The sequence below is a fragment of the Rhizobium sp. RCC_161_2 genome (assembly GCF_041355235.1).
Taxonomy (GTDB): domain Bacteria; phylum Pseudomonadota; class Alphaproteobacteria; order Rhizobiales; family Rhizobiaceae; genus Rhizobium.
The window spans coordinates 57,672-115,342 of the sequence record NZ_JBFUPL010000001.1 but is presented as its reverse complement, the minus strand read 5'-3'; the positions used below and the strand labels follow the sequence as shown (position 1 = coordinate 115,342).

General features: G+C 59.7%; 52 protein-coding genes (2 of these 52 cut by a window edge). 17 read left to right on the top strand and 35 right to left on the bottom strand.

Going from position 1 to position 57,671, the window contains the following annotated elements:
- The 4 genes in view from AB6803_RS00500 to AB6803_RS00485 are tightly spaced (at most 20 nt apart) and all read right to left on the bottom strand, a layout consistent with a single transcriptional unit that may run on beyond the window.
- Window positions 1-621, bottom strand: the 5' portion of a protein-coding gene (locus tag AB6803_RS00500) for an ABC transporter ATP-binding protein (RefSeq protein ID WP_371107018.1). The gene continues 225 nt to the left of window position 1, outside the view; 621 of the gene's 846 nt are visible here — the first part of the coding sequence; its start codon is at window positions 619-621; its stop codon lies beyond the left edge, outside the window.
- Window positions 608-1,510 carry an ABC transporter permease gene (locus AB6803_RS00495; RefSeq protein ID WP_371107017.1) on the bottom strand — a complete coding sequence of 301 codons (903 nt, stop codon included), beginning with the start codon at window positions 1,508-1,510 and terminating at the stop codon, window positions 608-610. The genes AB6803_RS00500 and AB6803_RS00495 overlap by 14 nt, the downstream gene beginning before the upstream one ends.
- Entirely contained in the window at window positions 1,507-2,535 is a 1,029-nt protein-coding gene (locus AB6803_RS00490) for an ABC transporter permease (RefSeq protein WP_371107016.1), read from the bottom strand. Before AB6803_RS00490 ends, AB6803_RS00495 begins: the two co-directional genes overlap by 4 nt.
- 20 nt (window positions 2,536-2,555) lie before the next feature.
- Entirely contained in the window at window positions 2,556-4,151 is a 1,596-nt protein-coding gene (locus AB6803_RS00485; RefSeq protein WP_371107015.1) for an ABC transporter substrate-binding protein, read from the bottom strand.
- A 131-nt stretch (window positions 4,152-4,282) separates the two neighbouring features.
- On the opposite strand from AB6803_RS00485, the gene AB6803_RS00480 reads away from it, so the two are divergent.
- From AB6803_RS00480 to AB6803_RS00465, 4 genes are all read left to right on the top strand, one after another.
- Window positions 4,283-4,993, top strand: coding sequence for a FadR/GntR family transcriptional regulator (locus AB6803_RS00480; protein ID WP_371107014.1), 711 nt, complete (start codon window positions 4,283-4,285; stop codon window positions 4,991-4,993).
- A 68-nt stretch (window positions 4,994-5,061) separates the two neighbouring features.
- The gene (locus tag AB6803_RS00475) at window positions 5,062-6,036 is read left to right on the top strand and encodes a mannonate dehydratase (protein ID WP_371107013.1); all 975 of its coding nucleotides are present in this window, start codon (window positions 5,062-5,064) and stop codon (window positions 6,034-6,036) included.
- 38 nt (window positions 6,037-6,074) lie between these two features.
- Window positions 6,075-6,983: a 5-dehydro-4-deoxyglucarate dehydratase gene (gene kdgD, locus AB6803_RS00470; RefSeq protein WP_371107012.1), complete on the top strand. Its 909-nt coding sequence runs from the start codon at window positions 6,075-6,077 to the stop codon at window positions 6,981-6,983.
- 69 nt (window positions 6,984-7,052) lie between these two features.
- Window positions 7,053-8,225, top strand: a complete 1,173-nt coding sequence (locus AB6803_RS00465) for a lactonase family protein (protein ID WP_371107011.1) — start codon at window positions 7,053-7,055, stop codon at window positions 8,223-8,225.
- A gap of 58 nt (window positions 8,226-8,283) precedes the next feature.
- On the opposite strand, the gene AB6803_RS00460 is transcribed toward AB6803_RS00465, so the two are convergent.
- The 22 genes from AB6803_RS00460 to queC all read right to left on the bottom strand — a co-directional run bounded on the left by AB6803_RS00460 (window position 8,284) and on the right by queC (window position 30,912).
- Window positions 8,284-9,531, bottom strand: coding sequence for an SfnB family sulfur acquisition oxidoreductase (locus tag AB6803_RS00460; protein WP_371107010.1), 1,248 nt, complete (start codon window positions 9,529-9,531; stop codon window positions 8,284-8,286).
- Window positions 9,532-9,560: 29 nt separating this feature from the next.
- Entirely contained in the window at window positions 9,561-10,355 is a 795-nt protein-coding gene (locus AB6803_RS00455) for an ABC transporter ATP-binding protein (RefSeq protein ID WP_371107009.1), read from the bottom strand.
- A gap of 90 nt (window positions 10,356-10,445) precedes the next feature.
- Entirely contained in the window at window positions 10,446-11,780 is a 1,335-nt protein-coding gene (locus AB6803_RS00450) for an ABC transporter substrate-binding protein (protein ID WP_037219665.1), read from the bottom strand.
- A gap of 86 nt (window positions 11,781-11,866) precedes the next feature.
- Window positions 11,867-12,910: a branched-chain amino acid ABC transporter permease gene (locus AB6803_RS00445; protein ID WP_371107008.1), complete on the bottom strand. Its 1,044-nt coding sequence runs from the start codon at window positions 12,908-12,910 to the stop codon at window positions 11,867-11,869.
- A 2-nt stretch (window positions 12,911-12,912) separates the two neighbouring features.
- On the bottom strand, window positions 12,913-13,809 hold the full coding sequence (locus AB6803_RS00440) for a branched-chain amino acid ABC transporter permease (RefSeq protein ID WP_371107007.1): 897 nt from the start codon (window positions 13,807-13,809) through the stop codon (window positions 12,913-12,915).
- Entirely contained in the window at window positions 13,809-14,726 is a 918-nt protein-coding gene (locus AB6803_RS00435) for an ABC transporter ATP-binding protein (protein ID WP_371107006.1), read from the bottom strand. Before AB6803_RS00435 ends, AB6803_RS00440 begins: the two co-directional genes overlap by 1 nt.
- A gap of 126 nt (window positions 14,727-14,852) precedes the next feature.
- On the bottom strand, window positions 14,853-15,962 hold the full coding sequence (gene sfnG / locus AB6803_RS00430) for a dimethylsulfone monooxygenase SfnG (RefSeq protein WP_371107005.1): 1,110 nt from the start codon (window positions 15,960-15,962) through the stop codon (window positions 14,853-14,855).
- A 598-nt stretch (window positions 15,963-16,560) separates the two neighbouring features.
- Window positions 16,561-17,640: an ABC transporter ATP-binding protein gene (locus AB6803_RS00425; RefSeq protein ID WP_371107004.1), complete on the bottom strand. Its 1,080-nt coding sequence runs from the start codon at window positions 17,638-17,640 to the stop codon at window positions 16,561-16,563.
- A complete protein-coding gene (locus AB6803_RS00420) occupies window positions 17,637-18,437 on the bottom strand; it encodes an ABC transporter permease (protein ID WP_371107003.1) in 801 nt (266 codons plus the stop codon). The genes AB6803_RS00425 and AB6803_RS00420 overlap by 4 nt, the downstream gene beginning before the upstream one ends.
- Window position 18,438: 1 nt before the next feature.
- Window positions 18,439-19,311, bottom strand: coding sequence for an ABC transporter permease (locus AB6803_RS00415; protein ID WP_371107002.1), 873 nt, complete (start codon window positions 19,309-19,311; stop codon window positions 18,439-18,441).
- 114 nt (window positions 19,312-19,425) lie between these two features.
- The gene (locus tag AB6803_RS00410; RefSeq protein ID WP_371107001.1) at window positions 19,426-20,436 is read right to left on the bottom strand and encodes an ABC transporter substrate-binding protein; all 1,011 of its coding nucleotides are present in this window, start codon (window positions 20,434-20,436) and stop codon (window positions 19,426-19,428) included.
- 39 nt (window positions 20,437-20,475) lie between these two features.
- A complete protein-coding gene (locus AB6803_RS00405) occupies window positions 20,476-20,808 on the bottom strand; it encodes an NIPSNAP family protein (RefSeq protein WP_371107000.1) in 333 nt (110 codons plus the stop codon).
- Between the two features lie 5 nt (window positions 20,809-20,813).
- Window positions 20,814-22,277, bottom strand: a complete 1,464-nt coding sequence (locus AB6803_RS00400; protein ID WP_371106999.1) for an aldehyde dehydrogenase — start codon at window positions 22,275-22,277, stop codon at window positions 20,814-20,816.
- A gap of 5 nt (window positions 22,278-22,282) precedes the next feature.
- On the bottom strand, window positions 22,283-23,323 hold the full coding sequence (locus tag AB6803_RS00395; protein WP_371106998.1) for an LLM class flavin-dependent oxidoreductase: 1,041 nt from the start codon (window positions 23,321-23,323) through the stop codon (window positions 22,283-22,285).
- Window positions 23,320-24,255 (bottom strand): flavin reductase, encoded by a 936-nt coding sequence (locus AB6803_RS00390; protein ID WP_371106997.1) that lies wholly within the window; start codon window positions 24,253-24,255, stop codon window positions 23,320-23,322. The genes AB6803_RS00395 and AB6803_RS00390 overlap by 4 nt, the downstream gene beginning before the upstream one ends.
- Complete coding sequence (locus AB6803_RS00385) at window positions 24,252-25,097, bottom strand: alpha/beta fold hydrolase (RefSeq protein WP_371106996.1); 846 nt, start codon at window positions 25,095-25,097, stop codon at window positions 24,252-24,254. Before AB6803_RS00385 ends, AB6803_RS00390 begins: the two co-directional genes overlap by 4 nt.
- Before the next feature lie 17 nt (window positions 25,098-25,114).
- Window positions 25,115-25,717, bottom strand: a complete 603-nt coding sequence (locus AB6803_RS00380) for an amino acid synthesis family protein (RefSeq protein ID WP_371106995.1) — start codon at window positions 25,715-25,717, stop codon at window positions 25,115-25,117.
- Between the two features lie 366 nt (window positions 25,718-26,083).
- A complete protein-coding gene (locus AB6803_RS00375; protein WP_371106994.1) occupies window positions 26,084-26,779 on the bottom strand; it encodes a GntR family transcriptional regulator in 696 nt (231 codons plus the stop codon).
- A 195-nt stretch (window positions 26,780-26,974) separates the two neighbouring features.
- The gene (locus AB6803_RS00370) at window positions 26,975-28,942 is read right to left on the bottom strand and encodes a glycoside hydrolase family 3 N-terminal domain-containing protein (protein ID WP_371106993.1); all 1,968 of its coding nucleotides are present in this window, start codon (window positions 28,940-28,942) and stop codon (window positions 26,975-26,977) included.
- Between the two features lie 169 nt (window positions 28,943-29,111).
- The gene (gene queE, locus AB6803_RS00365; RefSeq protein ID WP_371106992.1) at window positions 29,112-29,849 is read right to left on the bottom strand and encodes a 7-carboxy-7-deazaguanine synthase QueE; all 738 of its coding nucleotides are present in this window, start codon (window positions 29,847-29,849) and stop codon (window positions 29,112-29,114) included.
- Window positions 29,846-30,202, bottom strand: coding sequence for a 6-carboxytetrahydropterin synthase QueD (gene queD / locus AB6803_RS00360; protein ID WP_371106991.1), 357 nt, complete (start codon window positions 30,200-30,202; stop codon window positions 29,846-29,848). The genes queE and queD overlap by 4 nt, the downstream gene beginning before the upstream one ends.
- Window positions 30,202-30,912 (bottom strand): 7-cyano-7-deazaguanine synthase QueC, encoded by a 711-nt coding sequence (gene queC, locus AB6803_RS00355; protein WP_371106990.1) that lies wholly within the window; start codon window positions 30,910-30,912, stop codon window positions 30,202-30,204. Before queC ends, queD begins: the two co-directional genes overlap by 1 nt.
- 473 nt (window positions 30,913-31,385) lie before the next feature.
- On the opposite strand from queC, the gene AB6803_RS00350 reads away from it, so the two are divergent.
- The 3 genes from AB6803_RS00350 to AB6803_RS00340 all read left to right on the top strand — a co-directional run bounded on the left by AB6803_RS00350 (window position 31,386) and on the right by AB6803_RS00340 (window position 34,572).
- Complete coding sequence (locus AB6803_RS00350) at window positions 31,386-32,483, top strand: branched-chain amino acid aminotransferase (protein ID WP_371106989.1); 1,098 nt, start codon at window positions 31,386-31,388, stop codon at window positions 32,481-32,483.
- Between the two features lie 410 nt (window positions 32,484-32,893).
- A complete protein-coding gene (locus tag AB6803_RS00345) occupies window positions 32,894-34,195 on the top strand; it encodes a tetratricopeptide repeat protein (RefSeq protein WP_371107677.1) in 1,302 nt (433 codons plus the stop codon).
- 11 nt (window positions 34,196-34,206) lie between these two features.
- Window positions 34,207-34,572, top strand: a complete 366-nt coding sequence (locus AB6803_RS00340; RefSeq protein WP_371106988.1) for a hypothetical protein — start codon at window positions 34,207-34,209, stop codon at window positions 34,570-34,572.
- A 134-nt stretch (window positions 34,573-34,706) separates the two neighbouring features.
- Here AB6803_RS00340 and AB6803_RS00335 read toward each other — a convergent pair whose 3' ends face one another.
- Both AB6803_RS00335 and AB6803_RS00330 read right to left on the bottom strand, forming a co-directional pair.
- The gene (locus AB6803_RS00335; RefSeq protein WP_371106987.1) at window positions 34,707-37,163 is read right to left on the bottom strand and encodes a glycoside hydrolase family 3 C-terminal domain-containing protein; all 2,457 of its coding nucleotides are present in this window, start codon (window positions 37,161-37,163) and stop codon (window positions 34,707-34,709) included.
- Window positions 37,164-37,237: 74 nt separating this feature from the next.
- Window positions 37,238-38,521, bottom strand: a complete 1,284-nt coding sequence (locus AB6803_RS00330; protein ID WP_371106986.1) for an MFS transporter — start codon at window positions 38,519-38,521, stop codon at window positions 37,238-37,240.
- Between the two features lie 126 nt (window positions 38,522-38,647).
- Between AB6803_RS00330 and AB6803_RS00325 the strand changes: the two genes are divergently transcribed.
- Window positions 38,648-39,298 carry a TetR/AcrR family transcriptional regulator gene (locus AB6803_RS00325; protein WP_371106985.1) on the top strand — a complete coding sequence of 217 codons (651 nt, stop codon included), beginning with the start codon at window positions 38,648-38,650 and terminating at the stop codon, window positions 39,296-39,298.
- Between the two features lie 28 nt (window positions 39,299-39,326).
- Here AB6803_RS00325 and AB6803_RS00320 read toward each other — a convergent pair whose 3' ends face one another.
- Window positions 39,327-40,382 (bottom strand): AraC family transcriptional regulator, encoded by a 1,056-nt coding sequence (locus tag AB6803_RS00320; RefSeq protein WP_371106984.1) that lies wholly within the window; start codon window positions 40,380-40,382, stop codon window positions 39,327-39,329.
- 120 nt (window positions 40,383-40,502) lie between these two features.
- Between AB6803_RS00320 and AB6803_RS00315 the strand changes: the two genes are divergently transcribed.
- From AB6803_RS00315 to AB6803_RS00300, 4 genes are all read left to right on the top strand, one after another.
- Window positions 40,503-41,948, top strand: a complete 1,446-nt coding sequence (locus AB6803_RS00315) for an APC family permease (RefSeq protein WP_371106983.1) — start codon at window positions 40,503-40,505, stop codon at window positions 41,946-41,948.
- Entirely contained in the window at window positions 41,945-42,130 is a 186-nt protein-coding gene (locus AB6803_RS00310; RefSeq protein ID WP_371106982.1) for a hypothetical protein, read from the top strand. The genes AB6803_RS00315 and AB6803_RS00310 overlap by 4 nt, the downstream gene beginning before the upstream one ends.
- 72 nt (window positions 42,131-42,202) lie before the next feature.
- On the top strand, window positions 42,203-44,188 hold the full coding sequence (locus AB6803_RS00305; protein ID WP_371106981.1) for a primary-amine oxidase: 1,986 nt from the start codon (window positions 42,203-42,205) through the stop codon (window positions 44,186-44,188).
- 262 nt (window positions 44,189-44,450) lie between these two features.
- Window positions 44,451-45,668: a glycosyltransferase family 4 protein gene (locus tag AB6803_RS00300; protein WP_371106980.1), complete on the top strand. Its 1,218-nt coding sequence runs from the start codon at window positions 44,451-44,453 to the stop codon at window positions 45,666-45,668.
- A 153-nt stretch (window positions 45,669-45,821) separates the two neighbouring features.
- Here AB6803_RS00300 and AB6803_RS00295 read toward each other — a convergent pair whose 3' ends face one another.
- The 5 genes from AB6803_RS00295 to asnB are packed head-to-tail and all read right to left on the bottom strand — an operon-like array spanning window position 45,822 to window position 51,668.
- Window positions 45,822-46,826 carry a thioesterase domain-containing protein gene (locus AB6803_RS00295; RefSeq protein WP_371106979.1) on the bottom strand — a complete coding sequence of 335 codons (1,005 nt, stop codon included), beginning with the start codon at window positions 46,824-46,826 and terminating at the stop codon, window positions 45,822-45,824.
- Window positions 46,827-46,846: 20 nt separating this feature from the next.
- Window positions 46,847-47,845: an NAD(+) synthase gene (gene nadE / locus AB6803_RS00290; RefSeq protein WP_371106978.1), complete on the bottom strand. Its 999-nt coding sequence runs from the start codon at window positions 47,843-47,845 to the stop codon at window positions 46,847-46,849.
- A complete protein-coding gene (locus tag AB6803_RS00285; protein ID WP_371106977.1) occupies window positions 47,842-49,395 on the bottom strand; it encodes a class I adenylate-forming enzyme family protein in 1,554 nt (517 codons plus the stop codon). Before AB6803_RS00285 ends, nadE begins: the two co-directional genes overlap by 4 nt.
- A gap of 21 nt (window positions 49,396-49,416) precedes the next feature.
- Window positions 49,417-49,692, bottom strand: coding sequence for an acyl carrier protein (locus tag AB6803_RS00280; protein ID WP_371106976.1), 276 nt, complete (start codon window positions 49,690-49,692; stop codon window positions 49,417-49,419).
- A gap of 14 nt (window positions 49,693-49,706) precedes the next feature.
- A complete protein-coding gene (asnB, locus tag AB6803_RS00275) occupies window positions 49,707-51,668 on the bottom strand; it encodes an asparagine synthase (glutamine-hydrolyzing) (RefSeq protein ID WP_371107676.1) in 1,962 nt (653 codons plus the stop codon).
- Between the two features lie 362 nt (window positions 51,669-52,030).
- Between asnB and AB6803_RS00270 the strand changes: the two genes are divergently transcribed.
- A complete protein-coding gene (locus AB6803_RS00270; RefSeq protein WP_371106975.1) occupies window positions 52,031-52,690 on the top strand; it encodes a class I SAM-dependent methyltransferase in 660 nt (219 codons plus the stop codon).
- A 79-nt stretch (window positions 52,691-52,769) separates the two neighbouring features.
- Here AB6803_RS00270 and AB6803_RS00265 read toward each other — a convergent pair whose 3' ends face one another.
- Window positions 52,770-53,654 carry a LuxR C-terminal-related transcriptional regulator gene (locus AB6803_RS00265; RefSeq protein ID WP_371106974.1) on the bottom strand — a complete coding sequence of 295 codons (885 nt, stop codon included), beginning with the start codon at window positions 53,652-53,654 and terminating at the stop codon, window positions 52,770-52,772.
- Window positions 53,655-53,968: 314 nt separating this feature from the next.
- Here AB6803_RS00265 and AB6803_RS00260 point away from each other — a divergent pair, with 314 nt between their 5' ends.
- The 4 genes from AB6803_RS00260 to AB6803_RS00245 all read left to right on the top strand — a co-directional run.
- Window positions 53,969-54,661 carry a sugar transferase gene (locus AB6803_RS00260; protein WP_371106973.1) on the top strand — a complete coding sequence of 231 codons (693 nt, stop codon included), beginning with the start codon at window positions 53,969-53,971 and terminating at the stop codon, window positions 54,659-54,661.
- 2 nt (window positions 54,662-54,663) lie between these two features.
- The gene (locus AB6803_RS00255) at window positions 54,664-55,542 is read left to right on the top strand and encodes a glycosyltransferase (RefSeq protein ID WP_371106972.1); all 879 of its coding nucleotides are present in this window, start codon (window positions 54,664-54,666) and stop codon (window positions 55,540-55,542) included.
- Between the two features lie 27 nt (window positions 55,543-55,569).
- Window positions 55,570-57,033 carry a GumC family protein gene (locus AB6803_RS00250; protein ID WP_371106971.1) on the top strand — a complete coding sequence of 488 codons (1,464 nt, stop codon included), beginning with the start codon at window positions 55,570-55,572 and terminating at the stop codon, window positions 57,031-57,033.
- A gap of 203 nt (window positions 57,034-57,236) precedes the next feature.
- Window positions 57,237-57,671 carry the start of an O-antigen ligase family protein gene (locus AB6803_RS00245; RefSeq protein ID WP_371106970.1) on the top strand. It continues 792 nt past the right edge of the window, so the window shows 435 of its 1,227 coding nt (coding positions 1-435); its start codon is at window positions 57,237-57,239; the stop codon falls past the right edge of the window.

The following is a 57,671-nucleotide window of genomic DNA, read 5'->3' as shown; positions in this document are numbered from 1 at the left end:
ATTGTTCTCGCGGACCAGTTCATCGAGCAGCGTAAGCACGTCCCTGCGAACGCTGACATCGAGCGCGGACGTCGGCTCGTCGGCGATCACCAGCTTCGGCTTTGCCAGGAGCATCATCGCGATCATCACGCGCTGGCCCATGCCGCCCGAGATCTGATGCGGGTAAAGCGCCATCACACGCTCCGGGTCGCTGATACGGACACGCTCCAGCATGGCTTGTGCCGCATCGCGCGCCTTGCTGCCGCGCAAGCCCATATGCAGCCGCGCCGCCTCGGCGATCTGCTTGCCGACGGTCAGTACCGGATTGAGGGAATAGCGCGGGTCCTGCATGATCAGCGCAATATCCTTACCGCGCAGGGCACCCATCTGGCGCTCCGTCCTGTCGAGCAGGGAGACGCCATCCAGATCCATGCGTTCGGCCGCAACGCTCGCGCTTGGCGGCAGCAGGCGCATGATCGCCCGCCCCGTCGTCGATTTGCCGGAGCCGGATTCGCCGACGATCCCGACGCGTTCGCGCCCGACATCGAAGCTGACATTGGAGACTGCCGCCAGGGAATTGCGCCCGAACCGGACGTTCAGCCCTTTGACGGAGAGGACGGGATGGGGATCACGATCTTGCATGGCGGGGATCCAGAATATCGCGCAGGGTGTCGCCGACGATGTTGAAGGCCAGGCTTGCCAGAAGGATCGCAATGCCGGGCATGACGGCGACCCACCAGAAATCAAGCATGTATTTGCGTCCGTTGGAAATCATCGCGCCCCATTCCGGCGCCGGCGGCTGGGCGCCGAGTCCGAGGAAGCCGAGCGACGCCGCCGTCAGGATGATACCTGCCATGTTGAGCGTCAGCCGCACGATGACCGAGGGGATGCACATCGGCGCGATATAGAAGAACAGAATACGCAGCCGGGAGGCGCCATAGAGCCTAGCGGCGGCAACATAGTCGGTGTTCCTGACGACCAGCGCCTCGGCGCGCGCCAGCCGCGCAATCGGCGGCCAGGCCGTCAGCGAGATGGCGATGATCGCCGTCGTGAGGCCGGCGCCGAGCGCCGCGGCAAAGGCCAGCGCCAGGATCAGCGACGGAAAGGACAGTACGATATCGGTGGCGCGCATCAGCAGCGCGTCGACGCGACCGCCGAAGAAGCCGGCGACGACACCGATCACCAGGCCGATCGGCCCGACGATCACGGAAATCGACAGCACCGTCTGGATGGTGATGCGTGTGCCGAAGATCAGCCGGCTGAGGATATCGCGGCCGAATTCGTCCGTGCCGGCCAGATGCGTGAGGCTCGGCGGCTGCAGCGCGTTGGAGAGCACCTGCATATTCGGATCATAGGGCGCTAGCAGCGGCGCGAAGATCGCGATCACGCACAAAAGGCCGAGAATGAGGAAGCCCACGAGACCAAGCGGCTCGTGTGTCAGCTTGCCGCCGGCGCGTTTCAGCGATGTTGCCACACGGCTCATCATATTCGGTGGGCGGACGGTTACGTCCGCATGGATCGCATCACTCATCGAGCGGCCTCTCTGGTGCGCGGATCGAAGACCGCATAGGCGATATCCGCTAGGAAATTCAAAAGCATGAAGAAGAATCCGACAATGATGGTCGCGGCGAGGATGGCATTCATGTCGCCGATCATCAGCGCATTCGTCATGTACTGGCCGATACCCGGCCAGGAGAAGACGATTTCGGTCACCACCGCGCCCTCAAGGAGCCCGCCGTAGGAGATGGCGAGAATGGTGATGAGCTGCACGGCGATGTTCGGGAGAACATGGCCGATGATCGTCTGGGCCGGGCTAACGCCCTTGGCGCGGGCCGCGATCACATAATCCTGGCCAAGCTGCTCCAGGGTGAAGCTGCGGGTCATGCGCGTGATATAGGCGACCGCCGCATAGGCGAGAATAAAGGCCGGCAGGATGATGTGGCTGAGCGCATTCCAGAAAATGTCCGTCTCGCCCTGCAGGAGGCTGTCCACCAGCAACAGGCCGGTTCGCGGCGTGACGATGCCCTCATAATAGACATCGACCCGGCCGGGACCGCCGACCCAGTTCAGACCCGCATAGAAGACGACAAGCCCGACGATCCCGAACCAGAACACCGGAATGGAATGACCGACGAGAGAGACGACGCGGGCGATCTTGTCGATGAGCCGGTCACGGTACAGCGCCGCGACCAGGCCGAGCGGAACACCGACGAAGGTCGAGATAATGACGGCAAACGTTGCAAGCTCGAATGTCGCGGGGAAAGCCTGGGCGAGATCCGCAGAGACGGGATTTCCCGTCAGGATCGCCGTGCCGAAATCGCCATGGGCGAGGCCCTTCAGGTAGATGAAGAATTGCTCGTAAAGGGGAAGATCCAGTCCAAGCCGCTGGCGCATCGCCGCATAGGCAGCAGGGTCGGCCAGTTCACCAACGATCGCCCCGACAGGATCGGCCGGCAGGACGCGACCGATCACGAAGGTGACACATAGGAGGATAAACAGGCTGACGATCAGATGCGCGATGCGTCGGCCGAATTCGGCTACGGATAGTTCCTTCATGATCGGCTGCCTTCGATTGCTTATTCGGCCTCAGCCTTGGTCACATTTTCAAGACGGGTCATCTGGTTGGGATGCCCGAGATAGCCCTTGACCCTGCCGGAGAGAACCAGCGGTTCGAACCGTTCGAAAAGCGGCAGCAGAGCCGGCTTCAGGTCGACGAACATCTGCTGCATCTGCCCGTAGAGTTCGGCTCGTTTCTTGGCATTGGGCTCAACTGAGGTTTTCTGGGCGAGTGCCGTGAGCTCCGGAATATCCCAGGCCGAACGCCAGGCAAAGTTGCCGGCATTGTTGGCCTCGAGCCTATTGTCGGGATTGTTGGCAAAGTCGTCCATGGAGCCGAGAACGTTCGGCATCAGCGCACTCGTCTGCGGCAGCAACAGGTCGAAGTTGCGCGAACGGTGGGCGGCGATAATTTCAGAGCCATTGCCCTGCTGTATCTCGACCTTGATGCCGATCTGGCCGAGCGAGGCCTGGATGGCGGTTGCCAGATCGATGCGCGGCGTCTGGGAGATCGTCTTCAGCGTCAGCGAAAAGCCGTCCTTGAAACCCGCTTCCGCCAGCAATTGCTTTGCCTTGGCGACATCGAGATGCCAATCGGGATTTGGCAGCGCATATTCGAAATTCTCCGGAACGGGAATGTTCCTTGCCCGCCCATAAGGTCCCATGATGGTCTTTTCGATGCCCTTGTAGTCGATGCCATAGGCAATGGCTTCACGGACCTTGGGGTTAGAGAGATATTGGTTGCCGGCGTTCATCGCCAGCACATAGAAGCCGCCCGTCGGCACGCGCTGGATGACGAAATTGCTCTTGGTCTCGAAGGTTTCGAGATCGGACTTGGAGAGCGCGTTGCCGATATCGATATCGCCGCGGTCCAGCATCAGCCGTTCGACCTGGCTTTCCGGCACATGGCGGATGATGACGCGGCGCATCTTCGGCGCTCCGCCGACATAGGCCTTGTTGGCATCCAGGAGGACGATCTCGTTCGGGGTCCATTTGTTGAGTGTGAACGGCCCTGAACCGGCCGAATGGGTGCGCAGCCAAGCGTTTCCGGAATCGCCGTCGACAATATGCTTCTGCACCTCGACGCTATCGACGATGCTCGAAACGCCCAGCGCCAGCCGATAGAGAAGCCCTTCGGCCGTCACCTTGTCCGTCAGGTCAATGCGCACCGTCTTTGGGTCGACCGCATGGATATGGTCAGCGATATTGTCGATGGAATAACCAAGACGCTTGAAATAGGAGGAGCCCGACTGGTTGAGCTTCAGCAAACGGGTGAGCGAGAAGACGACATCGTTAGCAGTGACCGGATTGCCGGAAGCGAAAGTGGCATCGCGCAATTTAATGGTCAGCGACTTGCCGTCATCCGTCCAGCTCTCGGCGAGCTGCGGCACGATCTTGCCGTCCGCCGTCGTCGCAACAAGCCGATCATAGAGGTTGGCGAGAATTTCGAGCGCCTTGGGTTCGGTGGCCTGCTGCGGATCGAGGGAAAGCACCTGCGCCAGCGACGTGCCGATCACCAATTGATCTCTCGGCGTGGCGGCCTGAAGCTGCGGCGCCGTCAGCGTCAGCATGCCAATTGCAGCGCCGATAAACATCGCCTTCGAAAAGTGCTTCATTATGCCTCCTCCCTGGATTAGTATAGAATACGTATGATGTCGTCCGTATGTCGTATGATGATTTATCGAAGATCGATAGGGTTTGCAAGACCGCGCGGACGGCCTGATGCAAATGAACCGGGGGAACAAGAATGACGATACTCAGCCGGGGCCGACAGAGGCTGGCACAACAAGTCATCGATCAGCTGCGTGATCAGATCGAGACCGGCAAGCTTCGTACGGGCGATCAACTGCCGACAGAGCCTCAGCTCGAGGCGACATTCGGCGTCAGCCGCACCGTCGTGCGCGAGGCGATCGCCGACCTTCGTGCCGCCGGCCTCGTCAAGCCGATCCAGGGCAAGGGCGTGTTTGTCGCTGAACTCACTGAACGCCCCGGATTATCTTTGACCCCGGTAGAGATCAAGAGCATCCCGGAAACCCTGGAATTGCTGGAGTTTCGCATGGCCGCCGAAGGTGAAGCGGCCGCAATCGCCGCCTATCGCCGCACCGCCGAGCAAGAAGCAGCGATTCGCGCCGCCAACCGGAAAATGGCGACACTCATCGAGCTGGGCCAGCCGACCGTCGAGGCGGATTACGAATTCCACATGGCAATTGCGGCAGCCACGAACAACCGTTTCTACGTCGACGTTCTCAGGCATTTCGGCGCACGGACCATTCCGCGCAGGCAATTCCCGAACCTACCGGAGGCCAACGATCCAGCCTACCTCGCCAAGGTCCACGCCGAGCACGGCGAGATCCTGGCGGCGATTGCGGAACAGGATCCGGAGCGTGCCCGCCAGGCGATGCGGGCACATATGCTCGCGAGCCAAAGACGCTATCGCCTGCTCGCCGAGCAGCAATAGCACTCGACACCTCATGAGATTCATATTATGTCATACGACATCTATCAATCTCATGGGAGAGACGCTCGGTGTATGTAGGAACACAGGTCGGCGCGCGGGACGATGATGATTACCGCGTTTTCGCGCAATTGGGGCTGAAGCATATTTGTGCGGACCCGCCCGGAAAGCCCGAGAGCTGGACGCTCTCCGATCTGGAGCAGCTGCGCGACAAGGTCGAAAGCTATGGGCTGATCCTGGACATGATCCAGCTGCCCTTGCCTTCCAACCCGATCGAGCAGGCCTCCTATCCCGATATCCTCCTGGCAGGCCCTAATCGCGACCGGCAGATCGACGCCGTGTGCAAGCTGATCGAGGATGTCGCGACCGCCGGGATTCCAGCCGCGAAATACAATCTCAACCTGATCGGCATCCCACGCACGCCGGAAGAACTGGGACGCGGCGGTTCGCTCAATGCCAGCTTCCGCTGGGACAAGGCGGATCACCAAGCCGCACCCGGCCTTGCCGGTGTCCTGTCGGAAGACGAGAACTGGGAGCGGATCGACTATTTCCTCGAGCGCGTCGTGCCCGTCGCGGAAAGCAATCGCGTCCGCCTCGCCTGCCATCCGCATGACCCGTATACGCCGCCGGGCTATCGCGGCGTCACCCGTGTCCTCGGCACGGTGGAGGGCCTGAAGAAATTCGTGCTGATGCGCGAAAGCCCCTATCATGGCCTCAACTTCTGCCAGGGCTCGATCGGCGAGATGCTCGATAATCCGCGCGAGGAAATCGACGACATCATCCGCTGGTTCGGCACGCGCGGTAAGATCTTCAACGTCCACTTCCGCAACATCCGCGGCGGCAAGCTGTCCTTCATGGAGACCTTCCCGGACGAGGGCGACATGGACATGGTTCGCTCCACCCGGATCTACAAGGAGATCGGCTATCAATACATGCTGATGCCTGATCACGTACCGACCATCAGCGGCCGCGACCCGACCGGCGTCGCCTTCGCCTATTGCTACGGCTACATCGCCGCCCTCGTTCAGTCGCTCGAAAGCGCCTGAGAACCATTGCCCATACCAATCGATAACAGGATTCCAAGATGAACCCGCTTGAACTGAAAAAGGCTGTCGGCAGCGGTCTGCTGTCCTTCCCCGTCACTCATTTTGACAACGACCTGAAGTTCGACGAGGCGAAGTATCGCCGCCACGTCGAATGGCTGTCCGGCTATGATGCAGCCGCGCTGTTCGCGGCTGGCGGCACCGGGGAGTTCTTCTCCCTCAATCCCGCCGAAGTCCCGCAGGTCGTCCAGGCTGCAAAGGCAGTCGCCGGCAACACGCCGATCATTTCGGGAACCGGCTACGGAACCGCGATTGCCGTCGAGATCGCCAAGGCAGCCGAGAAAGCAGGCGCTGACGGCCTGCTCCTCCTGCCGCCTTACCTGATGTTTGCGGAACAGGAAGGCCTGATCGCCCACGTCAAGGCGGTCTGCCAGTCCGTCGGCATCGGCGTCATCGTCTACAATCGCGACAATGCCGTCTTGAACGCCGACAGCATCGCGCGGCTCGCCGACGCATGCCCGAACCTCATCGGCTTCAAGGATGGTGTCGGCGACGTCGACAAAGTGATCGAGATCACCACCAAGCTCCAGGATCGTCTGGTCTATGTCGGCGGCATGCCGACGCATGAAGTCTATGCTCAGGCCTATTTCGCGGCCGGCGTCACGACCTATTCCTCCGCCGTCTTCAACTTCGTGCCGGCGCTTGCCCAGCGTTTCTATGGCGCGCTGCGGACCGGAGACCAGGCAACTGTCGACGAGATCCTCAAGGGCTTCTTCTTCCCGTTCGTTGCCCTGCGCAACCGGAAGAAGGGCTATGCGGTCTCGATCATCAAGGCTGGCCTGCGCGTGCTCGGACAGGATCCCGGTCCTGTGCGCCCGCCATTGACCGACCTGACGCCGGAGGAACTGGCAGCTCTCGCAAAGATCATCGAGACAGCCAAGGCTGCGTAAATCATAGTCGCGTAGAAAATGATCGTCGGCGAAGCCGGCGATCACCCTTTGGTAGGAGGAGGAACACTCGTGGTTAGGTTATCATCTGGAATTTTTGCCTCGGTCATTGCCGCCTCGGCAATACTCACGGCGACCGACGGCGCACTTGCCAGGACATTCGTCTATGTCTCTGCCGCGACCGACGGAAAGATCGACAGCTACAGCATGGATGAGAAGGCCGGCACACTGACGCCTGACTCGACATTCGACGCGGGCAAGATGGTCATGCCGATGACCGTCAGCCCCGACAAAAAGCATCTCTACGCCGTGGTCCGGACGCAGCCTTATCGGGTGCTGACGCTGGCGATCGACTCTGCCACCGGCAAGCTCACGCAAGAGGCAGTCGCAGCCCTGCCCGACAGCATGCCCTATGTGTCGACCGATCCATCCGGACGTCTGCTCTTTACCTCGTCCTATGGCGGCAACAAGATCGCCGTACTGCCGATCGGCGCCGATGGCCGCGTGACCGACGGCGCTCGCCAGATGATCCTGACCGGCCGCAACGCTCACTCGATCGTCAGCGACCCCTCCGGCAAATATGTCTTCGCCACCAATCTCGGCTCCGATGTCGTGCTTCAGTTCGTGCTCAATCCCGAGACCGGCATGCTGGAACCGAACACTCCGGCGCAGGTCGTCACCAAGCCGGGCTTCGGGCCTCGCCACATCATTTTCTCGCCGGACGGAAAATCGGTCTATATCCTCACCGAACTTACCGGCCATGTTGTCCACTATGCGCTCGACCCGGCCAAGGGGACGCTGAGCGAAGTCGAAAGCGTCGCTTCTGTTCCAGCCAATGCCGGCCTGTCTCCGGGCATTGCCCCGCCGGCCCCGCCGCCGTTCAATGCCACGACACCGGCTGCCGCACCTGTCGATGATGGCAAGCCGAAGGTCTGGGCGGCCGATATCGGCATTACCCCGAACGGCAAATTCCTCTATACGACCGAGCGAACCACCAGCAAGATCGCCCTCTTCCATGTCGCGGACGGGAGCGGAAACCTGCGCTATGTCACCAACTACGCGACAGAGAAGCAGCCACGCGGCATCCGCATCGATCCGTCGGGACGCTTTCTTGTCGCGACCGGTGAAAAATCCGACAAGATCGCCGTCTATGTCATCGATCAGGTCAACGGCGCGCTGACGCCGATCGACCGTTATCCGGTCGATGCCGGCGCGAACTGGGTCGAAATCGTCACCCTGCCCTGACGGCAGGCAATGATCCCGGCCACTCCGCCTCGCGATGAGGCGGAGTGGCCGTTCCGCATTAGCTCCAGGCGTGGAGCGGCGGTTTCTCGCCGTTCAGAAAGAATTTTCCAAGGATCGAATACTTCCACCGCACCGGATCGTGCAATGTGTGCGTGCGGGCATTGCGCCAATGGCGGTCGAGATTATGTTCGGCAAGCGTCGAGCGAGTGCCCGCCAGCTCGAACAGCTTGTTTGTGGCGGCAATCGCGATTTCGGTCGAGAGCACCTTGGCTTCCGCCGTCGCGATCTGCGCTTCGGCGACGGTATCGGCCGTCGGGTTCAGCACCGCCCGGTCGATTGCGTAGCCAGCCTTTTCCAGAAGCGCTTGCGCGGCATGCAGCCGCAGCGTCAGGTCGCCGACGGCCTGGATCGTATAGGGATCGTCCCAGGCGTTATCGACGCCGCTATCCACCCAGGCGCGGCTCTTGGTGCGGACAAAGGAGACCGTCTCATCGATAGCTGCCTGTGCGATGCCGGTGTCGACCGCAACCTGGATGATCTGGAAGATCGCTCCATCCGCGGTCGGCACCTCATACCCCTTATATCCCGGCACGAGATGCGTCTTCGGTACCTTGACGTTGTCGAGGAGCACGGTGCCGGACAGCGTCGTGCGCTGACCGAAGGAGGACCAGTCGTCGATGACGGTGAGGCCGGGCGTGTCGCGCTGCGCAATCGCGTACCAGGCCCGCCCCTCGTCATCCAGCGCCACGATCGGCACCAGATGGGCGAGCAGAGCACCGGAGGAATAGAACTTGCGCCCGTTGACGACGACATGATCGCCGGCGTCGGTGAAGCGTGTTTCGAAATCGACCGCCCGCTTTGAGCCGAACTCCGAGAAGGCATTGCCGAAGCGCGTACCCTTCAGAACTTCCGCAAAGAGCAGCTTCTGCTGCTCGGGATCCGATACGGTGCGGATCGCAGCCACCACGCCCAGATGGTTCTGGGCGATCTGGCCAATCGAAGAGTCTGCTGCCGATATGATCTCGATCACCTTGGCAAGCGTAGCATAGGAGACCTCCGGGCCGCCGAACGCCTTGGGCACATTGATGGACCAAAGGCCACTTTGCGAGAAGGCATCTAGCTCGGCAACCGGCCAGATCCGCTCGCGGTCGCGCTTGGCAGATTCCTTGACGAACTCGGCAGCAAGCTGCTTGGCGACGGCGATTGCCTCGGCATCATCCTTGATGACGTGGGCAGGTGCAGCCGGGCGGGGTATGGCCGGCACGGCCTGAACGGCGTTTTCTGTATTAACCTTTGAAAGCGTCATGCTGAATTCTCCTCGTTGAAGATGGACGGTCAGGCTGGTGGAAGGCTTGTTGGCGTGAGGACCGGCGTGGGAGTTGATTTCTGGCCGAGATAGAACGCCTTGACGTCGTCGCGCTGGCGCAGCTCGGCTGCCTCTCCGGAAAGCACGGCGACGCCGTTTTCGAGGACGGTCGCCCGGTCGGCATAGCGCAGCGCAATCGCAGAATTCTGCTCCGCGACTAGAATGGAGAGACCGGTCCTGGCATTCAGCCGCCGCAGCGTCTTGAAAATGTCCTGCACGACGATCGGAGCGAGCCCCATGGAAGGCTCGTCGAGGACCAGCAGTGCCGGACGCGACATCAGCGCGCGGCCGATCGCCGTCATCTGCTGTTCGCCGCCGGAGGTGAGACCCGCCAGAGCGCGGCGCTTTTCCTTCAGCCGGGGGAAAAGCGCGTAGATTTTCTCCAGATCGAAGGCGATCTCGGCGCGAGAACCGCTACGGCCGAGGCCGCCGGAAACGAGGTTCTCCTCGATGGTCAGATTGCGGAAGCAATGCCGGCCTTCCAGCACCTGCACCAGGCCGGCGCGCACCAGTTGGGCAGGCGTTGCCGTCGTGACATCCCGGCCTTCGTAACGGATGCTGCCGGCGGTGATTTCACCGCGTTCGGCCGGGAGCAGGTTCGAAATGGCTTTCAGCGTCGTGGTCTTGCCCGCACCATTGGCGCCGAGCAGGGCGAGGATCTCGCCGCGACGCAGCGTAAAGCTGACGCCGTGGAGCGCGGTGATCGCTCCATTATAGGTCGCCTTGATACTATCGACGCTCAAAAGGACGTCTTTTCCAGCCATGGTCCACCCGATCTTTGTGTGGTTTGCGGGGCAGCCGGGCAGCGACAAGGAACGGGAAAACCGCCCCTTGCCGACACCCGGCCACAGGGCTCAGTTGGTCACGGTCTGCGCGTCCTCGGACGTGCGCAACTTGATGCCCTTTTCCTTGGCATAGGCCTCGGAGGACTTTTCGATAATCGGCCGCAGCAACGCCCAGTCCGGCGCGATCCAGTCGGAGACGACATTCCACTTCTTGCCGTCCCACTGCTGGAAGGTCACGTAGCCGTTGCCCTCATGATTGTCCCAGGTGACGTTGATCGAGTGGAACAGACCCTTGGCGCCCAGCGCCTCGACACGGGCGGGATCAAGCTGCAGATGCTCGAAGCCCCAGCGAACCTCGTCTCCAGTCAGCGTGCGGTGTCCGAACTTGCCCTGAGCGATACGGATCGCCTCGACGTTCAGGATGCCGTTGACGATACCGAGATTGTGGTAGACCGAGCCGATACGCTTCTTGTCCTCGAGATTGCCCTTGCCGTTGTCATAGAGCGTCTTCACGATTTCCTGGACGATCGGATATTCCGTGCCGGAGGCCTGTGTCGTAATCGCGGTATATCCCTTGGCCGCATCGCCCGCCGGGATCACGTCTTCTTCCGAATTCGACCAGACATTGCCAATGATGTGATCGACGGGGAAGCCGGTCTTGGCAGCCGTCTTCAGGGCGACCGGGTTCATGACGCCCCAGCCGCGCAGCACCACGTAATCCGGCTTGGCGCGGCGGATCGTCAGCCATTGCGCCTGCTGCTCGTTGCCGGGATGCGGCACTTCGATCTGCTGCAGATCGAAGCCGTATTTCTGCGACAGCAGCTCGTAGATCGGGATGGTTTCCTTGCCGTAGGGCGAGCCGTGATAGAGCACGACGATCTTCTTGCCCTTCAGCTTGTCGACACCGCCGAGCTTCGAGGCGATGTAGTTCACGATGCCCGACGTCTCGCTATAGGGATTGAGGAGCAGCGGAAAGACATAGGGGAAGACGCGGCCGTCGGTGGAGTCCGTGCGGCCGTGGTTGATGGTGATCAGCGGCACCTTGTCCTGGGTGATGCGATCGATCATCGCATAGGCGATGCCGACGGAGAGCGGGTTCCAGGCGGCGATGTTTGGGTTGCTCTTCAGGCGCTCATAGGCCTCGACGCCGCGTTCCACCTCATATTGGGTTTCCGCTTCCGACCAGGTGAGCTTGACGCCGTTGACGCCGCCGTCACGCGTATTGATGAGGTTGAGATAGTCGATGAAACCGCCAAAGAAGCCGGTGCCGCCAGCCGCGTAAGGTCCGACGCGGTAGCTTTGCAGCGGGAAATATTGTTCGTCCGCATGCGCCGCCGGTATGGCGGCCGAGACGGCCAGGCCGGCCGCGAAGACAGCGGCTTTGAGTTTTGCAAGCATAGTCATGTCTGGATACACCCCCGGTGTTGTCCGGCTCGAAGACCGGATCTGGTTTAAATGAATGATGCGTTTGTTGGTCTTGAGAGCTTGACTCAGGCGGCTCTGCTGACCACAGAGCCGAGCCGCCTTCGGATCTTGCCCCAAAGCGAGGAAAGCCCGTCCGGTTCGAGGATCAGAAACAGGATGATGAGCGCGCCGAGCACGATGCGCTGGCTCATATCGAGCACACCGGAATCGAACAGGTCGCCAAGCAGGAAGGAGCCGAGGCGGGACAGGACGAGCGGGAAGACGACGATCAGCGCCGCACCGAAAAAGGCGCCCCTCGTCGAGGCAAGCCCGCCGATGATGATGATGAAGAGGATCTGGAATGACCGGTCGAGATTGAAGCCGGCAGGCTCCACGGTCCGCAGATAGGCGAAGGCCCAGAGAACGCCCGCGACAGCAATGATGAAGGACGAAATGGCAAAGGCCAGCAACTTGGTCTTCAGCACGGGCACGCCGATGATACGCGCCGCCGTCTCATTGTCGCGCACAGCGATGAAGTTGCGGCCGGTCTGCGATGTCGCCAGCCGGTGGGCAAGGAAGGTCAGCACCACGACGATCGTGAGCGAAAATAGATAACGGCCGACCGGGCCTGTGAACTCCACGCCCGCCAGCGTCAGCGGCGGTGCATCAATCACACCCGAGGCAGAGTCGTTGGAAAACCAGCTGAACTTGGTCAGCGCCCATTGCACGAAGAACTGTGCAGCCAGCGTCGAGACGGCAAGATAGAAGCCTTTCAACCGGAGGCTCGGCAGACCGAAGACGATACCGACAGTCGCCGCGCAGAGACCAGCCAGCAGAATGCTGACGATCAGCGGCAGACCGTCGACACGCAGATTGAAATTATAAGCAGCAAAAGCACCAACAGCCATGAAGGCGGCACTACCGAGCGAGACCTGGCCGGCATAGCCCGTGAGCAGGTTCAAGCCGACACCTGCCAGACTAAGCGCCAGGAACGGCACGAGGATCGCCTCATAGAGATAGGTCGAGCCGATAAACGGAATGACCAGATAGGCAATCGCGATCAGGGCTGCCGGCGTCAGCCAGCGATAGGATGGCTGCGTGGAGTGGAGATCGGCGGTGACGACGGCCATGGTCAGACCCTTTCCACGAGCTTTTGTCCGAAAAGACCGGACGGGCGGATGAGCAGGAAGGCGAGCGCCACGACATAGGCAAACCAGCTTTCAATGCCGCCGCCGAAATAGTCGCCGATATAGACTTCCGCGAGCTTCTCGGTCGCGCCGATCAGCAGGCCGCCGACGATCGCGCCCAGAATGGAATCGAAGCCGCCGAGCACAAGGACGGGAAGCGCTTTCAACACGACCAGTGACAGCGAGAACTGCACGCCGAGCCGCGCGCCCCACAGCAGGCCCGCGACCATCGCCACGATGCCTGCCGCCGCCCAGACAGTCGCCCAAATCCAGGGCAGTTTCAGCCCGACGGCAAGAGCTGCAAACTGATCGTCCGCGACGGCCCTGAATGCGAGACCGATCCGCGTATAGCGGAAGAAGATCGACAGCAGCGCCACCATTCCGGCGGCAACGGCAGCCGCGAAAATATCGAACTGGCTGACGAGCACGCCGCCAAAATCGAGAGGAAGATCTTCGATCCCGAGGTCAAGCCCGTGAACCTGCGTGCCCCAGATCAATTGCGCCGCGCCCTCGATGATATAGGAGAGCCCGAGCGTCGCCATGAACAGCGTAATCGGCGGTTTGTTGGTCAGCGGACGCAGCACGGTGCGTTCGATGGCGATGCCGATCAACACCATGACTACGAAGGTGATGGCGAAGGCCAATGCGAAGGGCACGCCGCGTTCGACAAGGCTGACGAAGGTCAGCGCCGCAAACAGCAGCATCGACCCTTGCGCGAAATTGAGCACGCCCGAGGTCTTGTAGATCAGCACGAAGCCGATCGCGACCAGCGAATACATGACGCCGGACAGCAGGCCGCCAACCAGCACCTCGATGAAAAACGACCAGTCGAAATCCGCCATCAGATGCCCTCCCCGTCTTCGTTTTCTGGCGCAACGCCGAGATAGGCATCGATGACGCGCTGGTCTGTGCGGATCTCGTCCGGCGTCCCGTCGGCGATCTTGCGGCCGTAATCGAGCACGGCGATCCGGTCGGAGAGCTGCATGATCACGCCGATATCGTGCTCGATGAGGATCACCGTCGTTTCATATTGATCGCGGGCAGCGCGGATGAAGTCCGCCATATCGTTCTTCTCCGTCGCCGTCATGCCCGCCATCGGCTCGTCCAGAAGCAGGATCTTCGGCTGAGCCACGAGGGCACGGGCAAGCTCGACGCGCTTTTGCAAGCCATAGGGCAGCGTGCCCGCCAACCGGTCGCCGACATGGTCGAGATGCAGGAATTCAAGGATGCGGTTTGCCCGCTCACGCGTATCCGCCTCTTCCCGGCGCGCGCGGGGGAGACCCAGAACCTGTTCGGCAAAGGTCGAGCGCACCCGATGCGCCAGACCGGCGACAACATTGTCGATGACGCTCAAGCCTTTGAACAAGGCCAGGTTTTGGAAGGTTCTGCTGACGCCGAGGGATGCCAGCCGTTCGGTCGGCACATGCCGATACGAAGTGGAGCCAATACGCACATGTCCCCGGTCGGAGCGATAGACACCGCTGATGACGTTGATCAGCGAACTCTTGCCGGCCCCGTTCGGCCCGATGATCGCGCGGATCTCGCTGGGCTTGATTGATAGATCAACGTCAACGAGAGCCGCAACACCACCGAACGAAAGATTGATCCCGTGCAATGCGAGGCCACTGGTATCCTCGGACGCGTTCAGCACACTCTTTTCGTCCAAGGACGATGAAGAACTGCGGCCGATCTGTTCGACAACATCCTGCGGCGAAGCGCCGGTTGGCGGCAGGTCGAAGGAATAACTTGCGGCGGGCATTCGCTGTCCTCCATACGGCTCTCGGGGGCCTCGCAAACGCGGCGCGCAGCTTCCCCGTTGTGTGGAGCGCTTCCGCTCCACACCCTAGTGATCGGTCTCTTGCGAGGAATGAGGGTCTGGCTGGCCTTATTCGGCCGCCACCGCCTGCACGCTAGCGGCTTCTTCGAGTTCACGAACCAGCGGGATCACATGCTTGCCGAAATATTCGACCTCTTCCTGGAAGTGCAGGAAGCCGAGCAGGATCAGGTCCGCTCCGGCCCGCTTCAGCTCGACGACCCGCTCCGCCACCTGTTGCGGCGTGCCGATAAGGTTTGAGCGGAATCCATCATTGTACTGAACGAGATCCTCGAAGGAGGATTTTGCCCAGTTGCCCTCGCCTTCCGGCGATGCCTTGCCGGCATTCTTCACCTCATGCCCGAAGGCCTTCACCGCTTCCGGATTGGCCTTCTCGATGATCTCGGCAAGAACGGCCTTGGCTTCCTCTTCCGTCTCACGGACGATCGCGAAAGCGTTGACGCCAACGCGGACGGAATGGCCGTTTTCCCTGGCCTTCGACTTGAGATCGTCAACCTGCTTGCGGATCTCGGCAGGCGTATTGCCGTTGGTGAAATACCAGTCGGAGACGCGCGCCGCCATGTCGCGGGCCGCCCGCGAAGAGCCGCCCTGGAAGATTTCCGGCTGCGGATCGATCGGCTTCGGCTTCAGCGAATACTCATTGAAGCGATAGAAGTCGCCGCGGAAGGTGAAGTTGTCTTCGGTCCAGATGCCGCGAAGCGCCCGGATGAATTCTTCCGACCGGCGATAGCGTTCGTCATGGTCAAGCCAGTGCTCGCCGATCGCCGCGAACTCGCCGCGGAACCAGCCGCTGACGATATTGACGGCGACACGCCCGTTGGTCAGGTGATTGATGGTCGCGATCTGCTTGGCCGCAAGGGCCGGGTTCCACGGTCCGGGAAGAAGCGCCGCGATGACTTTGAGTGTGGTCGTCGATTCCAGCAGCGCATGGCTGAAGGCAACCGATTCATGCTGGAATTCAGCGCCGTAGCCGGCCGTGAAGCGAATCTGGCTCAGGGCATATTCGAAACCGCTGGCTTCGGCAATCTGCGCAAGCTTTCTGTTATACTCGATCGTCCAGCTCGTGCGCTGCTCGATGTTCGAGATTACCAGGCCGCCCGAAACATTCGGCACCCAATAGGCGAATTTGAGCGCTTCGTTCGTGGTGTTGGACAATGTCATGTCGGTCTCTCTCCTCACATTATTCCAATACCCTATAGATTTAATGGTCTTTTGAAAGGCAAAGACGTCCTAATGTTGGGGGCGATCGAGATCGATCGAACGCTTTAAAGTCGGTTTCAGCGGAAGAATTTACTCGTCGAGGACACGTCGCAGCGTATGGTAATATACGAAAACGGCACATAACGCCTTCCTGGCGATACCGGAACGCTGCGTCCACACCGCTGGCTATGGAGCGATGACTGTCCGGGTTATGTGGCCTACTTTTCGACAATCCAGAGCTTATAATTAGCCCAAACGCTCCGGGCGACCTCTTCCTGTGTTGCCCATTCGGCGTCCGCATCATCAAGCAAGGTCAGAAACCCTCCTTGCTCCGCCTCAAGATCATCCGGTGAAAGATATCCCTGCTCACATTCTTCGCAATGGCCATAGATATCTCCCGTCTCGACATTCCGAAACAGGAAGAGGCGCCCTTGCCGGCATTGTGGGCATTGGCCGATATGGAATTCCGTGGACACGGGCGCAGACTAGCAGGATGTCGGGCATGAGACCATTACCGCATCTTCCCGCGAAAGACCCCGCCACACTTCAATCGCAACCGTCAGCAAAACACATGCGCGGCGTCCGGATCGAATTCGAGATGCACACAGTCGCCGCGGTTGAGGCCCGAAATTGCCTCGTGGCCGAACGGCAATCGCACCGACAGGGCTTCACCAGCCGCCGTTTGCGTTGCCACATGAACATTGTTGCCAAGGAAGGTGATATCGCTGACCGTTGCGCTAAAGCCGTCGCTCGTACCGCTTCCGCGTCCCAGCCGAATGCGTTCCGGCCGCAGCATCAGAGCCGCCTTGCCGGCGGCGGGTGCCTTGCCATGCACGGGGATCCGCTCAAACACCGTCTTGCCGCCGAGCGAGATCGTCGCCTGACCATTATTGGATGACAGGAGATCGCAAGAGATGAAGTCGCTATCGCCGATGAACTCGGCGACGAAGCGGGTGCGCGGATTGGCATAGAGTTCCGGCCCGGTGCCGATCTGGTCGATGATGCCCTTGGAGAAAACGGCGATGCGATCGGAAAGCCGCAACGCCTCCTCCTGGTCATGGGTGACGTAGAGGATCGTCACCTCGGTCTGCTGGTGGATACGTCGTATCTCGTGCTGGATTTCCTCGCGCAGCTTCTTGTCGAGCGCCGACAGCGGCTCGTCCATCAAAAGCACCGGCGGGTCGTAGGACAATGCCCTGGCAAGCGCGACGCGCTGCTGCTGGCCGCCCGACATCTGCGACGGTTTGCGATCCTCGAAGCCTTCGAGCCTGACGAGCCGCAGCATCTCCTTCACCTTGGCGTCGACCTCGGCCTTGGACTTGCGCCGTACCTTCAGGGGAAAGGCAATATTCTCGCCGACGGTCAGATGCGGAAACAGGGTATAGCGCTGGAAGACCATGCCGATGTTGCGCCTGTGCGACGGGGTCGACAGCAGGGTCTGCCCATCGAGCGTGATGTCGCCCTTGGTCGGATTTTCGAAGCCCGCCAATATGTAGAGCGTCGTGCTCTTGCCCGAGCCGGATGGCCCGAGAAAGGTCAGGAACTCGCCGCGCCGAACCTCCAGATTGACATCGTGCACGGCGACGACAGGACCGTACTCCTTGCGGATGCCTTTGATCTTCAGGAAGGGTTCGCTCATGATTTCAGTACCTTGCGTGCGATCGCGACAAGCGCCATCAACGTGATCGTCAAAAGAATGAGAAGGGACGAAGCGGCAGCCACGACCGGTGTCAGATCTTGCCGCAGCGTCGCCCACACCTTCACCGGCAGCGTCTGAAGCGTCGGGCTCGCCATGAAGATCGCCACCACCACCTCGTCCCAGGAGGTCAGGAACGAGAAGACCGCCGCCGAAAACAGCCCATGGCTGATCGCCGGCAGGGTTACCCTGATCTTCGCCTCAAGCGGGGAAGCGCCGCACAACACCGCCGCATCCTCGATGGATTTATCGAAGCCTTCGAGCGCATTGGAAATGGAGAGGATGGAAAAGGGCAGCGCCAGAACGAGATGGGAAATGACAAAGCCCGCCAAGGTGCCGCCGAGGCCGATCCGCAGGAAAAAGGCATAGAGCGCCACAGCGAGAACGACGACGGGCAGGATCATCGGCGTCAGGAAAAGCGCTTTCAGCGTATTGCGGAACAAGAATGTGCCGCGCACCAGCCCGAAGGATGTCACCAGCCCGAGCAATACGGACAGAACCGTGACGATCGATGCGATCTTAAAGCTTGTCCAGGCCGATGCCAGCCACTGCGGATCGGAGAAAAGCTCGCCATACCATTTCAGCGTCCAGCCGGGTGGCGGAAAGATCAGCCATTGCGACGACCCAAAGGACAGTGCCGCAATGAAGATGATCGGCAGCAGCAGGAAGGCTGCCGTCAGGAGGGTTATTGCCAGAAGTGCATATTTCCACCAGCCGAGACGGTCGAAATTGAGCAGCATGTCAGCGTCCTCCCGTGTTCTGCACGCCGAACAGCCGCAGTTGCACCGCATAGAGCGAAAGCGTGACGACCAGGAGAACAAGGGCCGCAGCCCCGCCCATGCCCCAATTGACGAGGGACTGCACGAACTGGGCGATCAGTTCCGCCAGCATCATGTTCGCCGTGCCGCCGAGAAGAGACGGGGTGACGTAGTAGCCAAGCGACATGACGAAAACCATTAGCGCGCCCGCCACCATGCCGGGTGCGGCCAAAGGCAGGAGAACACGGGTCAGGCACTGCCAGCGGCTCGCGCCGCAAAGTGCCGCCGCCTGCAGGATGGCCGGATCGATCTTGCGGATGACGCCGTAGAGCGGCAGGATGATGAAGGGCAGCATGATGTAGGTCATGCCGATGGTCACACCGGTCAGGTTGTTGACGAGCGCCAGCGGCTTGTCGATCAGCCCCGTTGCCACCAGCATCTTGTTGATCAGCCCGGTGCGCTGAAGCAGCACCATCCAGGCATAGGTCCGGGCGAGCAGATTGGTCCACATCGACAGAAGCAGGACCGCGAAAATCAATGAGGCCAGCCTTGATGGCATGATCGCCAGCGTCCAGGCGACGGGAAAGCCGATCAGCAGCGAGATGACGGTGACAAGGCCTGAGACGATGAAGGTATTGGCGAATATTTTGAGATAGGTCGACGAACCCAGCAGTTCGGCATAATTGCCTAAGCCCGGAGCCGGCTCCATCACGCTGCGCAGCAGAAGGGCGATGACCGGAACGACAAAGAAGATTGCAACGAAGATCAGCGCCGGCATGACTCCGCCGAAGCCATTGGGCCTAACCGCCCTCGACGCAGGCGCCGTCTCGCTGGCGACGTCAATATATGTCGACATGGCATTCCTTTCCCGCCTTAGGCGCAGATGAACGGCCGGCCCCTGCAGGCGCCGGACCCGCTCTCCTGCTCCGCGGGCCAGATGCCCGCGGCGCTCCTTCGGATGTCCTTCAGCCTATTGGGCCTGCCAGGCATACCACCGCTTGCCGATGGCATCACGGTTTTCGGCCCAATATGACATGTCGGCATTGACCTGGCTGGCGGTCTGCTGGTCCGGCAGGGTCTTGGCCGTTGCCGGATCCATCAGCTTTGCCGACTCGATGTTAACAGGCGCATAGCCGGTTGCCTTTGCCAGATCGGCCTGCGGCTGGGCGGATGATGCCAGAGCGATGAACTTCATCGCCGCTTCGAGATTCGGCGCGCCCTTGGGCACGACGAGTGAATCGGCGGCGGTGATGTTCTGGTTCCAGGACGTGTCCGTTTTGACGCCGCTGGCGGCAAGCGCGGTCATACGGCCGTTCCAGATGCTGCCGAACGGGGCCTCGGCCGATGCAAGAAGCTGTTGCGACTGCGCGCCGCTTGACCACCAGACGATGTCTGACTTGATCGTATCCAGCTTCTTGAACGCCCGCTCGAGATCAAGTGGATAGAGCTTGTCGGCGGGAACGCCATCGGCCAACAGCGCCGCCTCGATCACGCCTGGCGCCGACCACTTATAGAAGGTGCGCTTGCCGGGAAACTTCGCCGTGTCGAACAGATCGGCCCATGTCTTCGGGCAGGCGCTGACCGCATCGGCATTGCAGCCGATGACGAAGGAATAATAGAAGCTACCGACCGAATAGTCCGTAACGAAACGCGGATCGAGCTTGGACTTGTTGATGACGGAGAAGTCGAGCTTTTCGAGAAGCCCGGTCTTGCCCGCCTGCGCGGCATAGTCACCCTCGACGTCGACGACGTCCCAGGTCACCTGACCTGCCTCGACCATGGCCTTCAGCTTGCCGTAGTCGGTCGGACCGTCCTGCGCGACGGCGATGCCGGTCTTGTCGGTGAACGGGTTCACCCAGGCGGCCTTCTGCGCGTCCTGTGTCGTCCCTCCCCAACTCGTGAAGACGAGCGTGTCGGCCTTGGCGGCCCCGGACACTGCCAATATTGCGGCAAAGGCCGCGAGTGCAATTCTTGCTTTCATGTTCCCTTGTCCTTGTTTTTAATGTCTTACAGGCATGCCTTATGCGGCGGGCGCGCTCACTCCATGGGGAGAGAAGCTCGCCGGCTTCATAATCTTGTTCTCGGCCACTTCGATCAGGTCGCGAATTCTAGGCAGGAAGGCCTGCCATCGCGGATCGGCAGCCAGTCTCTGCCGCCGGGCCTCGCGATCGTCGAGGCTCGTAAACGCCCAGATGTGAACGATCTCGTTGATGGTGCCGATCTCGGAAAAGAAATAGCCGACAAGATTGCCGAGATGGGCTTTCTGGATGGCGATCCCCTCCTCCTCGACGACCTTCAGATATTGCGGGATCGTCCCGTTCTTCAGCCGATAGGTCCGGATTTCGTAGAACATCGGCGTTACCTCATCACGAAAGGATCGGGGATCGGATCGTCAGATGTCCTGAGCCAGATCGTTTTCGTGCGGGTATAGTCGAGGGCCGCCGCCAGTCCGCCTTCGCGGCCATGACCGGAGAGCCCGAAACCGCCGAAGGGCGCGATCGGCGACACCGCGCGATAGGTATTGACCCAGACGACACCGGCGCGCAGCCCCTTCATCAGGCGGTGAGCGCGCGTGAGGTTCTGGGTGAAGACGCCGGATGCAAGGCCATAACGAGTGTCGTTGGCAAGCTGCAACGCTTCGGCTTCGGTTTCGAACGAAACGACGGAGAGGACCGGGCCGAAGAACTCCTCGGCGAGTGAGGGCGAGGCAACGCCGTCGCAGTCAAGAATTGTCGGCGGGAAGTAAAAACCATCGCCGTCTAGCCTTCGCCCACCCGAGACAAGGCGAGCGCCGCTTTCAACGGACCTGTCGACGAGGGCCGCGACATGGTCCTGCTGACGTCTCGTCGCCAGCGGGCCGACTTCGGTTGCCATGTCCGAGGGGATGCCGACACGGATCGCCTCCGCCTTTGCCTTCAGCATGGCTAAAAACTTGTCCTTGACGCTCCGCTCGACAATAAGCCGTGAGCCCGCGACACAGCTTTGGCCAGTGGCGGCAAAGATACCCGCGACCTGGGCATTGGCGGCACTTTCAAGATCGGCGTCGGCAAAGACGATAAAGGGCGACTTGCCGCCGAGTTCGAGCGAAGTCGAGGCAAGGTTTTCCGCCGAATTGCGCACGACATGACGCGCCGTTTCGGGTCCGCCTGTGAAAGCGATATGCGCGACTTTCGGATGCCGGCTGAGGGCCGAACCGCAGGAAGGGCCAAAGCCGGTGATGATATTGACGACGCCGGCGGGGAAGCCCGCTTCGCGAACGAGGCGGGCGAATTCCAGAAGCGGTGCGGGGCCATCCTCGGACGCCTTGACGACCATGGTGCAGCCGGCTGCCAGCGCCGGGCCGATCTTGACGGCGGAAAGAAACAACTGGCTGTTCCAGGGGACGACCATGGCAACGACGCCGATGGGTTCGCGCCGCAGCCAAACGTCCATATCCTGCTTGTCGATGGGGAGGTATGCCCCTTCGATCTTATCGGAAAGGCCGGCATAATAACGGTAATAGTCGGCGACATAGGCGATCTGCGCCGATGTCTCGCGGATAATCTTGCCGGTGTCGCGGGTCTCCAGCTCGGCAAGCTTTTGCGCATTGGCCGCAACCAGATCCGCAAGCTTGTAGAGAAGCTTGCCGCGCTGCGTGGCCGTCAGCTTCGACCAGGGGCCGTCATAGAGCGCCGTTTCAGCGGCGCTGACCGCGCGATCGACGTCGCTCTCGCGCGCTTCCGGCATCTCGGCCCAGACCTTGCCGGTCGCCGGATCGATGCTCGGGAATCGAGCCTCTCCGTCCACAAATTCGCCGTCGATATAAGACTGGAAACGCTGCATGGGCTTTACTCCGCAAATGCCGGCATGACCTCGGCGATAAAGCGCTCCAGCGAGGCTTTCTTTCGCTCGAAGGACATGCCCGTATCGATCCAGAAGGAATACTCGTCATACCCAAGGGCTTCATAAGCCTTCAGGCGGGCAATGACGGTCTCGGCATTGCCGACGACGTTGTTGCTGCGCATGACCGCATCGGAGAGCATCGCGTTCGCGCTGATCTCCTCTTCGGGGATCCGCTCGATCAGGCCCTGTTTGACGGGCTTCTCATTCTTGAACCAGGCGAAGAAGTAATTGTAATAAACGCTCAGCTCGTGCGCTGCCTGTGCAATGTCGTCTTCGGTTGAGCCGACATAGGTGTGGCGCAGCAGCATGATTTTCGGCCGCTCGATCTGCGAATGCTTGGCGCAGGCATCGTTGAAGCGGCCCATCAGCCCTTCGACTTCCTCATCGCCCTGCCAGAGCGGCGTCACCTGGACATTGCAGCCATTGGCAACGGCGAACTCGTGTGAATTCGGATCGCGCGCAGCCACCCAGATCGGCGGGTTCGGCTCCTGCAACGGCTTAGGTGCCGATGTGGTCGAGGGGAATTTGAAGAACTCGCCGTCATGGGCGTAGTCGCCCTTCCAGATACCCTTGACCGCCGGGATGAGCTCGCGCATCCGCTGGCCGGCACCCCAGGCGTCGAGCCCCAGCAGCAGGCGCTCGTATTCGAAGGAATAGGCGCCGCGCGCAATGCCGATGTCGAGCCTGCCATCGCAGATGATATCCGCCATGGCCGCCTCGCCGGCGAGCTTGATCGGATGCCAGAAGGGCGCGATTACCGTCCCCGTTCCGAGCCTTGCGCGCGATGTGCGGCGCGCAAGATCAGCGATGGTCACGAAGGGATTGGGCGCGATAGTGAAATCCATGCCGTGATGCTCGCCCGTCCAGATGGCATGCATGCCACCCTTGTCGGCAATCTCGCAGAGCGCGACGAACTCCTCATAGAGGCTCTTGTGGCTCTGGCCGGCGTCGAGACGTTCCATATGAACGAAGAGAGAGAATTTCATGGCTGCGCCGCCTTTGCTGGGACCGGGCGGACCGTGCCGACGGTCTCGTCGCCGAAATAAACGCCGAAATTACCGATCTGGCTCTCGACCGCGAAACGCGCGACGATATCGGCTGTCGAACTCGTCTTGAAACGGGCCTTGGTCAAGGTCTCTGGCTTCAGGAAGCGGCCGTTGCGCGGCTCGCCATCAGACGCGAAGGCACGATAGACGATGTGCTGCTTTCCGTCGCTCTTGCCCTCATAGACCGAATAGAGAAAGCCGATCGTTACCGAAAGCCCGGTGAGTTCTTCCAGATAATCCCGCAGGAGGTCGCCCGGGCTGCCATCCTTGCCGTCACAGCCCGGCAGGGAAAGAACGTCCTCGCCGAGGAGAAGGACTTCGCCATGGCGCTCCACAACCGCACCCAGCTCGATATGGCCTTCCACCGCCGCTGAGACGGCCTTGCTGGCGAGGATCGGCGTGAAGTAGCCGCCGCGGACATAGCCCAATCCGTTGCGGCCGCTGTTCTCGAAAGAAACGATCCGCCCCATCAGGATAACGTGATCACCGGCTTCGATGACCTGCTCCAGAGTGCATTCGAACCAGGCCGCGACATCGGCCAGGATCGGACAGCCAGCGGAGCCCGACGCCCACTCCACGGTTGCGAACCTGTCTTCGACCGGCCGCGCGAAGGTGTTGGATATATGTTTTTGCGTCTCCGACAACACGTTGATCGCAAAGGAACTCGCACTCGTCATCGCCGTGAAGTTGCGGGATGTCTTTGCCAGGCAAACCAGCAGAAGCGGCGGGTCGAGCGACACCGAGGTAAACGAGTTTGCCGTGAAGCCGATCGGCACTCCGGCCTGGTCGCGCGTGGTCACCACCGTGACCCCGGTCGGAAAGGCACCGAAGGCGTCGCGCAGCGCTCTGGGATCCAACTGCTCTATCGTCATCCTGCATCCTCCCCGCATGCGAGCCACTCGGCGAGCAACCCATTCACGATCTCCGGCGCCGTCAAATTCACCATATGCCGATGGCCCTCGACGATCCTTGCCCAGCCTTTCGGCGTGATGGACGCCATCTGCTCGGCCATTTGCGGTGTCGAATTGGGATCGTCCGAGCCGGTCAGGAACAGGGCCGGCACATGCACGTCCGGCCAGCGATCCGCGTAGGTCGCGTCGCCGCCGGCAAAGGCGGCATAGGCCGTCGCATAGCCTTGCGGATCGACGAGGCTCAGCCAGTTGCGCGTCAAGTCGCGCGCGACCACACTTTGCGCATCATCGCCGAACCACCTCACGAGCGGCCCCTCCTTGTCGACGCCCGTCAGCGGAATTGCCGCCGCACGCGCAAGAACCGCCGCCTTCGCTTCGGGATCGCGGCGGTAGACGCCATTCAGATAGGCAACACGCTTGATACGGAGGCCGAACGTGGCAGCACTTCCGCCGACCACTAATGCACCCATCGAATGCCCGGCAACATTTGCGCCGTTGAGTGCCATTTCATCCAGGAAACCCCCGAACCAATCGACAAACGCCTCGAGGGGGCTAACAGCCGGCAACTTGCTGCTTTCGCCGTGTCCGGGCATATCGACGGCGATGACGCGATGCGTCCGCGCGAAGGCTGATATCTGCGGCGCCCAGGCTTCAAGACGCATACCGACGCCATGGATGAGGACCAGCGGCTCGCCGCTGCCGACCTCATGATAGGCCGTGCCACTTGCCGTCCTGCTGCGGGACAAGCCCTTCGCCGTAGCTTCGTCGGCACCGTGTTGCGCTATGGTTTCCACTGTCGACATCCCGGCGCCCAAATCCTTCAAACGCCAGCGGGATTGGCGACGTCCTGCCCCAAGTCCCTCAGATCCTGATATCGGTCGCCGATGCGGTGATGCGGCCGGCCTCCGACTGAAGCGCCAAGGGCCACAACGATCTCGTCGGCGGCAGGCGCATCGGGAATGGACGTCTGGATCGTCAGGTAATGCGAGCGACGGCCCTCGTCATTCTTGTCCATCAGCGGGATCATGATCGGCGCGCTGGCCGGGCCGCGGGTGTTGCTGAAGGCGAGGTATGACTTGGCACCAACCGCCTGGCGATAGTGATTGCCGAAGCGGAGCGTATGGATGAGCGCCGAGGCATGTTCGATCTCGCCGTCGACACCGACGACTGCCGCCTTGCCGTAGCCTTCGACCGCTTCGCCCGAGCCGACTGCCTCAATAATTATCTTCGTCAGCAACTCGCCAAGAACCGGGGCGACCGCGTGGATCTCGGGCTTCAGGTCTTCGACAAAACCGCGACCCGCCCAGGGATTTTTGACGACCGCCAACGCGGAAAACAGCTTCAGCGGAACGGCCGCTGCCTTCCCGCCCTCAATCAGCGTCGTTTCGATCTGCAGCACGGTCTTTCGGATTTGAAGGGTCATGGGCTATCTCGCTTTCGATATTACATATGATGGTATGCCATCATACAAAACTGTCAAGCAGCTTTCTGCGGATCGCGAAAAATCCGCGATAGCCTTTCGATAAATCCAACAATAACAACAAATTGATGCCTAAACAGACCTAGCCGCCCGCTCTCAAACGAGGGCACGGTCCACGGCGACATCCCAGTTCATTGACGCTCCACCTTGGTATTCTTAATTATGGCATACCGTCACATTGAACAAAGTGCGGTGTCAAGCTGACAGCTCGTTTTCAGGCGCAATTTTGAACGCCAGCAAACCGGCTCGTGAAGCCGACCCATTTTCGTATTCGGGGAAATATCTTGCGGGAACACAGCCCGCGACCGATCAGTCGATCGATTGTTGTCCGGACAGAACCGCCTCGGCAATGGCGCTGGCACTGGCGACATGATCCATTGCGGCCTGATAAGCCCCGGGCCCATCGCCGCGGCGAATGGCATCGACGATACGGGCCATTTGTGCCGGACCCTGGACGCCACGGTTCTCCGTCTTGATCGTCATCGAGCGCAGATGATTGATGCGAACAGTCAGGAGGTTGACGACTCCCCAGGCTACATGGCGATCGACCATGCTGAACAGCGTCTGATAGAAGGACGAGGTATGCGCGAGGACGCCCGGCATATCCTTGTCCTGATAGCTGTTGCGGATATCCTGCAATGACTTATCCAGGGCATCGGCAATTGCGGGATTACCCTGTTCGGCGCAAAGCCGCGCCGCCATGCCCTCAAGCGCGCCACGGATCTCATAGATCTGCTTCGCCTCGCCAAGATCAAGCAGCGCGACGATCGGCCCCTTGTTCGGCAGGTTGGCGACAAGGCCTTCCGACTCGAGGTGGCGCAAAACTTCGCGCACGATCGTACGACTGACACCCAGTTGAGCACAGAGATCGCGCTCCACCAGACGGTCACCAGGGCGAAAATACCCGTTGACTATCGCTTCGCGGACCTTGTCGAGCGCCAGCTCACGCAAGGTTTTCGCCGGACGCTCCACCCGAATTGCCGCGCCCCGCAAATCATCATTCATCCCTGCACTCCGGTCTCGAAGACATCACCTTTTGTCACGAACATCGGCCGTCATCATGAGGCCGTTGTTCGTGAGCCGTATTATGGCGTACCAAGATACTTAGCCGTGAGATGCCGCCAATGCAACTATGGCCCTTGCCGGCACGATCAGAGGCCCATAATTGCACGGCCTCTGATCCAGATCATGGCGCTTCTATCAATAGGCCAGCCCGTAGCCTATCGGATAGAGCGGATGAAGCGTGTCGTGCGGGACATCCGGCTTCTGCGCCAGCACCTCGGCCATCGAGGAGGGAAGCTCGAAAGGCAATTTGCCTTCCGCCTTCTGCTTTCCTTCGATCACATCGAACAGAGCCTCGTCGCTGGCACCGAAATTGCCGAGGATGGCCCCAGCCTGGTCGCGAATGCCGGTGAGGATCGCCGGCCGCGCCAGATAGACGGTGACGATGGTCGGAACCGCTTTGGCCGCACTCTTGAAGGCTTCGAAATCGGCATTGCCGTCCTTGAAATCGAGGTCGCCTTCCTGATGCCGGGAACCGAAGAAGTAGTTCATATGCGGCTGCTGATAGGGTGCATTCAGCCGCACTAGCGCGAAGTCGGCGTCGTGGGCGCTCGCCACGACCGTGAAACCACGGGCGGATGCCACCTTCGGATCGACGCCATAAAGGAATACCTTCTTACCGTCCTTCACCGGCAGAAGCTTGGCCTTGTTGTCGAGCAGCACCATGGCGCGGGCCTGCGCGGCGGTTGCCTCGGCTGCGAAGGTCGGGTTGCCGACGATCGTGCGGGCCTTTTGCGGATCGACATAGGGGTTCTCAAACAGTCCCTGCTCGAACTTCTGGACCAGGATCCGGGTCGCCGACTGATCGAGACGCTCCTCGCTGATCTTTTTTTCCTTCACCGCTTCAACCAGAAGATCCGAGGAGGTCACGCCGCCGAACTGGTCGACGCCGGCATTGACGGCTTTTGCAAAGCGATCGACGCGGCTCAGATCCTCGACGCCCCAGGGCATGCCGAAGGTTTCCTCATTCAGTGTTGGCTTCACGCCCGGCTTTTCGCCGTCGAGGCAGGCGTCCTTGCAGTCATTGCTGATCAGCCAGTCACTGAGGACGACGCCATCGAAACCGTAATGTCCACGCAAAAGATCGGTCAAAAGCTGCTTGCTGTATCCCGCGCCGACTGGTTCCAGCGGCTTGCCGTCGATGGTAACGCCGTCGAGGATCGAATAGGTGGGCATGACGCCGCCGACCTTCGCCTTGAAGGCTCCCTCGAAGGGGATCAGATGCTCGGCGAAATCATTTGCGGGGAAAGTGGCGTGCCGGCCATAGGCATTGTGGCTGTCATAGCCGTCTTTCGCCGCGCCATAGCCGACCCAGTGCTTGGCGACGGCGATAACGCTGTCGCGGTTGATACCGTCCTCACCATTCTGGAAACCGGCCACATAGGCTTCGGCCATGGTCTTGGCGATCTGCGCATCCTCGCCGAAGGTGCCGTTGATGCGCGGCCAGCGGGGTTCGGTGGCGAGATCGATCTGGGGAGACAGAGCTTCCTGAATGCCGACGGCACGATATTCCTGGCGGGCAATGTCGCCAAACCGGCGGACGAGCGCCGCATCGCCGATGGCCGCGAATCCCAGGGTCTCTGGCCATTTGGAAAAGCCGCCTGACGACACGCTCGCGCCGAGCACGAACTGGAAGTGATTGCGCGGGTCGGTGCTGATCGTCGCCGGAATGCCGAGACGGCCCGCCTCGGCGATTTCCTGCAGCTTGTTGTTCTCTCCAGCCAGAACGGCCGGATCGCCACCAAGCCGGGTGATGAAGGTAACGACTTTCCGCCGGTCGATCATGTCACGGGCTCGGTCGGGATCATACTCGGAGCCGACGCCCATGCCGGCACCAGCGCCGACGGATGGCGCCGTGCCATGCATCATCAGGCCGGCCTTTTCCTCAAGTGTCATCTGCTCGACAAGATCGGCGGCGCGCTCGGCAGCCGGCAGGCGCCAATCCTCATAGGGATCGAGCTTGCCGTTGCGATTGAGGTCCTTGAACGAAAGCCCGTCCGACGTCAGCGTCTTGGCCTCACGGGCTGAGAGCGTCGGCTGCTCCGCCGCATGGGCCGCAAAGGCAATCGATGATCCGATGGCGCAAATGGCGATGAAGTGTTTCAAGTATCCCTCCCGTCGATGATTCTTGTCGGTATCTCATCCGCAGATGTGCTCCAACATGGCATCCCGTGAGCTGTCACGGCAACGTGGAATGACGCTTCATCCCCAGGGCGCGTTTCGAAAATGCTATCCAAGCCTGAACGCCGTGCCGCGATGGCACAGGCGCGGAAGATCAGACGCCGCGCTTGTTGCCCCAGAGCAGGACGTGCAATTGCGGCAAAACGCGCGCCTCGAACCACCGGTCGGCAGTCACCTTGTCCACGAGCCAAAGCATCCTGTCCATGATCCCGTCGATGTCGATCCTCGCGTCGTCCGCGTCGGGCGGCGGTGGCGTATGGTTGCCGGGCTGGAGATAGACCGGCAGATGCGGATAACGGGCGGCGGCTTCGCGCGCATAGGCATAGTCGCGGTCATCGAAGACGACGATCTTCAGCGCCACCTGCGGCTTATCCGCCGCCAAACGCAGACAGTCGTCGAATGCGGCCCAATCGGTCACCATACCGCTCGACGGTGGCTTCGGGCTCAACACGAGAGTATCGAGATCGGCGAACCACTCCTTGGCCACACTCCCCTGTGTTTCCAGCGCGAAGCTATAGCCTTCGCCATGACCACGGGCGATCAGCGGCCCAAGCGGCTGGATCGCCGGGTTGCCGCCAGACAGCGAGACCGTCAGCGGCTTACCCCCGGAAAGCCGGATCACGTCTTGCCAGATTTCATCGACCGACATCGGCTGCCATTGATCGCGATAGTCGCTATCGACGGCATGCAGCGTATCGCACCAGGAACAACGATAATCGCAGCCGCCGGTGCGTACGAACACGGTCGGCAGGCCGATTAATATGCCCTCGCCCTGGATCGTCGGCCCGAATATCTCGCTGACGCGGATCCGGGCCTCGCGTGCCTCGCTCATGGCCGGTATTCCGCCCATGTCTTCGGCGTTTCGCTGACGCGCACGGCCGAGGTCTCGGGCAGCATCGCCTTGCACCAGTCGTAGAAATGCTTGGCCAGACATTCCGAGGTGACGCGGCCGTGGCCGAGAACGTCGTTGAGATGACGGTGATCGAAATTATCGTCGATATAGCGCTTCAGGGGTGCGAGCTCATGATAATCGCGCACGAAGCCATTGGCGTCGAGCTCGGCGGCCGAAAGCTCGACCTCGACGATATAATTGTGCCCATGCATCCGGGCGCACTGATGATCGTCGGCAAGATGCGTGAGCTGATGCGAGGCGGAGAAGTGGAATTCCTTGGTAATGCGGAACATCACTTCACCTCTTGGGCCGAAAAGCCGGACGTCGCCGTCACCCAGAAATCCGGATCCTCATAGTCCGTCGGATCCTCTACGCCGGCGAGATGGAAGGCCTCGCGCCGTTCGACGCAGGTGCCGCAACGGCCGCAATGGCGCTCACCGCCCTTGTAGCAGGACCAGGTCTCAGCAAAGGGCGTTTTATGGCGAGCGCCATCCGTCACGATGTCAGCCTTGGAGGCCATGACAAAGGGCGCGTAGAGCGAAACGCTGGCATAGCCGTCCAGCGCCTGGTTCTGCATCTGCTGAAAGGCATCGATGAAGCCGGGCCGGCAGTCCGGATAGATGAAGTGATCGCCGCCATGGACGGCAACCGCGACAGCATCGGCCTTCTGCGCGGCGGCAAGACCGAAGGCGATCGCCAGCATGATGGCGTTGCGGTTGGGAACGACGGTCGCCTTCATCGTTTCCTCGGCATAGTGCCCATCCGGCACATCGACATCATTGGTGAGCGCCGAGCCGGTCAAATGTTTGCCGATGGTGGTGATGTCGATGATCTCATGCGGCACGCCGAGGCGCTTGGCGCAGGCGGCGGCAAAATCCAGCTCCTTGCGGTGCCGTTGGCCGTAGTCGAACGAGACGAGGCCGATAAGCTGTTGTTCCGCGGCGACCTTGTGGGCGAGCGAAACGGAGTCCAGTCCGCCAGAGCAGACGACGATGGTCTTCATAATCTATGATCCCTTGTTTTGACCGGGTGGGCTGCGACCGGATACCTGAGCTTTCCAAAAGCTGCGGGAGCGCTCACTACCAGCAGAAGCCCCGAGAGGCAAGCGGATCGGTAATTCCGGAAGAAAGTGCGCTGTTGCCCAAGGGCGACCGGACTCAGCCCTTCGTGACTGTCCAATGCTTCGGAGCTCATAGTTCAACGTTTGCTTACCGCACCTGTTCGGCATCGACAGGCTTACTGAAGCGCCCGCGAAATTCGCCGATCGACGGCATCCAGCCCGTTGGCGGCAGTCCAATCAGCACTCATCGCTAGCAGAAAATACTAGAAATGTCGGAAAATGAGCGGAAGAACGCGAAAACTTTCACCTGGACAAATATAAAAGCAAACAAATGCCACTCGATTTAGGCTAAACCACGCTTCAGGAGCGAGCGGGGAATCGACCCGCCACGAATGAGGAATAGACAGGAATAGACGATGAGTGACAGCGGCCCGCAGACCCTGGTATTTGAGAGAAATTCGAACCCCGTTCCGGCCAGCGAGCGCGAAGCGCTGCTCCAGAACCCCGGTTTCGGTCGCGTCTTCACCGATCACATGGCGACGATCCGCTATTCCGAGGGCCGCGGCTGGCATGACGCAAAGATCGAGGCGCGCAAGCCGTTCAATCTCGATCCGGCGACGCTGGTATTCCACTATGGCCAGGAAATCTTCGAGGGCATGAAGGCCTATCGCCTGCCTGACGGCGGCGCCACGCTCTTCCGTCCCGACGCCAATGCGCGGCGTTTCCGCAACTCCGCCACGCGGCTGGCGATGGCGCCGCTGCCGGAGGAGCTCTTCCTCGAGTCCGTGCGAGAATTGGTCAAGATCGATCGGGACTGGATACCGACCACCGACGGCGCTGCACTCTACCTGCGGCCGTTCATGATCGCGACCGAAAGCCTGCTCGGCGTAAAGCCTTCCTCCGACTATATCTATTGCGTCATCGCCTCCTCGGTCGGCGCCTACTTCAAGGGCGGCGCATCGGCCGTGACGATCTGGCTGTCGGAGAATTATACGCGCGCCGCCCCTGGCGGCACCGGCGAAGCCAAGTGCGGCGGCAACTATGCGGCAAGCCTTTCCGCGCAGGCGGAAGCGACCCAAGAAGGCTGCGACCAAGTCGTCTTCCTCGACGCAGTAGAGCGTCGTTTCGTCGAGGAACTCGGCGGCATGAACGTCTTCTTCGTCTTCGATGACGGCTCGCTCCAGACCCCGCCGCTGACCGGCACGATCCTGCCGGGCATCACTCGCGATTCCCTGATCATACTGGCGCGCGAGCTCGGGCTTACGGTGCGCGAGGAGCCCTATGCGATCGACCAGTGGCAGGCGGATGCAGCCAGCGGCCGGCTACGGGAAGCCTTCGCCTGCGGCACAGCTGCAGTGGTAACACCGATCGGTAAGCTAAAGGGCCGCACGCACAACTTCACCATCGGTGATGGAGGTGCAGGTCCGGTGACAACACGTCTGAAGACAGCACTGCTCGACATTCAAAACGGACGTGCACCTGACAAGCATGGCTGGCTGGAGCGGCTGTTCTAGCAGCAGCAGAAGCTGTATCGTCGGCATCCGCACAAGCCTTATCGGAATTCGACAGGCGGCAGGCCAATCAGCCCGCCGCCTGTTGGCGTCTTGGTAGGTTGCATCGCAGAATGCGGGCCATTCGCCTGCATCCAATAGAAGATATCAAAAATCAAACTCGGGCTCGAGAAGAACTCTCTTGCCAAACGACGTGCGGCAATCAATAATTTAGAATTGACTCATGCAGCTCAACTTTTCAGAGTATGCCTCCCGAGACTTCCTTGGCGCGACCAATGAATATCGCCCTTAGATGCTCCTGGTGCCGCAACGAGTCTCGGGACATGGACGGCTGACAGCGGTGCGAGGAAATCGCATTTGGGAGCTGCGTGCGCCTGATATCCGCATGGCAGGGAGGAGCTTCGGTGAAGAAGATGGGTCTCGCGATCCTCGCCTTATGTCTCGCAGCGGCTCCCGCGCTGGCGCAGGAGCAAGCCACGACGGTAGAGCAGGACGAGGCTAATCTATCACGGCTCGAAGGCTATCTCCGGCTCGACCGCAAGAATCCTGTCGCCTACCACAATCGCGGCGTCATCTATTTCCGCCTGGGCCAGTACGACAAGGCGCTCGCCGATCTTACCGAAGCCATCCGCTTCGACCCGAAACGGGCCGAAACCTACAAAGGCCGCGGCAGCGTCTATCTCCAGATGGACGACTTCGCCAGGGCAGTTGCCGATTTCACTTCTGCCATCAAGCTCAAGGGCGACTATGTGCAGGCCTATATTGGGCGTGGATCGGCCTATGCGCTGAACGACCAATATGATCTCGCCCTGGCCGATTTCGACAAGGCCCTGCAAATCGATCCCAACTCCGACGATGCCTATGGCAATCGCGCCGCCATGTTTTTGCGCCAATCGCAATTCGAACGTGCCATTCCCGATTTTGACAGGGCCATTGCACTCGGGCCGCAGAAGCCTGACCACTACCATAATCGCGGCATGACCTATCTCCGTCTTGGCCAATACGACAAGGCGATTGCCGACCTCACCCAGGCCATCGGGCTCGATAACAACCGGGTCGTATCCTACCTCAACCGCGGCGTCGTTTATTACGAGAAGGGTGACTATGCCAATGCGATTCCCGATTTCACCCATGCCATCCAGAACAGCAGCTATGTGCAGGCCTATACCGGACGCGGAGCAGCCTATACCAAGATCGGCCGATACGATCTCGCCATGGCCGATTTCGACAAGGCCTTCCAGATCGCTCCGAATTCCGGCGATGCCTATGGCGGCCGCGGTGTTCTCTTCTCGCTGCAATCTCAGTTCGATCGCGCCATTCCCGATTTCGATCGGGCCATCGCGCTCGATCCCAAGAACGTCGACTTCTACAACGGGCGTGGAGAGACCTTCTTCCGCATGCAGCAATTCGACAAGGCGCTCGCCGACCTCGATAGGGCGGTGACTCTCAATCCGAAGCAGGTCGTGGCGCTTTTCAATCGCGCGAAAGTCTATGTTCAATTGGGCAAGCTTGATGAGGCGATTGTCGATTTCAGCACAGCCATAACATTTAAACCAGACTTTCCAACGGCCTATTACGGCCGGGGAATTGCCCTTGGCCGCAAGGGCGACATCGCCAGGGCCACAGCGGACTTCGAGGAAGCGTTGCGCCTGAAGCCCGACTTTCCCGAGGCAAGACAGGCGCTGCAGATGGTGCAGTCCGGAACCGAATTGTAGAGGACTGCCGGATGTCACGACAACTCCCCAGGAAAAACAACAGCAAGCGGATGCTCGCGTGGCTCGCTATTGTGTTTGCAGGATTGGGGATGCCGACAGCAATGGTTGCCGATGAGCTGTTTGCCGGCATATGGGCACGCTCATGCGCCCATTTGTCGGGAGAGACATACATTTTTCATGACGGCGACCGGCTCAGAATCGTGGACCTTGAATGCAAGATCGTCGGCTGGAAGCAGCGTCAAACCGTCTTCAGTACGGACATGCAATGCACTTTGGATGGCGTTGAACGACCCGAACAGATCACGGTTGCCACAGAGGGCGACAAGCTACGCGTCACGATGGGAGATCGCACGCAGTTGCTGCAACACTGTCCTTGAAGCGTCGATGCAATCTGCCGAGGCGATCAGCGCGGGGAGGAGTTGAGCTGCAAGGCGACTACGCGACCCGTCGCCACGTGGGATCACATCGCCCGCGATCTGGCAGACGACGCGATCCCTATGACATACCGGGTTTATCGCTCCATCACATGATCGACCGGCAAGTGAATACTTACGCTTGCCCGGATATCGGTGGCGCTTGCGGCAACGATCAGCTCGTATTCTCCGGCATCCGCCCGGAAACGACCGGCCTCGACATCGAAGTAAGCCAGATCGCGAGGAGCGATCTTCAGCACCGCCGTACCGGTCGCGCCCGGCTCCAGTTTGAGCTTTGCAAAGGCACGCAGCTCCTTGAATGGTCGCTCGACCCTGGCGTTGGGAGAGTGAACATAGAGCTGCACCACATCCGACCCCGCTCTGTCGCCGATATTGGTGACATCGACTGTCAGCGTAAGACCATCCGGCCCCATTGCGGTTCCGGATAGTTGGGGGGCACCCCAGGTAAAGCGCGTATAGCCGAGACCGAAGCCGAAGGGGAAGAGTGGTTCGATCTCTCTTGTATCGTGATGCCGATAGCCGACGAAAATCCCTTCAGCATAGCGGACATGGCCGTCTTGTCCGGGGTAGATCGTCGCATCACCGGTAATGGCCGAGTTGTCGGCAAGTGCCTTCGGGAAGGTCTGCGGCAGGCGTCCCGAAGGCTCGACATCCCCGAAGAGGACATCCGCGAGCGCATTGCCCAGCTCCTGGCCGGGATACCAGATCTGCAGCACCGCCCGAACCTTGCTGAGCCAGGGCATCTCGACTGGTCCCCCGGTCTGTAGCACCACGATCACATTCGGATTGACTCCGGCAACCCTCTCGATCAGTTCCTCCTGCCGGCCGGGAAGACGCATGTCGGGCAGGTCGAGGCCTTCCGTATCCCACTCGCCGTCACGGCCGACGAGCAGCAGGACCATGTCGGATTTGCGGGCGGTTTCGACGGCTTCCGCTATTCCGGCATCGCCAAGGGGCCTTTCGATCCCGAAACGAAGCGCGCATATGTTGATGCCATCAAGGCTCGCCTTCGGCGCTTCATACTCGACGACAATCCGATAGCGGCGGCCAGCTTCGAGGACTTTGGGCCGGCGCTGTTCGTCATTCGCGGTCCCGAAAAAATTCTCGCCCTTCGTCCAGCCTTCATAGCCGTCGACGATGAGCTCGCCATCGACGAAGAGTCGGGCAAGACCGGCATTGGTCATGCCGAAGACATGTTCGCCGCTCTCCTCGGGCACGAAGATTCCCGTCATCCGGGCGGAAAAATCGGTGATATCGAGGGCTTCGGCCGGAAGATCGAACCAGAAGAATTCACCCTTGTCTCCCGCGTCGACATGAACCGGCTGTCCCTGGCAACCGCGCCCCTTGAAATATTCTACTGTCATCTCAGCGCTGAAAAGATCGACCAGCCGGTTGTTGGCGGAGCCGACCGCATGGCGGATGCTGTTGGCGTTGGAGAGCGCCGCCCGAATGCCTTCCAGCGGGCTCACCGTATAATGCGCGGCAATCCGCGCGCTGCCGCCGCCCATGACGCGGGCGGAGGCCGCATTCGGCCCGATGACGGCGATCTGATCGACGGAGGACTTTGCAAGCGGCAGAACACCGTCGTTCTTCAGGAGCACGGCGCCCTCCGCACCGAGCTGGCGGATCAGTGCACGATCCTGCGGCAGGTCCAGCGCATGCTCGCTGAGATCCGGGGCTTTTTCAAAGGCACCGACGCTCTCGAGAAGCTGAAGGATGCGCCGTGCCGAAGCGAGCACGGTCTCGGCCTTTACCTTGCCTTCCCGGACCGCCGCAACCAGCTTTTCGCCGCGATCCCGCGCAGGACCAGGCATTTCCAGATCCAGCCCGGCATCGATGGTCTCGGCCGTCGAGTGCGAACCGAACCAGTCGGACATAACAACGCCGTCAAAGCCCCACTCCTCGCGCAGCACTTTCGTCAGCAGCCAGGGGTTTTCACTCGTATAGGTGCCGTTCAGTCTGTTGTAGGAGGACATGACGGCTTTCACACCGGCCTTCTTCACCGCCTCCTCGAAGGGCGGCAGATAGATTTCACGCAGCGTCCGCTCGTCGACATCGGACGACATCGTCTGCCGCTCGATCTCGGACTCGTTGGCGACGAAGTGCTTGATCGTTGCCGCCACGCCCTGGCTCTGCACGCCCTTGATATAGGCGACGGCGCAGGCGGCCGTCAGCGCCGGATCTTCCGAATAGCATTCGAAGTTACGGCCGTTGAGGCCGGAACGGTGGATGTTAACGGTCGGCGCAAGAAGCACCGACGCCCCCTTGCTCTTGGCCTGCCCGCCGAGCGCCACGCCGGCGCGCTCGATAAGCGCCGGATCCCACGTCGCTCCAAGCGCGATCGCCACCGGGAAGCAGGCAGACTTAACGCCGCCGACCAGCGACCCACCGCCGCGTGCGCCATTGGGGCCGTCGGTGACCTTGATCTTCGGCACACCGAGCCGCTCGATTGCAACGGTCGTCCAGAAATCGGCGCCTGAGAGCAGCGACACCTGCTCCTCCAGTGTCATCTTGTCGAGAATATCGTCGATCATAGGGAATCCTCTCATCTTAACCCGGTCCTGTCTGGACCATCAGGCAGGCGTTGCCGCCCGAAATATTGATCTTGTCAGCGCGCGCCGCGAACCGGCACGATCGCCAGCGCGCCAAGGAAGGCGCTGACCGCCGCCACAGCATAGAGCAGCGTGTAATTCTGTCCCGAGCCGATAGCGAGCACGATCGGCGCGATGGCCGGCGCGATCGATTGCGGAACCGCATTGGCGATGTTGAGCACGCCGAGGTTCTTTGCCGCATTCGTTTCGCGATCCGGCAGAATATCTACCACCAGCGCTTGGTCCACGGCATAATACACGCCGAAGCCGACCGAGGAGATGGCGACGCCAACGAAGAACATGGTGAGGCCTGGCGCCATCATGATCACGGCGATACCGAGCGCATAGGTGGCGGCAGCAGCGAAAACGAAGGGTTTGCGGCGTCCTGTCCGGTCGGAAAGATAGCCGGAGATGATCGAGGAGGCGACGACGCAGCAGGTGGTGATCAGGATCGAGAAGAACATGGTCTGACCGATGCCGGCCTCGGCGACGCCGAGCTGGTCGGTGAGATAATAGACCTGATAGGAGGTCAGCACCGCAAAGCCGAAGAACACCAGGAAGCGGCTGAGCCAGGCATAGCCGAAGTCGCGATACTTGACCGGATTGACCCAGAAGCTCGCAGCCAATTCACCCAACAGGTTGCCTGTAGGCGCCGGCTCGTTATCGGTCGGACGATCATTCAGCAGCAGGGCGAAGCCGATAATCGTGACGAGACCGATCGCGGTCGGCACCAGGAACATGGCATTGCTGCCCGTTCCCGTCAGCGACACGACGGCGCTGCCGATCAGCAAGGCGACATAGACCGACATGCCGGCAAGCGCCGATATCATGCCCCGCTGCCGTTCCGGCACCTGATCGGGCACAACGGCGACCAGAGCCGCGAGCATCGCGTTGTAGGCCACCTGCACGGCGCACCAGGCAATGCCGATCACCAGCAGGCTCGACGAATAGGCGATCACGAGCTGGGCGAGACTGCCCATGATGACGCCGCCGATGAGCCATGGCCTGCGCCGGCCGAAGCGGGAACGCGTGCGGTCGGAAAGCTGCCCGAATATCGGATTGGCAAACAGTGCAAACAGCGCGCCGCTGCCCAGAATCGCGCCGAGGCTGGCGCCCTTACCGACCGGATCGAGCGCGCTCACGCGTATGGCTAGGGTGACGGCGATCGGCGTCATCACGGCAATGAAGAAGCCGAGATTGGCAAGCGCAAAACCGGCGATAAACGGAATGCTGACAGCCTTGCTCGGAGCACCCGTTTGATGGGCACGCGTATTGCCGAGGCTGGCATGTACGATGGTCATGAGATATCCTCCACTCTTAAACCTACTGAGTAATCGGTCTGTTTAAAGAGTCAAGAGATGTGTGCCGACAGGTTGGCCGGAGCATGCAAATCGCTGTAGAACGGAACGAAATCGGGGGAAGAGAGAATGACCGTCGGACCGGGCACCGAAACTCAAGGCGAAGGTATACGGCGGAGAAACTCCGCCAAGGGCGCTTCGCGGCGTGAGGCGATCCTTGCCGCTGCCATGCACCGCTTCTCCAAGGAAGGTTACCAGAGTGCCGCGATCGCAGATGTCGCCAAGGATGCCGGCCTCTCCCTTCCCGGCCTGCTGCATCATTTTCCGACCAAGGTGGATCTGCTGCTGGCGATCCTCGACAAGCGGGACCTTGAGAGTTCGGCCGCAATCGACAAGGACCAGGCGAATTGGCACGCTTTCCTGCTCGGCCTGATCCAGGTCGCGAAATACAACACCGGCATTCCGGAGGTCGTCCGCGCCTTTGCGATCCTCAATGCCGAAAGCCTGACGCAGAATCATCCGGCTAAGGTCTGGTTCGGCAATCGTGCGCAACAACTGCAAGCGAATATCGCGGCGAAGCTCGAAGACGGCGTCCTGCGGGGCGAAGTGAAGCGGGATGTCGACTGTCCGGCGATCGCCGCCGAGGTGATCGCCATGATGGACGGCCTGCAGATGCTATGGCTGCGCGATCCGACCTCCTTCGACATGGTCGGCGCCATCGCCGGCTATATCGAGCGGTTGATACAGGACCTTCAGGCTTCACCGCCAATACGGGCCTAGCCTCTGCCGATGCCGGCATAAAAAGAGCTCAGGACGACCGCAGACGTTCCCCCTCCGCCGCCATCATCGATGGCGACAAGCCGGTCCAGCCTTTGAACGCCCGCCAGAACACCGTGCTGTCCGCATAGCCCAAAGTGTCGGCGAGGCGGGAATAGCCCGATGTGCCGGCCCTGAGATAGAGCTGCGCGATCCCCGCACGATATTCTCGCACGAGGGCGCGGACCGACGTGTTCTCTTCGCTGAGGCGCCGTTGCAGGGTCCGGACCGAAAGCTTCAGCTCCGCGGCAACGGCTGCGATGGTGATCGGCTTGTGGCCGAGATAGATGGCGATCACCGACAGCACCTTTTCCCGCACGCTGTCCTGATCGGCATTGCCAGAGGAGAGATCGCCGATATGGCGCTCAAGAATGGTGGTCAGATCACGATCTTCGTTGCGATAATGGCGGTCGGCGTCTGTCTTTAACATGACGATCCGGTTGCTGGACTGCGAAAAGAGAAGCGGCGCGCGAAAAATCCTCTGCAACGGCTCCCGGTCGCGGGGCGCCGCATGCTCGAAGTGGATTTCGACGGGCCGCCAGGATGCACTGAAGGAACTGCGGACGAGTTGGCAGGATGCCGCAAGGGAATATTCCGTATCCTGATGGCGCGGCCATAGCTGCGGATCTTCCAATTTATAGCTCCAGATCAGATGATCGCCTTCCTCGATCAGGCCGGCGCGCGTGACGCCCTGTAGCGCGACGACGTGTTTCGACAGGCGCTGAAAGGCGGAGCGGATGGTCGAGGAAGCGGAAAACAAGATGCCCAGCGGACCGATATCGGCCGGTTTGAACGAGATACCGAGCCGTGCGCCAAGCGTCGGCTCACGCAGGATTTCGGCTGCCTCTTCGAAGATGGCAACGTAACGCGCCAAGGGTACAAAAGCATAGGGATCGTCGAACTGCGACCGCAAAACCCCGTGACAGGCAAGCAGAACGTCGGTTTTGCCGTGTTTTTTATCCAGTTCCTGCACCAGAGGGACCAGCACGGAGGCGCGAATTGCGGCAATCGCGGGAGGGCGCCTGCTGAAATCGGATGCACCTGCCATTCAATTCACCTTCATGGCGCCGCGTGGCGCGGTTTATCGAAACTATGGCGTATCCTGCAATTCTTGGACCAGACCGAAATCCCTAGCCTGAGCTGATAAAAGCTAAAAAGAGGGGTTCTCATGTCTGTCGAAACGAGCATGCCCAATCAACCATCAAGCCGGCTTCAGAAGAATTCGATCGGCCTTCTTCACATCGTCTTCTTCGTCGTCGCGGCGGCAGCGCCGCTGACGGCAGTGGTCGGCGCATCACCCGCCGCCTTCGCATTCGGCAACGGCGCGGGCGTCCCCGGCGCCTTCATGCTGTCCGGATTGCTCTACCTGATCTTCAGCGTCGGCTTTACGGCCATGAGCCGTTATGTCGGCGGTGCAGGCGCCTTCTACACCTATATCGCCCAGGGCATCGGCAAACCGGCCGGCGTCGGCGGCGCGATGATGGCGATCGTCACCTATAGCGCCGTCCAGATCGCGATCTACGCACTGTTCGGCGTCTTTGTCGGCGGGGCTCTCGCGCCGCTCGGCATGACGGCGCCATGGTGGGTCTATTCCTTTGCAGCGATCGTCATCGTGACCCTGTGCGGGCAGCGAAACATCGCCTTCAGTGGTCATATTCTCGGCGTCTGCATGATCGCCGAGATCGCCATCCTGCTGCTGCTCGATATCGGCATCGTCTTTTCCGGCGGCGGACCGGAAGGCATGGGTTTGACCGCCTTTGCACCCTCCACGGTGCTTGGACCGGGTCTCGGTGTGGCGCTCGTCTTCGTCATCGGTTCCTTCATCGGTTTCGAAGCAACGGCGATCTTCGCCGAAGAGGCCGAGACGCCGGAAAAGACCATTCCGCGCGCGACCTATGTCGCGGTGCTGCTGATCACCGTCTTCTACGCATTCTCCACCTGGGCGATCGTGCAATATTACGGGCCGTCGAAGGTTTCGGGGGCAGCCCAAGCCGGCCTCGACACCTTCTTCTTCAACGCCGCCGGCGCCGTGCTGGGCAGTTGGTCGGTGCAGGTGATGAACATCCTGCTGATCACCAGCCTGTTTGCCTGCGTGCTGTCGTTCCACAACACGATCAACCGCTATTTCTTCGCACTTGGTCGCGAGGGGATCGTGCTCCAAGTCCTCGGCACGGTGCACACCAAGCATGGATCGCCCTATATTGCCGGCCTCGTGCAAAGTGCCATTGCGGCCGTCATCCTGGCGGGCTTCGTCATCGGCGGACAGGATCCCTATGCGGTAGTCTTCTCGTGGATGGCGGCGCTCGCGACGATCGGCATTCTCGCCGTACAGGTACTCGTCTGCGTCGCCATCATCCTCTTCTTCCGCAAGGCGAAGAGCGGCTTGAGCCTCTGGAAGACCCTGATCGCTCCTGCGATCAGCCTGCTTGGCCTTCTCAGTGCACTCGGGCTCGTCAGCGCCAACCTGTCGCTGCTCTCCGGCTCGGAAAGCCTGATCGTCGCATCCTTCCCCTATCTCATTGCGCTTGTCGGCCTGTTGGGCGCTGCGTTCGCAGTCTGGCTGAAGTCTAGCCGCCCTACCCTCTACGCTTCGCTCGGGAAGGTCTTCGAATGATGCAGGCTCTTCTTCCCTCCTTCGATGATCGCGGGTTTTCCGCGGTCATCGCCACCACCGTGATCGCAATGCTCTTTGCAGCGTTCGTTCACTTCCACCTCCTCTGTGGCATTGTCTGCCTTCATGGCGAAGACGCGATGATGCCTGCCGATATCTGCCACGCCGCCACGGCTGGCCGTTGAGTGCAGCCGTGGGCTGCCATCATCCCAACACCCAAGCCGACATCGCCGCGTTTATTCAGAAAGGACAGTTTCATGGACGCTCAGGTTTCCGTCACCCATCCACTCGATCCATTGAGCCTCGTCGAAATCGAGGAAGCAGTGCTGATCGTCAGGGGGGAGCGCAAGCTCGGACCGCAATGCCGCTTTCCGATCGTCCGGCTGGAGGAGCCGACGAAGGTGGATATCGCCGGCTGGAAATCCGGCGCCGCGCTTCCCCGTCTCGCTTTCGTGCTGGTGCTCGACACCCTGTCCGGCGAGGTCACTGAAGCGATTGTCGACCTCAGTCGCAAGCGAGTGCACAACTTCGAGCGCCTGCCACTCGATCGGGCACCTTACGGTCAGCCGCCGGTCATGATCGAAGAATTCATGCGCTGCGAGGAGATCGTCAAGAACGATCCGGCCTGGCGCGCCGCGGTCAAGCGCCGCGGGATCACGGAAGAGGACATTCCCCTTGTCCAGATCGATCCCTTTTCCTCGGGCTATTTCGGCCGTGACTTCGAGAAGGGCAAGCGCATCGTCCGTGCCGTCAGCTATTGGCGCGAGGATATTCGTGACAACGGTTACGCCCACCCGATCGAGGGCATCGTCGCCGTGGTCGATCTGATCAGCAACAAGGTTGTCGACCTCGTCGATGACGAAAGGGCGCCGCCGGTTCCGAAGAAAAAGCGAAACTATGGCCGCGAGGCCTTTCCGGAGACGCGCAAGGACGTCAAGCCGCTCAACATCGTCCAGCCGGACGGTCCAAGCTTCAGTGTCGACGGCTGGAAGGTCGAATGGCAGAACTGGAGCTTCCGCGTCGGTTTCACGCCGCGCGAAGGGCTTGTGCTGCACGAACTGGCGATCAACGACAAGGGTCGGCTGCGGCCGATCATCTTCCGCGCCAGTGTCACGGAAATGGTGGTCCCCTATGCCGATCCGACCGCGAACCATTATTGGAAGAGCGCTTTCGACGCCGGCGAATATGGCCTCGGCCGGCTGGCGAACTCGCTGGAACTCGGCTGCGACTGCCTGGGGCAAATCCACTATTTCGATATCCCTGCGGCAGACGACCTCGGCCAGCCCTTCGTCATGAAGAATGCCGTCTGCATGCACGAGGAAGATTACGGCATCCTCTGGAAGCACTATGAGTTCCGCAACGACATTTTCGAAGTGCGCCGCTCGCGCCGCCTGGTGATCAGCTTCTTCGCCACGGTCGGAAACTACGATTACGGCTTCTACTGGTATCTCTATCAGGACGGCACCATCCAGCTGGAGGCCAAGCTGACCGGCATCATCCAGACGGCGGCGGTCGCGCCCGGCGAGACCTATCCATGGGGCGGCATGGTCGACGAGAACCTTGGCGGCCCGACCCATCAGCATTTTTTCAACGCACGCCTGCACATGGATGTCGACGGCGGCGGCAACACGGTGAGCGAGCACGAATTCGTGCCGCGTCCCTGGGGTAAGGACAACCCCTATGGCAACGTCTTCGACACGACGACGAAGGTGCTGGCCCGCGAATTGGATTCGCCTGCCGTCGCCGACGGCATCACCGGCAAATACTGGAAAGTCAGCAATCCGAACGAGAAAAACAGCGTCGGCCGTGCCCCCGGCTACAAGGTCGCCGTCATGCCGAGCCCGCTGATGCTGGCACAGGAAGGTTCGACCGTTCGCGAGCGCGGCGGCTTTGCCACCAAGCATATCTGGGTCACGGCCTTCGATCCCAAGGAGAAATATGCAAGCGGCGACTATCCGAACGTCCATGCAGGCGGCGACGGATTGCCGAACTATGTGAAGCAGAACCGGCCGATCGAAAACGCAGATGTCGTCCTGTGGCACTCCTTCGGCCATACGCATGTCTGCAAGCCCGAGGACTTTCCCATCATGCCGGTCGAATATGCGGGCTTCACGCTGAAGCCGAACGGCTTCTTTGGCGAAAATATCGCGATGAACCTGCCGGCCGACACGAACCACCACAGCATCGACAACCGGCAACCATCATCTCCGGAAGAAGGGCAGGCCTGTTGCCACGGGAAATGACCGGCCTTGCCCCCTGACAGATCCTGATCCGCGTCACCATTCCTGAACCGAAGGAGCCCGCCCGAAATCCGTTTGTTGCGAAGCGTCAGCGATGATCCTCATCGCTGACGACCGACGATTTCATTACCATTGCCGACTATGGCCAAGCTGTTAAATTCAGAATAACATGACGGCATCTTGATAATTTTATCAATGTAGCGCTAAATTCTTCTCGAGCTGTTCTCTATATCGAAAACGAAATTTTTGGATTTAAAGAATAAATATGAGTTGGATCGGCACATATTTAGGCTCTGCGGAGGGGTTTACCGCTCACGTTCGCAAGATTTTTGGCAGATCATTGCGTGGTGTCCAAATTCATTCTTCGTCAGGACGGTTACAAGGTGGAGATGCTCTTAGGACTGAGCGCCGGCTCCTTTATATTTGTGGCTTTGCGCCACATCCCAATTCGAGCTCCTCGGGACAGAAGATTGCCTTTGCGAAAATCGAGGAATTTTCCAAGTCCTTCGCCAGGATCGATGTTTTATATTTTATCAACGAGCTGGAAGAACTTGACGCTGGTCGCGCTTTGCCCCCGTGGCCCGCCAACGTTGGCGAGAAGATCCCGATGCGCATCACAAGGGGTATGCGAGTCGCAGCTGGTCTGCTGATGCCGCATTTGCCGATGTTCGTGTCGGTTCGTCGGCTTGCGGCAGGACGGGAAATCGCGCGACGCCTTTCTGATCCTACCTATACCGATTTCTACAGCGATTTCTCCCAAGGCTCGGCCGTGCTGTCACGTCGCCAGTTGACCCGGTTCACCGTTCGGCAGCATGACGTAGTGTCAAAGCTCTATGGACGGCAGGCTGACAATGCCGGCGGGCTTAAGAAACTCTTCTACCGGATGGAAAAAGTAAAGACCCAAGCATGGGAGCACGGTGTGTGGACCAGCGCCGCCGAGATTGAAACTCTCTCCGAGGAAGACGCGGCACTTATCCGTTATGCACACCCGTCCACGCCGGTGAAATGCGTGCCGCCAACGACGACCGTGGCGCTCAACCCTCAAATGCGCACTGCGACCACGATCGTGCCCGGACGCATGATTTTCTTCGGAAACATGTCACGGCAGGAAAACATCGACGCTGTCATCTGGATGGCACGCGATATCCTGCCGCAAATTCATCAGCGCAATCCGGAAGCCCATCTTTGGATCATCGGCGCTCATCCGTCGGACGAGGTATTGGCCCTGTCAGGGCCATCGATTCATGTGACAGGCTTCATAGAATCTCCGATGGAGCTATTTGCTCAGGCAGAGGTCGCCGTCGTTCCCCTGCGGCTCGGCTCAGGCGTCAAGATCAAGGTGATCGAGACGATCGCAGCCGGCATTCCAACAATTACGACACCGGTTGGTGCGGAGGGCATCCCTCCGCATAGCTTACTGACGGTTGTCGGATCGGCAGTGGAATTCGCAGAGAGTGTGTGCGGTGCTTTCGCCCGAGAATGAGACTGCGAAATCGTCGTCAGCAAAGAGGTTGTGGGCCAAGTTATATGCTCCCCGCGCCGATAAGCATTGCAACAACAAAACAAACAGCATCGCCGGCATAGACGATATGGGGGCGATGCAATGTCAGTATTTGCACACTATCCTAGCTCGAAGTTACGTCCGATGGACGACAGCGAGATTTAGCCTATCCTGATATGCTAGTGTTTGTGATGAAACATACAGCGGACCGTGCAGAACCGTGGTGAGATTTGCCGCCAGTTCGCTGGCATGCTCCGACAGACATGTTAAATGATGGCCCGACAGCTGGACATGACGAAAGCTGCTGGCCAGGTGCAGCCACTGGGTTCCATCATAAAGCCCGCATCGCCGCCCACCGTGATCGAGCCCCGTCGAAAGAACAACGATCGGAGTTGTCGTTGGCGGTGGCAGATAGGATGCGGTGGCGGCCAGATAAACACTGCGCAGCGCCGCGTTCGTCTCCCGGATACGACGCTCCTCAATTCCCGCCAGATCGGCGTTCTTGGCGGCGTGCTTCAAGTGGTGCGTCGCAAGATCGCGCATCAGCCGCACGATATCGCCCGGCGGCAGACGGACGGTTCGGCCGATATTCCAGAACGTGTTCATCAGATGGCCGAACGATTTCTGCACCGCCAGCGAGCGCTTTTCTACCGTTGTAAGAGTCGCGGCGATGGCTCGGTGTAAACGCCGATAGTTAGGCCACGTATTCAGCGACGGTGGCTCGATCATCAAGATGAGTTCGACCTCGCGGCCCTGTTCCTTGAGCAACCTGGCGCATTCGTAGGCGACCAGCGCCCCGTTGCAATAGCCGCTAAGCCTGTAGGGCCCGGCAGGGCAGAAGGCGAGAATGTCTTTGAGACGCTCCTTTGCCATCCATTCGATACTTGGACGCAATCCCGAATCGTCAAGTCCGTGCGGCGCGAAGGCCGCAATGGGATAGCTGCACTCGGCAGCTAGACGGCGAACATAAAATCCGCCCATCTCGAAATCGCCATGCAGGAAGATAAGCGGATTGCCCGCCATTTCGGTATTGTAGAGCTTGAGCGTTTCGCTTTCCTCCGCACACGCCTTGCGCCAAAATCTCAACTTTTCAAGACGACGGCCCCTGATGTCGTCCTTTGTCCTGTTTTCGTCATTCATGACTTCCCCCGTCACCCACCTTAGAATACGGGCTGCACCAGCAGCGGTGGCAGGTGCAATGGCCGCGTGGCCTTTCTCTTGGAATGGATATCCTGCCACACGCGCTCCACCTGATCGGTCGTCAACTGCGTGGCCTTGGCTGTTTCCTCTACTCCGAGCCCCTCGTTCAGAGCATGGAGACACAGATCCATGCGGTCGTAGGGCAGGGCGAAATAAAACTCCTCCTGAGTTTGAGTAAGCGACCATGTATCGGTTGTCGGCGGTCTACGGCAGACCTCTTCCGGCACGCCAAGATACTCGGCGATCTGATAGACCTGCGATTTATACAGATGTGCGATCGGCTTCAGGTCGGCTGCTCCATCGCCATTCTTCACGAAGAAGCCCTGATCGTATTCTAGCCGGTTCGGTGTTCCCAGGACCGCATAGTTCAGGCGATCTGCGTGATAGTATTCCATCTGCTTGCGGGTTCGCTGCTTCATGTTGGTGGCGGCAACAATGCCGAGATAGACGGAAGCCGGCATGCGGTGCCGCGTCTGCGACCCATCCGGAGCCTGAAGCACGAGCGTCGAGAGGGCATATCCTTCGCCGGCTAGCGGACTGGAGATCACCACCTTGCAAGACCAACCCGAACCATAGGCGGGTTCGACTTGCCGGATAAAGTCGTCGCGCCGCTGGTAACAGCCCATCGCAGCAAGAGCAGGCCCAATATCCTCGATCGCTCCTTCCAGTGAGAAGGTCTTAGCGACCGCTTGCCCAAGCGAGAGACTTTCCGGGTCGGAATCATTTTCCGGCATGAAGATAGCAAAGACGTTGTGTGCGTCGAGCGCATAGGCGGCAAGAGCCGCGCAGACACTGGAATCCACGCCTCCAGACAAACCTATGACAAGCCCTCGACGGCGCATCTTGTTGCGCACCTGATCGCGCATCGCCTGCGCAATGCGATCGACCTCGGCCGCGGCGTCTATGCGCAAAGCGTCCGAGGACAGCGGGCTATGGATGGAGAGAGGACCTAGGTTCATTCTGCCAGCTCCATTGAATGTTCGAATTCTTCTGCAGCGAGCCTGCGGCTCACCTTTCCAGTATCGGTCTTGGGCAATTCCGCGCGGAAAGAGACGGAACGCGGCACCATGAAATCCTCAAGATTTCTCTGGCAGTGGCGAATAACCATCTGCTCGTTCAGAGAAGGATCGGAGGCAACGACGACGGCGTGAATCGCCTGCCCCAGAATCGGATCCCGCCTGCCGAAGACGACGACTTCCACCACACCCGGACAGGCGTGAATGGCAGCCTCGACTTCCTTGGGCGCAACCTTCTCGCCGCGTGTCTTGATGATGTCGTCCTTACGACCGACGAAATAGAGGAACCCATCGGCGTCGGCTCGAAACAGGTCGCCAGTGTAAAGAACGCGCTCCCACGGATTTGGCCCGCGTCGCAGCACCTTCGCGGTTGCCTCCTCATTCTCCCAATAGCCCTGCATGACGTGCGGGCCACGAATGACGAGTTCTCCCACGACACCGTGCGCGACCTTTCGGCCCTGATCGTCCACCACATAGGCCTGTGTATTCGGTATGGCGACGCCGACCGAGCCAGGACGAACATCAAGTTGCGACGGCGGCAGCCAGGTGCAACGCTTGCATTCGGTCAAACCGTACATCGAAAATAGCAGCACATTCGGAAACAGCGTCCGCAGACGCTCGATGTGCTCGGGCGGAAGCGCAGCAGCAGTGTTGGTGATATAGCGAAGCGCCGGCAGAGAACCGGGAACTATATCCCTCATGTTCAGTATCAACGCGGCCATGGTTGGAACCAGCGGGAACCCCGTGACCTTCTCCCGACGCATGGTATCGAAAATGGCTTGAGGGAAGGCGAAGGATTTCTCCAGAACGATAGTTGCGCCGACCTTCGTCGCCATCAAGATCTGATAAAGCCCATAGTCGAAGGCGATCGGCAGAACATTCAGGATCACATCGTCAGCGGTATTCCTCAGATAGGCGGTGATCGATGTCGCTGCCGCTTCGATATTTCGATGCGTCATCATCACGCCCTTTGGCCGTCCCGTCGAGCCTGAGGTGTAGATCAGCATCGCCAGATCCATGTCGATCCCGACATGGCCCACCGGTCGTGCCGCTCCGGCGATACTGTCTGAAAAGCGCGAAGCGCCAAGCAGAAGCGATCCAGGATCTCCTGATATGATCGCCACCTCCACATCGGTTTCTTGCGCTAGAGCCTCTTCGAGAACGCCGGCCAGTCTTGCCTGCGTAATCACCGCGCGCGCGCGGCAATTGCGCAGCATAAATGCCAGCTTGTCCGCCTTGGTCGAAGGATTGACCGGACTGAAGACACCCCCTGCTTTCAGAACGGCAAAGATCGAAACAACCGCTTCCCAGCAGTTGTCCATGAAGATCATCGTACGATCCCCCGGCCGCAGACCCTTGATCTGCAGATCGGACGCCAGATGATCTGAAAGCGCGTCAAGATCGGTGAAACTCAGGCTCATGTCCTTTGTCACAAGAGCCAACTTGTCTCCCCATCGTCTGGCGCTGTATCGCAGGAAATTCTCGACGCGCATTGTTTCCTCCCATCCGTGTTTTCAGGCTACCGCTGCAATTGGATCGGTTGCCGATCTCTTGCTGGCGATGAAAGCTGCGACCTTGGAAATCGAGTCGAAGTTCGCTGGCAGGATTTCCGCATCGCCGACGGTGATGCCGAAGCTATCTTCGACAAAAGTGACCAGCTCGAGAATGCCGGTGGAATCGATGATGTCGTTGTCGATCAACGACGCATCGTCGGCGATCGTCCTTGTCGTGTCTCCGAACAGAAAGCTCTCGACGACAAAGGCCCGGATTTGCTCTTTCAGCGGAATCATAGTGTTTTCTCCCTTCAGATCACGGCTGTCATTTCACGATCGCCCCTATCCCCGGCCGATCGCGTTACGAATGTTTCATTCCATAGCTGCGTCGACAGAATGCCGACGAAGGCCGTATTGTCCCGAAAGCCGTCGGTTTGCCGCCTGCATTTCGCGAGCAGTTTTTCGGCCGCCGCCGGATTGAACAAACCTGTTTCCTGCAGCGCCCGCGGCGAAAACAGGCGTTCGACATAGGCCGGCTCCTGCCCGCCAAAGAACGAACGGCTGTCGGGTGCGCGGTAAGGCTGCTTGGTCCGGTTTCCGATCGATGGCGGCAAAAGGCCCGCTGTCGCCCTGCGCAGGATATGCTTTTCGACGAAACCCTTGAGCTTCATTCCCGGAGAAATCCGCGAGGCGAACTCCACCAGGCGATGATCCAGGAATGGAAACCGCCCTTCGACGCCATGGGCCATCGACATGCGATCGCCTTGGCTGGACAGGATATAGTCAGGGAGCAGGAACTTCGTTTCCAAGTACTGCGCCCGGTGCTGCGGATGCCAACGCGCAAAATCCCTAGGTAGTCGGGAAAGCACCTCATCGGTCGCGTCATAACCAGCAAGCCTTGCCTTGAGGTCGCAGGAAAAGAAGATTTTCGCTGCCGCCGTGCTGCGATACCGTGGACGGTGCGAGAACAATGGATCGTCTAAATTGGCACTGCCAGCACCGAAAAAGGCGGCAAGTGCTTCCGGCGTCTGCTGGCTCAAGCCGGGTAAATAAGGATAGAGCCGCCGGAACAGAAGCGGTCTGCGGGACGAGGCCGGTTGTCTGGCGCAGAAGCTGCGAACGCGGGCTTCCTTGAAAATATCGTAACCCGCGAAAACCTCATCCGCACCTTCGCCAGTCAGCACGACCTTCATGCCTTCCTCGCGCACATGACGTGACAGGAGATGGAGAGGTGCTGGTGCCGTGCGGATGACAGGTTTCTCCGTTTGGGCGATGACCGAAGAAAAGACGCCGGCTATCTGATCTGGCCCACAGGCAACAGCCGAATGCCGCGTGCCAAGCGCCAGGACCATCTCGTTCTGAAAATGGCTCTCGTCATGCTCAGCGGTGTCGAAGGTTACGGAAAACGTCCTCAGACCCGCTGTCGCATAGGGCTTAGCCAAGGCGCAAATGATCGATGAATCGAGCCCTCCGGACAGATAAGCGCCTACTGGAACATCCGCTCGCATGCGGATCGCAGTCGCGTCGTCGAGCAAGGCAAGCAGTTCTTCCGCGATATCGGCTTCATCGCGCTCATCCCCCTTCTCGTCGGCATCCGGAAACGAAACGTCCCAATACCGGCGTATGGTAACGCCGTTGCCATCAACGATCATGAGATGGCCCGCAGGCAATTCCGAGATGCCTTTGAACATGGTACGCGGAGGGACCGGCGCCCACATGGTGAACACCTGGTCCAACGCGAAAGGATCAATCTCTGCATTGACCCCCGGCACTTTCAGCAGGGCTTTGACCTCGGAGGCGAAGAACAACATCCGCGAATGTTCGACGTAAAAAACCGGACGCACACCCATACGATCGCGCGCGATTAACATACGCTGCCGAGTGGCGTCCCAAATCGCAAAGGCGAAATCGCCGTTCAGCAGATAAACGCAATCGGGACCCATATCCTGATAGAGATGAATGATCACTTCGGTGTCGGACGCAGTCCGGAAGATGTGTCCCTTAGCTTCCAGGGATTGGCGCAATTCAACGTGGTTGAAAATCTCACCGTTGAAACTGATTGAAACGGAGCCGTCGATATTCGACATCGGCTGCTGGCCATCAACCAAACCCACAATGGAGAGACGGCGATGTCCTAATCCAACGCCGATGCTGGTGAATACGCCATCTTCATCGGGACCGCGGTGCTGGAGAGATACCGCCATCCGCTCTAGCAGGCCTACGGCATCAGCCGGCACCATGCCATTTCCGAAATATCCCAGAATGCCGCACATACAAATTCCTCGCTGGAACGAAGGCATTGGAAACGCCGCATGCAACGTTCCCGTCATCCATAAGCTTGTCGGTGCGGACCGGGGGAAGCAATGGAGCAATCGGAGTACCCCGACTGGAAGGAGTAGACATAACAACCCTCAGCCAAAGGTAGGTAGCCCACATGCCCCGGCCCCATCGCCTTTACGCACCTCGCCTCCAATGGGAACATCCGCCCAGCTAAATGCGGGCGAGGCAAAGGGCATGTCGGGCGGCATGCAAGACAGAAGGGATCAGGATCGTGACAGATAATGCGAGAGCAAATGAGACGCGCACGACGAACGTCAAACCTTACTTCACTCGACAGACTGAGGACTTTCCCACGATGGCCACAGAGAAAGAGACCACCGCAACCTTCATGAATCTTGACTTCGAGCTCGGGCCAAATGTTCTGGTGCCGCGCAAAGAGACGGAATTGCTGGGAACGGTTTGCATCGATCGTCTCAGCCAGGGCACCGTTGCCCCAATTGTCGTCGACATGTGTTGCGGTTGTGGCAATCTGGGAATTGTTATCGCAACGAAGATTGATGACGCTCAGGTCTGGTCCTGCGATCTGACGCCGGAGACGATCGACGTGGCTTGGCGTAATGTCATCCGGTTTGGCCTGCAGGACAGGATGAGCGTTGTTCAGGGCGACATGTTCGAAAATATCAGAAGCATCGGGCTGGAAGGTCACGTCGATCTCATCGTCTGCAATCCGCCCTATATTTCGACCAGCCGCCTTGAGGCGGATCGCGCGCATCTCTTGGAGAATGAACCTCGTGAAGCCTTCGACGGCGGCCCATACGGGATTTCGATCCAGCAGCGCCTCATCCGGGAGGCATTCGAATTTCTGAAGCCTGGCGGCTGGCTGGCTTTCGAATTCGGCGAAGGACAGGAGCGACAAGCCGCGGCGCTGCTCACGCGGACACGCGCCTACGCGCCTGTCCAGTTCATTCTCGATCCATCGGGTATTCCGCGCGTCGCGCTTGCTATGAAACTTTAAAGCGATCAGCAGAACTGCCGGATGGATCCGGGAGATTGCGGCATGCATAAACTAGCCGCTTGAGAGCATGCATGCCGCTTTACGTATGCTGGCGGGTCTCGAGAAAATCGGGATCCGCCATTGCCCATATTGCGGCCTGGGTGCGGTTCCTGACGTCAATCTTGCGCAGTATGGTCTTGATATGGACCTTGACGGTACTTTCCGTGATTTCCAGTCGGCGGGCAATCTGCTTGTTCGACTCGCCGCCCATGACCAGCTTTAGGATTGATTTTTCCCTTGGGGAGAGATTGCGAACGCCGTTGACGAGCCTCGTTGTCTGAACTGGCGCCGCAGCCATGCCCGCGTCATGTTCTTGAACGTCAAAAACATCCGGGCAGATGATCGCGTCACCCAGCGCAAGTTGTTTTTGCGCAAATGATTTCGCATCGTCGAGCGCCAGAAGTCGTAAGTCGGGCTTGTCAGCCGGTAACGCGGGCGTTCGCGGGTCCTGCCGGCCGCCCGCGTTGGAAACGGTCCAGCCCGAGATCACCGAACATTCCTCAGAGATCAACTGCAAAGCTTTCACAAAACTCTCCGACGAGAGGCCTTTATGAAGATAGCCTTTCGCACCCCGGTCAAGGATGGCCGTCGCCTCGTCGTGGTTATAAGCATCGGCAAGCACGACGACGCGCACCTTTGGATTGATCGACAGCACGGCTGTCACAAAATCCAGAATGGCCACATTGGCAACCGTGCCAATCACGCACACTGCAAGAGGCTCCATCCTCGGCAAGTCACGGAGATCCTCCAGAGTTTCCCCCATCCCCACCACATTAAAAGACGACGACCCGAGAATAAGTCGAGTACCCTCCCGGAATAACCAGCTAGAATCAAATATATAAGCCGGGCTGAGCATAAAAATACCCCCCTTCCCCGACAAGAAAGATGCATAACCCCAATTTTCGATCTTATTGGCGCTCGTCATGCAACGATTACGCGCATATAAATTAATAAATACTTTATTTACCTTGTCAAATACTTTCGTAAAACTAAAACATCATCTATCCTCGTAATAGTCGATATTTCACAAAATAAAGTGTCATTATATTGTAATTATACATCTTTTCCCAAAGACTTATATTCAAATAATAACTCGTATTAGTTTGTTCGAACAATAGTCATTGGAGTTACCTCCTCTGTTTCCTTGCAAACCTTGCGCCACAAATGATGTGCTCTGCCTGAGGAAACACGGATCGGCTGACAATCTCGGCCGTAACCAGACCCGAAGAGGAGCATCCCGTGAACCAACCGCCGAAACTCAGCCAAAACATCAGATCGCTTCGGCCAATGCCGGCAGTGAGATATGTGCGGCAACAAGGAGCGTTCAACGCATATGTTAAGCGGGCATTTGATGTCTGCGCCTCGCTTGTCCTGCTCTTAGTCACCGCTCCGCTGTTCGCCGTTATCGGCCTGCTGGTCGCGCTTGATGGTGGTCCGATCATCTATAGGCATGCGCGCGTCGGCAAGGGCCTCATGCCGTTCGATTGTCTGAAGTTCCGCACGATGATGCTCGATGCAGACGGCTGCCTGCAGGAATATTTGTCGTACCACCCGCAGGCCAAGGCCGAATGGGTTCGCGACCAGAAACTCGTGTTTGATCCGCGCGTTACGCCGACGGGGAAATTTCTGCGAGCAACCAGCCTCGATGAACTTCCACAGTTGATCAATGTCCTACGAGGAGACATGAGCCTTGTCGGACCACGCCCCGTTACCAGTGCGGAGCTCAGCCACTACAACTGGCATGTCAGCGAATACGCCAGCGTGCTGCCTGGCATTACCGGCCTATGGCAAGTCAGCGGGCGCAATGATCTCAGCTATGAGCGACGTGTCGAACTCGATTGCAAGTATGTGCTGCAGCATACACTCTTCATGGACTTCAAAATTCTCATGCGGACTGTAGGTGTTCTTTTGTCCCGCAAGGGAGCGCGATAGCCATGAAGAACGTCGTTATGTCCGATGCTGCTGCCTTCGATGGTGGCACCCGTTCAGAAATAGCCGGTGTATCGGTTCTCATGGCAACCTATGCGCGGGAAGAGGCCAGTAATCTCTATGCGAGTCTTGAAAGCCTACGTATCCAGACGCGCCCGGCGGATCAGATCGTACTCGTTATTGACGGTGCGATCGACGAAGCTCAGGAAAAAGTAATCGCGACTTTTGCTGCGTTGAATGCGCCATGGGAATTCACGGTGCTGCGGCTGCAACAGAATGGGGGGCTCGCCCGCGCACTGAATGCCGGGCTTGGCGTCTGCTCCCGTTCGGTGATCATGCGCATGGACAGCGACGATATCTGTCTTCCCGACCGGATCCAGGTTGAGGTCGAATTTCTTGAAACCCACCCCGAGATCGGCCTCGTCGCAAGCTGGGCCGAGGAATTCTATCACGAGAACCCCAAATCGACGCGCCTGCGCGTGGCACCCACGGCTCATGATGCTGTTGTGCAGGCTCTGCGCTGGCGCAACATCATCGTTCATCCGTCGGTGGCGATCAGAGCACACTTCCTGCGCTCGGCCGAAGGCTACAATTCGAAATTCGGCCTTCTGGAAGATTATGACCTCTGGATACGACTGGTGCTGGCCGGGGTACGTTTTCATGTCATTCCAAAGGTCCTGATCAAGTCGCGAACAGGAATAGGATTGAACGAACGCCGCGGAGGTTGGCGCTACGTCACCAACGAGGTGCGTTTCAGGCTGCATTTCCTGAAGGCAGGCTTTCTGTCCTTCAACCAGTTTCTGGTGGTCACGACACTCTACACCGGCTTCCGCATGATCTCCGGATCCCTACGCGGCAGAATGTATGCCTTTGTTCGCAACTGAGACAATTGAAGGAGGCAATGAAACGCAATGACAAAACAAAATGCAGCCGATCCTGTTTCATCGATCACGCTTGTCGCTCCCGCGACGGAGAGCCATCCGTGCAGCCCCGACGCAATCCAGGACGCGCCGGCAGACCAGGAACCTCGCTATTCACTTGGCCGGTTTCTGCTTGGAGGAACGGCTGTCATTGCAATCGCACTGTTTGCCTGGCCGATGCTCCCACGCGTCTATGAATCGACGGCAACCCTGGTGCTGCGTCCGACCGATAACGAAGGCCAGACCGACTTTGCCCAGGCCATGCGGCAGCCTCTGGACGAAAACTCTATCATTTCAGCTCTCGACGCCTTCAATTCTGTAGACCTTGCCCAAAACGTGATCGACGCCAACCAACTCGCCATGGACGACGAGTTCAAGGTGAAGCAGGGACTGGCCAGCAAGGTTCATAGTGTGATCATCAGCATGCTGGGCAGTATTCTGCCGCAAACCTTGGCACGCGACACGCCTTTGCCCGCTCCGAAGGATATGATGGCTGGCAATGTGTCCTCCGCGGATACGCGAGACGCCGCCAAGCTGAGGAATAATCTCTGGGCCAAGCTGGTCATCAATCGCAACCGTCTGTCCTACACGGTCAATGTCGGCTTTCGCTCAACCGACCCGCTGAAGGCGGCCATGCTGACCAAGTCGCTTGTTTCCGCCTATCTTGACACCCAGGTCAAGCGCAAGGCCGAGAATGTCGAGGGCATGAACAGGGTTCTCGAGGACCATGTGCGCCAGGCCCGCGACCGGGCGAATACATCGGCTGCCGAGATGGAGGCGTTTCTTGAGAAATCGGGCCTTATCGACCAGGGCGCCGAGATCTCGCTCGAGGCCCAGTTGAGTGCCCTTAGTACAGAGCTTGCAACTGCACGAGCGCGCAGCATCGACGCACGGACCCGTGCGGATAGTCTCGAGGTCATGAAGTCGAAAGGCACCTTGGAGAGTGCACCGGAGGTTCTGGCATCACCAACGATACAGCGCCTGAACCAAAGCCTCACTGAAAGCATGTCTCGGCTTGCGGTGATGTCGACGGAATCGCGCAACATTCTGGAGCAGGCTCAGGTTGAGCGCGACCGGATCGTCGCCAGCGTTCGCGTGGAATCCGACAATTGGGCCGAGCGTGAACAACTTCTCTCTGCGGAGATCGACAAGATCCGGCAGGATATGGTCGAGCGACGCAAGGCAGGCCTGCATCTCGATCAATTGCGCCGCGAAGCCGACAACGATGCCCAAGTTCTGGCAGACGCACAAACCCGGCTGAAGACGCGAGCGCCGACACTGGCGGCCCTGAAACCCGATGCGGAGGTTCTCTCGCCGGCAACGGTTCCTATTAGGCCGATCTTCCCGATCCTGCCCCTTTATGCGGCAGGTTCTCTTGGTATGGCGTTTCTTGCAGGCGCCGGCATGAATGCGTCCGCGATCCGTCGCGATGCAAAACGGCTGTTGAAAATATGACTGTATCCGCCCACAGTTCAGCAGTCCGTTGGGCTGAGCCGGGCCTGGTTCTTGCCATCCCCCTTGCTATTGGCTTTACCTGGCTCGGCTTATGCTTCACAACGCCTCAAAATTCGGCTGTGGCTCTGGTGCCTTTCGGCATCATCGGCGCGGCCGGATTCGCTCTGGTTCTTATCGCTTCCGCTCTTGGCAGACGGTGGGCCGTGGCCTCCTTGCTCGTCTTCGCCATTTTCGGCCTGAGCCTCAGTCTGCGCCAGCGCGCATCGGGTGAGACGGGGCTGGATTGGCAGAACGGGCTGAAGCTTGCGGTCTGGATGCTGATACCGCTCGTTTGCCTTGCGAACGTTCAGCGTCTGCTTCCCTATGTCCGCGAGCCAACCATCGTTCTCGGTGCCCTCTACGGCCTGCTGGCGATCGCTTCGGGCATCTGGTCGCTAACACCTGCCTATACAGTGGCCAATGCATTGGGATTCGTCGCCTATCTGATGTTGGCGTGCCTTTGCGTCTCGGTCCTCGGGCTTCAGGGTACATTGCGTTTGGCCACGTTCACCCTTTTGGCTTTCGTCGTGTCGGGACTGGTGGCTGCGATCGTCCTTCCTAATGCGGCTTGGCTGCCTCCATCGGCTTTCGAGGCAGAT

Excerpts from the sequence above, each read along its gene's own strand:
- AB6803_RS00495 (WP_371107017.1), bottom strand. The coding sequence starts at position 1,510 with ATGAGTGATGCGATCCATGCGGACGTAACCGTCCGCCCACCGAATATG.
- AB6803_RS00490 (WP_371107016.1), bottom strand. The coding sequence starts at position 2,535 with ATGAAGGAACTATCCGTAGCCGAATTCGGCCGACGCATCGCGCATCTG.
- AB6803_RS00485 (WP_371107015.1), bottom strand. The coding sequence starts at position 4,151 with ATGAAGCACTTTTCGAAGGCGATGTTTATCGGCGCTGCAATTGGCATG.
- AB6803_RS00480 (WP_371107014.1), top strand. The coding sequence starts at position 4,283 with ATGACGATACTCAGCCGGGGCCGACAGAGGCTGGCACAACAAGTCATC.
- kdgD (WP_371107012.1), top strand. The coding sequence starts at position 6,075 with ATGAACCCGCTTGAACTGAAAAAGGCTGTCGGCAGCGGTCTGCTGTCC.
- AB6803_RS00460 (WP_371107010.1), bottom strand. The coding sequence starts at position 9,531 with ATGACGCTTTCAAAGGTTAATACAGAAAACGCCGTTCAGGCCGTGCCG.
- AB6803_RS00455 (WP_371107009.1), bottom strand. The coding sequence starts at position 10,355 with ATGGCTGGAAAAGACGTCCTTTTGAGCGTCGATAGTATCAAGGCGACC.
- AB6803_RS00450 (WP_037219665.1), bottom strand. The coding sequence starts at position 11,780 with ATGACTATGCTTGCAAAACTCAAAGCCGCTGTCTTCGCGGCCGGCCTG.
- AB6803_RS00445 (WP_371107008.1), bottom strand. The coding sequence starts at position 12,910 with ATGGCCGTCGTCACCGCCGATCTCCACTCCACGCAGCCATCCTATCGC.
- AB6803_RS00440 (WP_371107007.1), bottom strand. The coding sequence starts at position 13,809 with ATGGCGGATTTCGACTGGTCGTTTTTCATCGAGGTGCTGGTTGGCGGC.
- AB6803_RS00435 (WP_371107006.1), bottom strand. The coding sequence starts at position 14,726 with ATGCCCGCCGCAAGTTATTCCTTCGACCTGCCGCCAACCGGCGCTTCG.
- sfnG (WP_371107005.1), bottom strand. The coding sequence starts at position 15,962 with ATGACATTGTCCAACACCACGAACGAAGCGCTCAAATTCGCCTATTGG.
- AB6803_RS00425 (WP_371107004.1), bottom strand. The coding sequence starts at position 17,640 with ATGAGCGAACCCTTCCTGAAGATCAAAGGCATCCGCAAGGAGTACGGT.
- AB6803_RS00420 (WP_371107003.1), bottom strand. The coding sequence starts at position 18,437 with ATGCTGCTCAATTTCGACCGTCTCGGCTGGTGGAAATATGCACTTCTG.
- AB6803_RS00415 (WP_371107002.1), bottom strand. The coding sequence starts at position 19,311 with ATGTCGACATATATTGACGTCGCCAGCGAGACGGCGCCTGCGTCGAGG.
- AB6803_RS00410 (WP_371107001.1), bottom strand. The coding sequence starts at position 20,436 with ATGAAAGCAAGAATTGCACTCGCGGCCTTTGCCGCAATATTGGCAGTG.
- AB6803_RS00405 (WP_371107000.1), bottom strand. The coding sequence starts at position 20,808 with ATGTTCTACGAAATCCGGACCTATCGGCTGAAGAACGGGACGATCCCG.
- AB6803_RS00400 (WP_371106999.1), bottom strand. The coding sequence starts at position 22,277 with ATGCAGCGTTTCCAGTCTTATATCGACGGCGAATTTGTGGACGGAGAG.
- AB6803_RS00395 (WP_371106998.1), bottom strand. The coding sequence starts at position 23,323 with ATGAAATTCTCTCTCTTCGTTCATATGGAACGTCTCGACGCCGGCCAG.
- AB6803_RS00390 (WP_371106997.1), bottom strand. The coding sequence starts at position 24,255 with ATGACGATAGAGCAGTTGGATCCCAGAGCGCTGCGCGACGCCTTCGGT.
- AB6803_RS00385 (WP_371106996.1), bottom strand. The coding sequence starts at position 25,097 with ATGTCGACAGTGGAAACCATAGCGCAACACGGTGCCGACGAAGCTACG.
- AB6803_RS00380 (WP_371106995.1), bottom strand. The coding sequence starts at position 25,717 with ATGACCCTTCAAATCCGAAAGACCGTGCTGCAGATCGAAACGACGCTG.
- AB6803_RS00375 (WP_371106994.1), bottom strand. The coding sequence starts at position 26,779 with ATGAATGATGATTTGCGGGGCGCGGCAATTCGGGTGGAGCGTCCGGCG.
- queE (WP_371106992.1), bottom strand. The coding sequence starts at position 29,849 with ATGAGCGAGGCACGCGAGGCCCGGATCCGCGTCAGCGAGATATTCGGG.
- queD (WP_371106991.1), bottom strand. The coding sequence starts at position 30,202 with ATGTTCCGCATTACCAAGGAATTCCACTTCTCCGCCTCGCATCAGCTC.
- queC (WP_371106990.1), bottom strand. The coding sequence starts at position 30,912 with ATGAAGACCATCGTCGTCTGCTCTGGCGGACTGGACTCCGTTTCGCTC.
- AB6803_RS00350 (WP_371106989.1), top strand. The coding sequence starts at position 31,386 with ATGAGTGACAGCGGCCCGCAGACCCTGGTATTTGAGAGAAATTCGAAC.
- AB6803_RS00345 (WP_371107677.1), top strand. The coding sequence starts at position 32,894 with ATGGGTCTCGCGATCCTCGCCTTATGTCTCGCAGCGGCTCCCGCGCTG.
- AB6803_RS00340 (WP_371106988.1), top strand. The coding sequence starts at position 34,207 with ATGTCACGACAACTCCCCAGGAAAAACAACAGCAAGCGGATGCTCGCG.
- AB6803_RS00335 (WP_371106987.1), bottom strand. The coding sequence starts at position 37,163 with ATGATCGACGATATTCTCGACAAGATGACACTGGAGGAGCAGGTGTCG.
- AB6803_RS00330 (WP_371106986.1), bottom strand. The coding sequence starts at position 38,521 with ATGACCATCGTACATGCCAGCCTCGGCAATACGCGTGCCCATCAAACG.
- AB6803_RS00325 (WP_371106985.1), top strand. The coding sequence starts at position 38,648 with ATGACCGTCGGACCGGGCACCGAAACTCAAGGCGAAGGTATACGGCGG.
- AB6803_RS00320 (WP_371106984.1), bottom strand. The coding sequence starts at position 40,382 with ATGGCAGGTGCATCCGATTTCAGCAGGCGCCCTCCCGCGATTGCCGCA.
- AB6803_RS00315 (WP_371106983.1), top strand. The coding sequence starts at position 40,503 with ATGTCTGTCGAAACGAGCATGCCCAATCAACCATCAAGCCGGCTTCAG.
- AB6803_RS00310 (WP_371106982.1), top strand. The coding sequence starts at position 41,945 with ATGATGCAGGCTCTTCTTCCCTCCTTCGATGATCGCGGGTTTTCCGCG.
- AB6803_RS00305 (WP_371106981.1), top strand. The coding sequence starts at position 42,203 with ATGGACGCTCAGGTTTCCGTCACCCATCCACTCGATCCATTGAGCCTC.
- AB6803_RS00300 (WP_371106980.1), top strand. The coding sequence starts at position 44,451 with ATGAGTTGGATCGGCACATATTTAGGCTCTGCGGAGGGGTTTACCGCT.
- AB6803_RS00295 (WP_371106979.1), bottom strand. The coding sequence starts at position 46,826 with ATGAATGACGAAAACAGGACAAAGGACGACATCAGGGGCCGTCGTCTT.
- nadE (WP_371106978.1), bottom strand. The coding sequence starts at position 47,845 with ATGAACCTAGGTCCTCTCTCCATCCATAGCCCGCTGTCCTCGGACGCT.
- AB6803_RS00285 (WP_371106977.1), bottom strand. The coding sequence starts at position 49,395 with ATGCGCGTCGAGAATTTCCTGCGATACAGCGCCAGACGATGGGGAGAC.
- AB6803_RS00280 (WP_371106976.1), bottom strand. The coding sequence starts at position 49,692 with ATGATTCCGCTGAAAGAGCAAATCCGGGCCTTTGTCGTCGAGAGCTTT.
- asnB (WP_371107676.1), bottom strand. The coding sequence starts at position 51,668 with ATGTGCGGCATTCTGGGATATTTCGGAAATGGCATGGTGCCGGCTGAT.
- AB6803_RS00270 (WP_371106975.1), top strand. The coding sequence starts at position 52,031 with ATGGCCACAGAGAAAGAGACCACCGCAACCTTCATGAATCTTGACTTC.
- AB6803_RS00265 (WP_371106974.1), bottom strand. The coding sequence starts at position 53,654 with ATGACGAGCGCCAATAAGATCGAAAATTGGGGTTATGCATCTTTCTTG.
- AB6803_RS00255 (WP_371106972.1), top strand. The coding sequence starts at position 54,664 with ATGAAGAACGTCGTTATGTCCGATGCTGCTGCCTTCGATGGTGGCACC.
- AB6803_RS00250 (WP_371106971.1), top strand. The coding sequence starts at position 55,570 with ATGACAAAACAAAATGCAGCCGATCCTGTTTCATCGATCACGCTTGTC.